This window comes from Alphaproteobacteria bacterium HT1-32 (assembly GCA_009649675.1).
Taxonomy (GTDB): Bacteria; Pseudomonadota; Alphaproteobacteria; order Rhodospirillales; family HT1-32; genus HT1-32.
This window is the reverse complement of record WJPL01000001.1, coordinates 986,637-1,043,502: the sequence shown is the minus strand read 5'-3', so window position 1 is coordinate 1,043,502 and position 56,866 is coordinate 986,637. Positions and strand designations below refer to the sequence as shown.

At 55.7% G+C, this 56,866-nt stretch carries 57 protein-coding genes and 1 tRNA gene (1 of these 58 running past the window's edge); 20 read left to right on the top strand and 38 right to left on the bottom strand.

Annotated features, from left to right (window positions below; genetic code table 11):
- From GH722_04975 to GH722_04950, 6 genes are all read left to right on the top strand, one after another.
- A protein-coding gene (locus GH722_04975; protein MRG71112.1) for a DUF3800 domain-containing protein crosses the window boundary here: on the top strand, nt 1-156 show its final stretch. It extends 585 nt beyond the left edge of the window; 156 of the gene's 741 nt are visible here — the last part of the coding sequence; the start codon falls outside the window, past its left edge; it ends in the stop codon at nt 154-156.
- A gap of 122 nt (nt 157-278) precedes the next feature.
- A complete protein-coding gene (locus GH722_04970; protein ID MRG71111.1) occupies nt 279-863 on the top strand; it encodes a hypothetical protein in 585 nt (194 codons plus the stop codon).
- Nucleotides 860-1,819 (top strand): hypothetical protein, encoded by a 960-nt coding sequence (locus GH722_04965; protein MRG71110.1) that lies wholly within the window; start codon nt 860-862, stop codon nt 1,817-1,819. Before GH722_04970 ends, GH722_04965 begins: the two co-directional genes overlap by 4 nt.
- A gap of 144 nt (nt 1,820-1,963) precedes the next feature.
- Entirely contained in the window at nt 1,964-2,824 is an 861-nt protein-coding gene (locus GH722_04960; protein ID MRG71109.1) for a hypothetical protein, read from the top strand.
- Nucleotides 2,811-3,728: a nucleotidyl transferase AbiEii/AbiGii toxin family protein gene (locus GH722_04955; protein ID MRG71108.1), complete on the top strand. Its 918-nt coding sequence runs from the start codon at nt 2,811-2,813 to the stop codon at nt 3,726-3,728. Before GH722_04960 ends, GH722_04955 begins: the two co-directional genes overlap by 14 nt.
- A 45-nt stretch (nt 3,729-3,773) precedes the next feature.
- Nucleotides 3,774-4,385, top strand: coding sequence for a hypothetical protein (locus GH722_04950; GenBank protein ID MRG71107.1), 612 nt, complete (start codon nt 3,774-3,776; stop codon nt 4,383-4,385).
- A gap of 21 nt (nt 4,386-4,406) precedes the next feature.
- Here GH722_04950 and GH722_04945 read toward each other — a convergent pair whose 3' ends face one another.
- The 11 genes from GH722_04945 to GH722_04895 form a co-directional block, all read right to left on the bottom strand.
- Nucleotides 4,407-6,905 carry a hypothetical protein gene (locus tag GH722_04945; protein MRG71106.1) on the bottom strand — a complete coding sequence of 833 codons (2,499 nt, stop codon included), beginning with the start codon at nt 6,903-6,905 and terminating at the stop codon, nt 4,407-4,409.
- Nucleotides 6,905-7,144 (bottom strand): hypothetical protein, encoded by a 240-nt coding sequence (locus GH722_04940; GenBank protein MRG71105.1) that lies wholly within the window; start codon nt 7,142-7,144, stop codon nt 6,905-6,907. Before GH722_04940 ends, GH722_04945 begins: the two co-directional genes overlap by 1 nt.
- Nucleotides 7,141-8,352, bottom strand: a complete 1,212-nt coding sequence (locus GH722_04935; GenBank protein MRG71104.1) for a GIY-YIG nuclease family protein — start codon at nt 8,350-8,352, stop codon at nt 7,141-7,143. The genes GH722_04940 and GH722_04935 overlap by 4 nt, the downstream gene beginning before the upstream one ends.
- Entirely contained in the window at nt 8,345-10,396 is a 2,052-nt protein-coding gene (locus GH722_04930; GenBank protein MRG71103.1) for a DEAD/DEAH box helicase, read from the bottom strand. Before GH722_04930 ends, GH722_04935 begins: the two co-directional genes overlap by 8 nt.
- Nucleotides 10,393-10,800 (bottom strand): hypothetical protein, encoded by a 408-nt coding sequence (locus GH722_04925; protein ID MRG71102.1) that lies wholly within the window; start codon nt 10,798-10,800, stop codon nt 10,393-10,395. Before GH722_04925 ends, GH722_04930 begins: the two co-directional genes overlap by 4 nt.
- A gap of 1 nt (nt 10,801) precedes the next feature.
- The gene (locus GH722_04920; protein ID MRG71101.1) at nt 10,802-13,555 is read right to left on the bottom strand and encodes a lactate dehydrogenase; all 2,754 of its coding nucleotides are present in this window, start codon (nt 13,553-13,555) and stop codon (nt 10,802-10,804) included.
- A gap of 3 nt (nt 13,556-13,558) precedes the next feature.
- Nucleotides 13,559-13,753: a helix-turn-helix domain-containing protein gene (locus tag GH722_04915; GenBank protein MRG71100.1), complete on the bottom strand. Its 195-nt coding sequence runs from the start codon at nt 13,751-13,753 to the stop codon at nt 13,559-13,561.
- Nucleotides 13,754-13,925: 172 nt separating this feature from the next.
- Nucleotides 13,926-14,384: a hypothetical protein gene (locus tag GH722_04910; GenBank protein MRG71099.1), complete on the bottom strand. Its 459-nt coding sequence runs from the start codon at nt 14,382-14,384 to the stop codon at nt 13,926-13,928.
- A gap of 35 nt (nt 14,385-14,419) precedes the next feature.
- Nucleotides 14,420-16,027 (bottom strand): relaxase/mobilization nuclease domain-containing protein, encoded by a 1,608-nt coding sequence (locus tag GH722_04905; GenBank protein ID MRG71098.1) that lies wholly within the window; start codon nt 16,025-16,027, stop codon nt 14,420-14,422.
- On the bottom strand, nt 16,024-16,374 hold the full coding sequence (locus tag GH722_04900; GenBank protein MRG71097.1) for a hypothetical protein: 351 nt from the start codon (nt 16,372-16,374) through the stop codon (nt 16,024-16,026). The genes GH722_04905 and GH722_04900 overlap by 4 nt, the downstream gene beginning before the upstream one ends.
- Before the next feature lie 757 nt (nt 16,375-17,131).
- Nucleotides 17,132-17,317, bottom strand: coding sequence for a hypothetical protein (locus GH722_04895; GenBank protein ID MRG71096.1), 186 nt, complete (start codon nt 17,315-17,317; stop codon nt 17,132-17,134).
- A 378-nt stretch (nt 17,318-17,695) separates the two neighbouring features.
- On the opposite strand from GH722_04895, the gene GH722_04890 reads away from it, so the two are divergent.
- Nucleotides 17,696-19,264 carry a TraM recognition domain-containing protein gene (locus GH722_04890; protein MRG71095.1) on the top strand — a complete coding sequence of 523 codons (1,569 nt, stop codon included), beginning with the start codon at nt 17,696-17,698 and terminating at the stop codon, nt 19,262-19,264.
- Nucleotides 19,265-19,280: 16 nt separating this feature from the next.
- Here GH722_04890 and GH722_04885 read toward each other — a convergent pair whose 3' ends face one another.
- Both GH722_04885 and GH722_04880 read right to left on the bottom strand, forming a co-directional pair.
- On the bottom strand, nt 19,281-19,721 hold the full coding sequence (locus GH722_04885) for a hypothetical protein (protein ID MRG71094.1): 441 nt from the start codon (nt 19,719-19,721) through the stop codon (nt 19,281-19,283).
- Nucleotides 19,722-19,730: 9 nt separating this feature from the next.
- Complete coding sequence (locus GH722_04880; protein ID MRG71093.1) at nt 19,731-20,639, bottom strand: hypothetical protein; 909 nt, start codon at nt 20,637-20,639, stop codon at nt 19,731-19,733.
- A gap of 65 nt (nt 20,640-20,704) precedes the next feature.
- On the opposite strand from GH722_04880, the gene GH722_04875 reads away from it, so the two are divergent.
- The 3 genes from GH722_04875 to GH722_04865 are packed head-to-tail and all read left to right on the top strand — an operon-like array spanning nt 20,705 to nt 22,248.
- Entirely contained in the window at nt 20,705-21,424 is a 720-nt protein-coding gene (locus GH722_04875; GenBank protein ID MRG71092.1) for a hypothetical protein, read from the top strand.
- Between the two features lie 14 nt (nt 21,425-21,438).
- Complete coding sequence (locus GH722_04870; GenBank protein ID MRG71091.1) at nt 21,439-21,924, top strand: hypothetical protein; 486 nt, start codon at nt 21,439-21,441, stop codon at nt 21,922-21,924.
- Nucleotides 21,925-21,954: 30 nt separating this feature from the next.
- Complete coding sequence (locus GH722_04865) at nt 21,955-22,248, top strand: hypothetical protein (protein MRG71090.1); 294 nt, start codon at nt 21,955-21,957, stop codon at nt 22,246-22,248.
- 101 nt (nt 22,249-22,349) lie between these two features.
- On the opposite strand, the gene GH722_04860 is transcribed toward GH722_04865, so the two are convergent.
- Nucleotides 22,350-23,063: a hypothetical protein gene (locus GH722_04860; protein ID MRG71089.1), complete on the bottom strand. Its 714-nt coding sequence runs from the start codon at nt 23,061-23,063 to the stop codon at nt 22,350-22,352.
- Between the two features lie 185 nt (nt 23,064-23,248).
- Between GH722_04860 and GH722_04855 the strand changes: the two genes are divergently transcribed.
- The gene (locus GH722_04855; GenBank protein ID MRG71088.1) at nt 23,249-24,583 is read left to right on the top strand and encodes a hypothetical protein; all 1,335 of its coding nucleotides are present in this window, start codon (nt 23,249-23,251) and stop codon (nt 24,581-24,583) included.
- Nucleotides 24,584-24,631: 48 nt separating this feature from the next.
- Here the strand turns inward: GH722_04855 and GH722_04850 are convergent, their stop codons facing one another.
- The 6 genes from GH722_04850 to GH722_04825 form a co-directional block, all read right to left on the bottom strand.
- The gene (locus tag GH722_04850; protein ID MRG71087.1) at nt 24,632-24,961 is read right to left on the bottom strand and encodes a hypothetical protein; all 330 of its coding nucleotides are present in this window, start codon (nt 24,959-24,961) and stop codon (nt 24,632-24,634) included.
- A complete protein-coding gene (locus GH722_04845; GenBank protein ID MRG71086.1) occupies nt 24,961-25,881 on the bottom strand; it encodes a DUF1738 domain-containing protein in 921 nt (306 codons plus the stop codon). Before GH722_04845 ends, GH722_04850 begins: the two co-directional genes overlap by 1 nt.
- Before the next feature lie 599 nt (nt 25,882-26,480).
- On the bottom strand, nt 26,481-27,650 hold the full coding sequence (locus GH722_04840) for a tyrosine-type recombinase/integrase (GenBank protein MRG71085.1): 1,170 nt from the start codon (nt 27,648-27,650) through the stop codon (nt 26,481-26,483).
- Nucleotides 27,651-27,659: 9 nt separating this feature from the next.
- A complete protein-coding gene (locus tag GH722_04835; protein MRG71084.1) occupies nt 27,660-27,875 on the bottom strand; it encodes a hypothetical protein in 216 nt (71 codons plus the stop codon).
- A gap of 63 nt (nt 27,876-27,938) precedes the next feature.
- Entirely contained in the window at nt 27,939-28,175 is a 237-nt protein-coding gene (locus tag GH722_04830) for a hypothetical protein (protein ID MRG71083.1), read from the bottom strand.
- A 220-nt stretch (nt 28,176-28,395) separates the two neighbouring features.
- Nucleotides 28,396-28,722 carry a hypothetical protein gene (locus tag GH722_04825; protein ID MRG71082.1) on the bottom strand — a complete coding sequence of 109 codons (327 nt, stop codon included), beginning with the start codon at nt 28,720-28,722 and terminating at the stop codon, nt 28,396-28,398.
- A 332-nt stretch (nt 28,723-29,054) separates the two neighbouring features.
- On the opposite strand from GH722_04825, the gene GH722_04820 reads away from it, so the two are divergent.
- Nucleotides 29,055-29,279 (top strand): hypothetical protein, encoded by a 225-nt coding sequence (locus tag GH722_04820; protein ID MRG71081.1) that lies wholly within the window; start codon nt 29,055-29,057, stop codon nt 29,277-29,279.
- Between the two features lie 175 nt (nt 29,280-29,454).
- Nucleotides 29,455-29,682, top strand: a complete 228-nt coding sequence (locus GH722_04815; GenBank protein MRG71080.1) for a hypothetical protein — start codon at nt 29,455-29,457, stop codon at nt 29,680-29,682.
- 7 nt (nt 29,683-29,689) lie between these two features.
- On the opposite strand, the gene GH722_04810 is transcribed toward GH722_04815, so the two are convergent.
- Both GH722_04810 and GH722_04805 read right to left on the bottom strand, forming a co-directional pair.
- Nucleotides 29,690-30,751 (bottom strand): tyrosine-type recombinase/integrase, encoded by a 1,062-nt coding sequence (locus GH722_04810; protein MRG71079.1) that lies wholly within the window; start codon nt 30,749-30,751, stop codon nt 29,690-29,692.
- A gap of 104 nt (nt 30,752-30,855) precedes the next feature.
- Nucleotides 30,856-30,932, bottom strand: a tRNA-Arg gene (locus tag GH722_04805).
- Nucleotides 30,933-31,109: 177 nt separating this feature from the next.
- Between GH722_04805 and GH722_04800 the strand changes: the two genes are divergently transcribed.
- Nucleotides 31,110-32,552 carry a hypothetical protein gene (locus GH722_04800; protein ID MRG71078.1) on the top strand — a complete coding sequence of 481 codons (1,443 nt, stop codon included), beginning with the start codon at nt 31,110-31,112 and terminating at the stop codon, nt 32,550-32,552.
- On the opposite strand, the gene GH722_04795 is transcribed toward GH722_04800, so the two are convergent.
- The gene (locus GH722_04795) at nt 32,536-33,480 is read right to left on the bottom strand and encodes a 5'-nucleotidase (protein MRG71077.1); all 945 of its coding nucleotides are present in this window, start codon (nt 33,478-33,480) and stop codon (nt 32,536-32,538) included. The two genes, GH722_04800 and GH722_04795, sit on opposite strands and share 17 nt — an antisense overlap.
- A gap of 202 nt (nt 33,481-33,682) precedes the next feature.
- On the opposite strand from GH722_04795, the gene GH722_04790 reads away from it, so the two are divergent.
- The 3 genes from GH722_04790 to GH722_04780 all read left to right on the top strand — a co-directional run bounded on the left by GH722_04790 (nt 33,683) and on the right by GH722_04780 (nt 36,648).
- Nucleotides 33,683-35,011 carry a hydantoinase/carbamoylase family amidase gene (locus tag GH722_04790; GenBank protein ID MRG71076.1) on the top strand — a complete coding sequence of 443 codons (1,329 nt, stop codon included), beginning with the start codon at nt 33,683-33,685 and terminating at the stop codon, nt 35,009-35,011.
- Complete coding sequence (locus GH722_04785) at nt 35,008-35,661, top strand: orotate phosphoribosyltransferase (GenBank protein ID MRG71075.1); 654 nt, start codon at nt 35,008-35,010, stop codon at nt 35,659-35,661. Before GH722_04790 ends, GH722_04785 begins: the two co-directional genes overlap by 4 nt.
- Nucleotides 35,662-35,766: 105 nt before the next feature.
- Nucleotides 35,767-36,648 carry a dienelactone hydrolase family protein gene (locus GH722_04780; protein MRG71074.1) on the top strand — a complete coding sequence of 294 codons (882 nt, stop codon included), beginning with the start codon at nt 35,767-35,769 and terminating at the stop codon, nt 36,646-36,648.
- A 302-nt stretch (nt 36,649-36,950) separates the two neighbouring features.
- Here GH722_04780 and GH722_04775 read toward each other — a convergent pair whose 3' ends face one another.
- The 5 genes from GH722_04775 to hflK form a co-directional block, all read right to left on the bottom strand.
- Nucleotides 36,951-38,060 carry an S-(hydroxymethyl)glutathione dehydrogenase/class III alcohol dehydrogenase gene (locus GH722_04775; GenBank protein MRG71073.1) on the bottom strand — a complete coding sequence of 370 codons (1,110 nt, stop codon included), beginning with the start codon at nt 38,058-38,060 and terminating at the stop codon, nt 36,951-36,953.
- A 125-nt stretch (nt 38,061-38,185) separates the two neighbouring features.
- On the bottom strand, nt 38,186-38,596 hold the full coding sequence (locus tag GH722_04770) for a hypothetical protein (GenBank protein ID MRG71072.1): 411 nt from the start codon (nt 38,594-38,596) through the stop codon (nt 38,186-38,188).
- The gene (locus GH722_04765) at nt 38,593-40,332 is read right to left on the bottom strand and encodes a hypothetical protein (GenBank protein ID MRG71071.1); all 1,740 of its coding nucleotides are present in this window, start codon (nt 40,330-40,332) and stop codon (nt 38,593-38,595) included. The genes GH722_04770 and GH722_04765 overlap by 4 nt, the downstream gene beginning before the upstream one ends.
- Nucleotides 40,333-40,500: 168 nt before the next feature.
- Nucleotides 40,501-41,379: a protease modulator HflC gene (locus GH722_04760; protein MRG71070.1), complete on the bottom strand. Its 879-nt coding sequence runs from the start codon at nt 41,377-41,379 to the stop codon at nt 40,501-40,503.
- Nucleotides 41,379-42,494, bottom strand: a complete 1,116-nt coding sequence (gene hflK, locus GH722_04755; GenBank protein MRG71069.1) for an FtsH protease activity modulator HflK — start codon at nt 42,492-42,494, stop codon at nt 41,379-41,381. The genes GH722_04760 and hflK overlap by 1 nt, the downstream gene beginning before the upstream one ends.
- A gap of 136 nt (nt 42,495-42,630) precedes the next feature.
- Here hflK and apbC point away from each other — a divergent pair, with 136 nt between their 5' ends.
- Nucleotides 42,631-43,764 (top strand): iron-sulfur cluster carrier protein ApbC, encoded by a 1,134-nt coding sequence (gene apbC, locus GH722_04750; protein MRG71068.1) that lies wholly within the window; start codon nt 42,631-42,633, stop codon nt 43,762-43,764.
- A gap of 23 nt (nt 43,765-43,787) precedes the next feature.
- On the opposite strand, the gene GH722_04745 is transcribed toward apbC, so the two are convergent.
- The 10 genes from GH722_04745 to GH722_04700 all read right to left on the bottom strand — a co-directional run bounded on the left by GH722_04745 (nt 43,788) and on the right by GH722_04700 (nt 53,429).
- Nucleotides 43,788-45,665 (bottom strand): hypothetical protein, encoded by a 1,878-nt coding sequence (locus tag GH722_04745; protein MRG71067.1) that lies wholly within the window; start codon nt 45,663-45,665, stop codon nt 43,788-43,790.
- Nucleotides 45,666-46,128: 463 nt separating this feature from the next.
- Nucleotides 46,129-46,689, bottom strand: a complete 561-nt coding sequence (locus GH722_04740) for a hypothetical protein (protein MRG71066.1) — start codon at nt 46,687-46,689, stop codon at nt 46,129-46,131.
- A 4-nt stretch (nt 46,690-46,693) separates the two neighbouring features.
- A complete protein-coding gene (locus tag GH722_04735; protein MRG71065.1) occupies nt 46,694-48,016 on the bottom strand; it encodes a TRAM domain-containing protein in 1,323 nt (440 codons plus the stop codon).
- A gap of 3 nt (nt 48,017-48,019) precedes the next feature.
- Nucleotides 48,020-48,616, bottom strand: coding sequence for a hypothetical protein (locus GH722_04730; protein MRG71064.1), 597 nt, complete (start codon nt 48,614-48,616; stop codon nt 48,020-48,022).
- On the bottom strand, nt 48,613-49,629 hold the full coding sequence (locus GH722_04725; GenBank protein MRG71063.1) for an MCE family protein: 1,017 nt from the start codon (nt 49,627-49,629) through the stop codon (nt 48,613-48,615). Before GH722_04725 ends, GH722_04730 begins: the two co-directional genes overlap by 4 nt.
- A gap of 41 nt (nt 49,630-49,670) precedes the next feature.
- Nucleotides 49,671-50,504, bottom strand: a complete 834-nt coding sequence (locus tag GH722_04720) for an ATP-binding cassette domain-containing protein (GenBank protein MRG71062.1) — start codon at nt 50,502-50,504, stop codon at nt 49,671-49,673.
- A 24-nt stretch (nt 50,505-50,528) separates the two neighbouring features.
- Nucleotides 50,529-51,317: an MlaE family lipid ABC transporter permease subunit gene (locus GH722_04715; protein MRG71061.1), complete on the bottom strand. Its 789-nt coding sequence runs from the start codon at nt 51,315-51,317 to the stop codon at nt 50,529-50,531.
- A 9-nt stretch (nt 51,318-51,326) separates the two neighbouring features.
- Complete coding sequence (locus GH722_04710) at nt 51,327-51,653, bottom strand: anti-sigma factor antagonist (GenBank protein ID MRG71060.1); 327 nt, start codon at nt 51,651-51,653, stop codon at nt 51,327-51,329.
- Nucleotides 51,654-51,663: 10 nt separating this feature from the next.
- Entirely contained in the window at nt 51,664-52,089 is a 426-nt protein-coding gene (locus GH722_04705; protein MRG71059.1) for an ATP-binding protein, read from the bottom strand.
- Nucleotides 52,086-53,429: a SpoIIE family protein phosphatase gene (locus GH722_04700; GenBank protein ID MRG71058.1), complete on the bottom strand. Its 1,344-nt coding sequence runs from the start codon at nt 53,427-53,429 to the stop codon at nt 52,086-52,088. The genes GH722_04705 and GH722_04700 overlap by 4 nt, the downstream gene beginning before the upstream one ends.
- 267 nt (nt 53,430-53,696) lie before the next feature.
- Between GH722_04700 and dnaK the strand changes: the two genes are divergently transcribed.
- Complete coding sequence (dnaK, locus tag GH722_04695; protein MRG71057.1) at nt 53,697-55,622, top strand: molecular chaperone DnaK; 1,926 nt, start codon at nt 53,697-53,699, stop codon at nt 55,620-55,622.
- Nucleotides 55,623-55,706: 84 nt separating this feature from the next.
- Nucleotides 55,707-56,855, top strand: coding sequence for a molecular chaperone DnaJ (dnaJ, locus tag GH722_04690; protein MRG71056.1), 1,149 nt, complete (start codon nt 55,707-55,709; stop codon nt 56,853-56,855).
- The last annotated feature ends 11 nt before the right edge of the window (nt 56,856-56,866 follow it).

Genomic DNA, 56,866 nt, shown 5'->3' with positions numbered 1-56,866 from the left:
ACGGCGGGTCGTCAGCGCCGACATCAGATTGCGGGTAAAGACGGTGCGGTGAAGGATTTCCAGCAAACCTACTGGCACAGCCCGATCCCTCCTGCCTTCATGTCGATTGATACGGTCCATCTGAATGAGCTGGCGGTGAAAGAGGAGAAGCCTTGAACAGCGACGCTTTGTCCAAGGTCTGATTCCAATGGATTGACTACTTTATTTATGCCGTGTATATTTACACTGTATTAATTTGGTGCATGTGTATGATGCGCCGTCAATCGATGGAGAAAATCATGGAAAGAAAAACGCTTGAATACGATCCTGGCAACTTCAAAAGCCTGGCGCAAACTCCGCTTGGCAAGAAGCTCTGGCCCTTCTTGAACCGGCCCGACATCGTGACCCGTATGGATACGGCGACCGATCTCGGGAACCCTGCCGTGGCGGGCATTGAAGAAGCACTGCTCGCGGAATTCGGGGAGGAATTCGGCGAAGAAATTCTCGACGATAGGGTGAAGCAGATGATCGGCCACATGGTCAGGCAGGTCATGGAAGCTCATGGCTACGAAATCGACAAACAGAACGTGACGATCGCGTCAGCGGTTTTTGCCAAGGGAACGCGCTATCGTCGGGATGACTGGCAGCGGCTGAGCGTCTTTCGCAGCTCGAAGAATCCAAGGTCACTTTGTTTTGCTGGCCACCGGGACACGGACAAACTGCCCGCCCCGGATGATGGTGGACAGTGGAAGTTTTGGGCGTCGTTCGCAACGACGCTACGCGGCCATATCGTTTATGGCATTGATGTCCGCCAGGTTCGCGAAGAAGTCGGCAACAAAGGCTACGCCCTGAGAGAACTTAAACGTATGCTGAGGGCATCATGACGGCAGACAAGATCAAGGCGAGCACGGTACGCTTCATCAAGCTTGGCGGTGGCGGGGGCTATGAGAAACAGGCACTCAAAGAAGGTCGACTCTATCTCGGCTACCACGAAGCATCGGATGAGGCCTGCTGCAGGGGGAATTGGGATGCTATTCACCAATCTTTTCTGGATGCAGGCCACAAAGCCTTTGTCGCCAGCAATCACATGCGACAAGTCAAAGACTTCTACGAGCAACCGGAGAGTTGTTTATGGATCACGTTTATAGACGGCGATCTGTGGTGGTGCTTTGCGGACACTGCCGTGGCGATGTGCCTTGATCCGGATTGGCAGACCATCGCGCCTGAACGACTCGGCCCGTCCCGCTACCGGACTTGCATCGGTTCCTGGCAAAACACAAACATCAATGGTCGACCATTACATATGCGCTCTCTCCCCGGTTATGTGACGAAAACGGCATCGGGTTTTCGGGGAACGATCTGCAACATCGATAGTGCTGACGCTGTTCTGCGCATCATCAACGATGAAATGGACCCGAAGGTCAAAGACGCGCTTGCGTGCCGCGAAGCCCTCGTGCAAAGCCTTGAACAGGTCGTTGACCGGCTTTACTGGAAAGATTTTGAGACGCTGATCGATCTGATCTTCCAGCGTTCCGGATGGCCCCGGATTTCTCGCGTTGGCGGAAGCCAGAAGATGATCGAGTTCGAGCTTGAAAACCCTGTTACGGGTGAACGCTCATTCGCACAGGTCAAATCCCAGGCCAATCAAAAGACGCTGAGCGATTACGAGGCAGGCTTTGAGGCAAATAGCGGTTACAAGCAGATGTTCTTTGTTTGCCACACGGCCAAGAGCGATTTGCAATCCGATCATCCCGATATCTTTGTCTGGACCGGGCCAAGGGTGGCCGACATGACGCTTAAGACCGGTCTGGCCGATTGGGTTCTGGAGAAGGTGCAGTAAGAGCGCTGACCTGCATGGCTTAATCCCGCCCCAACGGGTAAATCACTTTACCAAATCAATTTTTCGCATAGTTTGGCTTAGCAATTTTTCTAAGACGTAAAGTCCATATTGAAGTTACTTTATAAATATGCTATTTTACACAGTATGAATGAGCAAAAACCGACAAAGTTAAAGCTCCTGGAGCAAAAGGTGCCGGAAGGGTTGCTGGTCACAGCAAACTGGCTCACCGGGCACGGCTATTCCAGCTCACTCCGCTCTCAATATCTCAAGAGCGACTGGCTCGAACAACCGGCACGCGGCGTCTTCAGACGCCCTTATGGTGCCTCGGGCAGCCCTCTCAAATGGGAACAGGTCGTTATATCGCTCCAGACTTTGATGGAGTTTCCAGTCATTGTCGGTGGCCGCACGGCTTTGGAACTACAGGGCTACGCCCATTTCCTCTCACATGACGTGCGTGAGGTTCACCTCTATGGCGACCAGACGCTTCCCGGCTGGATGGGCAAGCTACCGCTGGATCAGAAATTTAACTTCCACAAGAGCACCCGCCTGTTTCGCAATCAGCCAATCACGCGGGGCCTGACCAGCCTGAGCTGGAACATCAAAACCGACCGGTCGATAAATGCCGATCCCCTGCATGGTGGGTTCAATGTGCTGCCGTGGGGTCAGTGGGACTGGCCTCTGACAGTCTCAACATTGGAGCGGGCGATCTTCGAACTGCTGGACGAGCTGCCGGACAAAGAGAGCTTCCATGTAACAGACAAACTCTTTGAGGGGCTCGCATCCCTCAGCCCGAGACGCTTGAACAAGCTCCTCGCCGATTGTCATAGCGTGAAGGTCAAACGGCTCTTCCTGTTTTTTACGGACCGGCACAAACATGCCTGGAGCAAGCATCTTGAACGCGAGGCGATTGATCTCGGCTCGGGTGATCGCATGCTGGTGCGCGGCGGCAAGTTCGATCCGGTCTACCGGATAACTATTCCGGAGGACCTCGATGCCGTTCAGTGACCAGTACAGAAAACAGGTATCGCTTCTTGTTCGCGTACTGCCCTTCGTAGCCGAAGAAGACTGTTTTGCCCTTAAAGGCGGAACCGCGATCAATCTATTCGTCCGTGATCTGCCCCGCCTGTCGGTCGATATCGACCTGACCTACCTGCCGGTCCAGTCGAGAGAGGACTCCCTGAGCGCCATTGACGCTGCGATGAAGCGGATCGCCGAAACTGCGGGCTCGGGATCACCGGCAGAAGATATAACGCCGGGAATGCCGAACGCTGAAGGAACCGTGACGAAACTGCTCGCGCGTGGTGATGGCGTCCAGATCAAGATCGAAGTCACGCCGGTTTTAAGAGGCTGTGTATTCGAAGCGGAGACGCGAACCGTCTCTCCCAGCGTCGAAGACAATTTCGGGTTCGCAGAAATGAAGCTCGTCTCGTTTGCCGATCTCTATGGCGGCAAGATCGTCGCCGCCCTCGACCGGCAACATCCGCGCGACCTCTTCGACGTGCGCGACCTGCTGGCCAATGAAGGCATCACGGATGATTTGCGCCGTGCCTTCATCGTCTATCTTTTGAGCCATGATCGTCCGATGCACGAAGTAATCGGCCCGACACTAAAAGATATATCCCGCGAATATGATCGCGGCTTTGCAGGAATGACCGAAGAGCCCGTGCCGCTTGAAACGCTACTTGATACACGCGAGACATTGATCAAGGAGATTGTCGGCAACATGCCCGATGATCATCGCAGGTTCCTGATTGGCTTCGAACGCGGCGAGCCGGATTGGAACCTTCTCGAGCTTGAGCATGTCCCTGATTTGCCTGCAATCAGATGGCGGCAGATCAATCTCGACAAGCTAAGAGCGGACGCTCGCTCGAAACTTGTCGAAAGCCTTGAGCGGAAACTTGATCACTGAACTCGGATGAATAACTCAAGCCGCTGGAATTAAGGGAAACAGCACATGTATGAAGAAGAGAAATGGCGGGACGTTCCCGCCGCACTCGCGAACAAAATCATAGGAACCGTTAGGGATGCAGGCGCTAAATACCCGAAACTAACAGACGCGGCTCGGGCACATGAATGTCCGCTGCCGTTCTACCAAGACGCACCTCTGATTAGGCTCACCGATACCGGCGGGAGTAACGACCAACCGCCTCTCTACTTTCTGATGGAGCAAGACGAGCTCTACCCGCTCGATGGTCATTCAATCGCGATTCACGAGTACAACGCCAAAGTCTCAATCAACCTCACGAGAGATAATGTTGTCGAATATCTGAGGTTTCTCGGCTTTTTCATCGAATCCGACCACGGACCGTTCTTGGTCGCCGAAAGCATTGACGACCCCATCGTCCCTTTAGATTTGACGGAGCAAACGCGCCGCGTATTCGAGCGCGAACTCAAGCCTGTGGTGATCAAGAGCGAGACAGAACAGGGCCATTTTCTGTTAGAGGCGACAGTTCTATATGCAAACCAGCTGTCTGCTGCCAAGTTTGAAGTGAAGCCGGATGGAACCGTCGATATGATTGAAAACGAAGGGCTCGCCGCTGACCTCCAGATCAGAGACGATTGCTAGTCCTCGACGCCTAAGTGTGCATCAGCGTTTTGACAGCGACCTATACCATCGACGAACGGTTGGTGTTTCAGAAGTGTCGTCATACCGAAAGCAATCCGACATCGCATCGATAGCATTAACGACGCCCTGAAGAACTGGCGCTGAAAAGCTACTGCTCCCGCCCGTTGCGTAGTGGCTAACCCAGTTGGCAACAATCGCCGGAACATGGGAGTTCAAAAGGTCCTGTACCTGCTGAGCGTCGAGCACAAGCGAATTTGCTTTTTGATGCAGATCGATAGCCTCCTCAATCGCATCAAGACAATTCTTCACCATTTTGTTTGTGTCCTTGATCGCAAAATCAAGCGGCACTGGAATATTCACCTTTCGGATAATCTGCTGGAGCTTGTATTCCAGATATTGTCTGACCAGTGGCTCGGCTTCACTGATCTGTCCGGCAGATAGCAACGTGGTCACTCGTGATTTTAACCTGTCTGCTCCCTGCGCCTGATGGAGGATATCGCCCATTGGAGGCGAGCCTTGAAGCTTATTATGGTGCCAGGCAGCGGTCCCGCCCTGCTTATCGAAGTATTTTTCGAGCAAGCCGTCGTGGCTCAGGATAATGAACTGTAGACCGTCTGTGTTGTTAGGGTGCTGGAGTTTCGTTCGTATCAATTCCATCAGGAAATATTGGTGCCCTGCATCAAAGCTCGATGTCACATCATCAAGAACGACAAAGCGCGGCGCGCCCGAATGCTTCATGGCGGCAGCTAGAAAAACGGAGATCGCTAGAGCGTTTCGATAGCTCTCTGAGAGCAAGGCGCGCGCGGATAACTTATGCTGACCGTGAAAATCACTAAGCTCGACGTTCAGGTCTTCTTTGTCGTCAGCCCTTTGCAAGTCCGGAACTACGTCACCAACTTGCATGATGTCCTTGTACATGGACTTATATTCAGCGTCTATGTCGTTAATTTTGGCCTTGGACAAGGCGGCCTCGGCGGTAGAAAAACGAGATGACGTTTTGGTGATAAATTTTTTCCAGCGTTCACGAATATCCAATCGTGCTTGCTGTTCCGCCTCCTCTGTTTGGCCTTCCCAGAAGCTCTGCAAGGCGTCTTTGAATTGCCGCCCGTATTCCACCTGTTCGGTCAGTTGGACAAGAGATTTTGGAAGTTCAGCTTCGAGAGCTTTCTTCTTTTCCTGCAACTCCGCGAGCCTCTTAGAGGCAAGTTCGGTAAGTGCTGTTGTTCGGCCAATAGCGTCATTTGCTTCTTTGTCTCTGACCTCTCCGGATTTCATGCGAGTGTCTAGGCGCGACAGAATACGATCCTTATCTTCGACACTCAGGACTCTTGAAAGTTCGTGATCGGAGAGACACTGACGCCAATGAGACGATTCCCACTGATCTCCCAGTTCTTTTGCCTTAGCGGCTGTAGCGCCATATTGGGCCAATTGACTCTGGATGTGATCACTAATGGAACTCGGGAGGCCGCTCTCACAGAGCGGACATTGTTCATCATTTGACCAAGATTCGCTCTCGACGACTTCCTTACCTGCGGCATAAAGTTTCTCGAAAAGATCGCCCCGCGTTGCGGCGAGTAGAGAATCTCGTTCAGTTATAAGGGATTTGATCTTCTCCTGCTCGTCGGCAATCGTTGATGCGTCATGAACAGCTAATGTCTCCAATGTCGCTATATCGGCAATAGCTGCCTCAAGCTCTTTTCTTTTTTCTCCCCCTTCGGCAGTTTTAATCACCTCCTTGATTGCACCGAAATCAATATCGCTCAGCTCTTTGCCTTCGAATGCCTCCTTCAAAAGTTCGACGTTTCCAAGCGCCAGTGTGACTTCACTGGCGTACTCATCGAGCTTTTGGATGTCTTCGAGAGGCTTCCCCGTAACCCTCTCGAAACTACTTCTGAGTGAGGCAAGGGATTGTTGAAGAGCCCGCTGTGTTCCGGCGATCTGAGTGGCTATAACCTTCATTTCAAGATCAGTGTTTACCGCGCGGGTGTCGGATACGGCCTGCAATGCCTGCCGGCAGTCAGAGTATTCAGAAAGACCGAGTAGTGCGGAAAAGGTGCGCCCACGCTCCAGAGGCGACTCTTCTATGAAGCGTGAGAATGTTCGGTAGTCGAGTAGTGCGAAAGCTTCATTCAAAGTGTCGAGAAAACCCTCGGGGTCGCTGTGCCCGCTGGGACTAGTCACCGTGCGATTGCCGGATGAGTCCCGCTCTATCTTGACAGAGACATCTGGTCCGCCGTCGTCTGGCGCTAGCTCGATCTCGATCAGCGCCTTATTGCCTGAGTGAAATCGGTTCCCATAATAATCTTGAGGTCGTTCGTGCGCCTTTAAATCATCAAGCTTAGGAATCGTCCCGTGTATGGCATAGTACAAAGACTCAAAAATCGAGCTCTTCCCAATGCCGTTGATCGCAAACACCGAGTTAACAGCGTCAGGCTTAAAGCTAATATCGAGAGGATTTCCCTGGTTATTCACACCGCGAAAGCCCTCAACCCTTAATCGACTCAGAAAATAGCGCGGCATCACTCAGCCTCCGCGTCATCTTCTTGCGTCAGAAAATCATCTAATGCCGCCGCAATTGCCTCGTTAAATGCGGTCCGGGACTTTGTATCCCGCTCTCCGCCACGAACGACTGGAAGCAGCTTGTTCCAATTGGCTTCGAGTATCGCTGCCATCTCGGGATCGATGTCCTTTACGTTATCCAAGAAGTCCGTTGCGTTTTCACCAAAGCGTTTGTTTCCATCGAGCGTAAAATCAGTCATCCCGCCTTCCTTTCAACGAGCTGGGCTTGCTGCGGATCATAGGTGTAGCTCTTTATGGTCCCGTCCTTGATACGCTCGACCGCCTCATCTATTGCTGCAAACGGCACGAGAAACCACTCTCGCGGCACAACGGGATTCCCGAACCGGTCCTTGATCTCGATGTCGAGACGGGCGGCTTCAAAAATGCGATGGATCAGGTTCTCAAGCTTAGTGCGGTTGATATTGAAGAGCTCGTAAGTCGCAACCACCTCGACATCAGCGAGGAGGAAGGTGGCATCTATTTTGGCATTGGCGATCCGCCGCTCGACCTTGCCGCTCGTGACCCCGATTTTATGAAGAACGTCACGGTTATCTTTCACAATCGGAAGGTCAGACTTGCTGCGGAGAACGTAGATCGTTCCGCTGGATGCATCTTCGTCATCAACGGTTCCGGAGAACAAAGGGCCAGCGCCCGGATCGGAAATTATCCTGCTGGTTTCATCCTTGTAGAGGGCGCGTTGCATTGAACGCAAAAGCAGGTCGCTCTCTGTGCCGTTGGAGTAAATTACGCGCATACGGGCATCTGTTTGCCCGTTTGGTGCAGCAAAAAACTCTCCGACCTCCGCAACATAAGCTGTCTGTCCACCAAGAATAAAAAACTGTCCTTCCTTGATGTCCGCTTTTGCAAAGCCAGCGTCTTTACGGAACTGCTTTGTTTCTCTCGATCCGGTATCGAGCTCTTGCTGAACAGCCTCGAACAGTGGCTTGAACTTGTCGAAATCCTCACATCGCTGCCGGTTGGCGATCTCTTCCGCTGCTCTCTTCTCCGCGCTGGAGCGAACATGACGGAGCTCGGCGATCTCTGATGCCTGGGTTTCGACCCCGAGTTCTGCAAGAAGAGCGTCATCGTCAATGTCATCATCGATCGTCGCTGCAACAGCAATTCCACCTTCAAGCAGTCCGTCCTTATCAATCGGTTCCAGAAGCGGCCTGAACTCGCCAAGCTCTCTTAGGCGATCGAGACGAACCGCATAGAGCCGCTCGAAGATATCTTTGTCTTCGCCGTGCTGCGGCGGATGACCATGCTCCTCGACAAAGCGCTGAATTTCCTCGAAGCCTGCAATAACCCGTTCTTCCTGCGGCGTTCTTGCAGCAACCTTCTTAGCCTCGACTTCGATTCCGAGCTCGGCAAGAAGTGCGTCATCATCCTCTGTAAACTGTTTAGCCATCGGCAGCCTCCGCCTTCATTCGGGCGAGATAGGCAACGCCCTCGGCCATACGCCTTTCCCAGGCGTCTGCTGACGTAATGTCTGGCAACCTACCTCGCTCCTGCTTGAACTTCAGCGCGCGCTTGGCGAGATCACGGGCCTCTTCGGGCGTAAGCTGAACCTTCTTGGCCGATATGATCGCCGCGACTTGCTTGAGGCTTTCCTCGCTCATCGTCTTGGCAAGGATTGCATAGGCCTCGCTGAACGGATTAATCCGGTCGATCAGATCGATGTCGAGGTCACGAACATCCATCGCGAACTTCCGGACACCCTCAATCAGCGCGGTATTCCCGGTCTGCTTTTCCTCATCGATCTCCAGCGCTGCCTCTTTCGCCTTCTGCGTCAGATTAAGGGCTGCAATGGCATGTTGGCGAACGGCCTCCTGATCTTCGTCATCCAGCTCGGGATACTTGTCCTTGATGATCTTACCCATACGAACCTGAGTCAGTTCTTCGGGCACCAGCTCTTCATCGAACATACCCCGCTCGACGGTCGGCTTGTCCTGCACGAAGGCGGCAATCACCTCGTTCAAATCTTCCTGACAGATACGTTCGGCTTCCTTGCTCTTCGGCTCACTCAGTCCCTTGATCTCGATCTGGAACTGGCCGCTCACATCACTGAAACCGATATTGCATTTGTCTGGGTCGTAACCGCCTTCGCCATAATCAAAACCCTCGACCGGCCCGCTATCAGGCTTCTTAGGTGTAAAATTAAAGCGCGGCGCGAGAACTTGCTCCATCAACAAGCTGGCCGCGATCGCCTTCAACGTGTCATTGACTGCTTCGGTAACGGCCTCTTCGGACGCATCCGGTTCAGCAATAAGGTTCGTAAAGCGCGCGCGCACCTTACCGGGTGCATCCCGTGTCGCTCGCCCGATGATTTGAACGATTTCGGTAAGGCTGGCGCGATAGCCAACGGTCAACGCATGCTCACACCAGACCCAGTCAAAGCCCTCCTTGGCCATACCGAGGGCGATGATGATATCGACATGGTCCCGGTTGTTCTTCTCTGCCGGGTCTTTAAGCGCTGCCGAGACCTTATCCCGCTTGGCGGCTTCATCATCGACCAGATCGGCAATCCGGAGAACGCGACCATCGGAAGTCTTCACGAGCTGGAAGCCCGTCTTTGGATCGGTTCCCTGCCAATCGCCAAGCTCATCAATAATATGCTCGACTTCGCGGTGCTTGTCCTTGGTGCTCTCGCGGGAATTGACACTCGGGATGTGAATGATCGTCTTCTCGTTCGGATTGAGAACCTTCAAAATGTCGTCGGCATAGGCACCCGAATAAAAGAAATAACCGATGTCGAGTTTCTTGAGGTGCTTATAGCCGTTTAGCTGCTCATAGTAGGTGTAGGTGACGGTATCGAACTTCGCCTCGTCATGCGGCATAAGGACGGGCTCGGCATCTCCCCGGAAATAGGAACCTGTCATCGCCACCACATGAACCTTGTCGCGGGCAATTAATTCGGCGAGCTGTGCGCCGAGCTTGTTTTCAGGATTGGCAGAGACGTGATGGAACTCGTCTACGGCGATTAGGCAATCATCGAAGGCCTCAATGCCGAACTTCACAACGGCATTCCGGAACGTCGCATGAGGACAGACCAAAACCTGATCATCCCCCTTTAAAAATGCGTTGACGGAATCGGCTTTCCCACCGTCGGCACCCGGCGCGTTACACAAATTCCATTTCGGCTCGACATGCCAGTCGGCCCAAAACCCGAATTTCGACAGTGGCTCGTCCGCAAAGCTCGAACCGATGGATTTCTCGGGAACCGTAATGATCGCTTTCTTAAGACCCTGATTGTGAAGCTTGTCGAGCGCAACGAACATCAGCGCGCGGCTCTTACCCGATGCCGGGGGAGATTTGATCAAAAGATACTGTTCGCCCCGTTTCTCGTAAGCGCGCTCCTGCATCGGGCGCATACCCAGCTCATTCGACTTCGTCGAATTGCCGTTCTGGGCGTAGGTCACGGAAACAGAGGGAACATTCTTGGTCATGGTTATATCCTGAATTCTTCTAGAAAATTGATTGCCCATACGGGAGGGCTCGGCCAACTCCGAAAACCCTTTTCATGCCAAGTGACACTCTCATCGCCGATGAGCCCGTTCGCCTCCAAATGACTAACAAGCCGGTCATGGTCATAGAGATACATCGTGTCGCCATTAATGAAGGCGATATGGATGTCTTTGCCCTGGTACTTGCGCTCGATAACAAGGCGGCCCTTGAGCTGCACCTTCAAAAAGGTGTCGCCATTGATATGGCAGGCAATGAAGTCAGCGCCCTGCCAGTCATCTGTTAGACGCAAGCAGTTAAAGCCGTAATCAGCAAGCCGCGCGGCAACCTGATGGAAGTTGTAATTTTCCTTTTGCCGGGAATTCAGTTCGGAATATGGGACTCTCTCAAACATGCTACGTAGCCCCGACTTTCGTTGTCATCTTCGTATATAGCTCGAATAGCTTCTCCAATCGCTCGGTATCATTTTTGAAACGCCGTCCGATATAGATGCGCTCTAGCACCTCATCATTCCGATCATGCGCGGCGCGCAGATCGTTGGGCATGCTCTCCGGATCGTAGAGGTCAGCAATCGTCGCAGGAAAATGTGCCTCTCGCGCCAGCAGGATATCCTCGGCGCAGCGGGTTAAATCTTCTTTATTCTTTTCGGTAAGGGACGGGAGAGGAAAACTGTTCCATCCCATAGTATTTGAATATCGAAGCCGCGTCTCAAGTTGTCCGCATACTGTTTTCACCCATATGAGATGAATTCGAGAAGCGATTATCGACATTGACCATATTGGCGCATCGTACATCGCAAACGCATTGTCGGAGACGATGGAATGCGAAGAAAGCACACCAACGGGCAGGTACGGCCTGCTCTCCGATGTAACTTTCGGAATTACAATTGAATAGAGCTCTCCGCGCCCCTGTACTTGCCGAAAACGATGCGCTCTGTCTGCATAATCACGAGTTGATGCTGCTTTGCTAGCAAGACGCATCGCACGCACACTTTCAATTCTCTCAAAAATTAGAGGAATATTTGACGCCTCCTCAAGCTCCTCGTCTTCTATCCATATGCAATTCCTCACGACACCTTTAACGAATTCTTGTGAGCCAACGAAGTCGAATAAGAACTTCTCCGCATCGGGAGAGTTCGAAACCATTTCCCTCGCCTCTTGTGCTGAAAGTATGAGGTTGCCGCCGTCCGAAGGTTTGTTACCCCAAACCATCGGCGCCCTATCTCGCGGCGTGCGCGAGACCGGTTCCGCGATGACAGTAGGGCCAGGGACAAGGTACGTGTTTATATTCGGGACTTGTTTGAAGACGGTTTCGCCCTCTGGCGATATCGAATAAAGATGTTTTTGGCTTGATGGGCGATTTGTGATTGCAACAATTACGACGGTGACGCCAGCATTGTGGCTCGCAAGATTTGCCCATTTGAAAGAGGTATGTGCGAACGATATCTCGTAACCCATCATCAAAAGCGATGGCCACAGGATTGGCACTTGCTCTCCTTGGCAAATCGAATTTGTCGAAACGAAAGCGGCAACGGTGTCAGTGTGGCAACCATATTCTGCCGCTTTCACAAACCAACCAGTCACGTAATCGAGAGATTTCCAGCTGTTTGTGTATCTAGATAGAATTGACTCCAAGTCGGCTTTTTGCTCTGGCGTCTGCCAAGTGAATCCAAGATACGGTGGATTTCCACAAATGTAGGTTTCGCCACCTTCATTTTCGAAGTCGATCTCGGCTTGATCCAAAGGTGTGCTGAACAAATCATCGCCTCTCAATCTCACTCCGGTTCCTGTAGGCGGGCAAACACTAAGCCAATCGACCCGCAATGCGTTGTCACAAAGAATCCAGTTCATTGCGTCGAGTGGCAAGAAGTCGCGGAGAGCCTCCCGTTGGCCACGGTGCAGCACGTCACACTGATACTCAGCGATAATGAGTGCTAGACGAGCGACTTCCGCCGGAAAATCACGTAACTCAATCCCGCGAAAATTCGTCAACGGGATATCGGAGCGACGATCTGCCTCGGCACGCCGAGCATTAATCTCCGCTTCAATAGCCCGCATCTCCTTGTACGCGATCACGAGAAAATTTCCCGAGCCACAGGCCGGATCGAAGACCCTGATCTTCGCCATGCGGCTCCGAAGATTGAGTAGCTTTCGGGCATTGTCTCCCGCCTCTTCAAGTTTCTCGCGCAGATCATCCAGAAATAGCGGATTGAGAACCTTCAGGATGTTCGGAACGCTTGTGTAGTGCATCCCGAGCGCACCGCGCTCTTCATCGTCGGCAACCGCCTGGATCATCGATCCGAAGATGTCAGGATTGATCTTGGTCCAATCGAGATTGCCGATGTGAAGCAGGTAGGAACGTGCGATCCGGCTGAACCGAGGGACATCAACACTCTCGGAGAACAAACCGCCGTTCACGTAAGGGAAGTTATTCGCCCAACGGGCAATACCTTCCTTCTCTCGATCTTCGATTTTCGTGTTCATCGACCGAAAGAGCTCGCTGATGATCTCATGCGTGTTTGAGCTGTCCTTCTCGCTCATACGATCAATCGTCGCCGTAAACTGGTCCGCCTCCCTGAAAATATCAGTATCTTCTGCGAAGAAGCAGAAGATCAGCCGCGCCATGAAGTGGTTCATGTCGTGGCGACGCTCCGCCGTGCCCCATTCGGGATTATCTTTCAGGAGCTCGACATAGAGCCGGTTCAGACGACCGGTCGCCTTGATGTCGAACGCGCTCTCGCGGATTTGCTTTACGGTGCTGATACCGGCGAGCGGCAGAAAGAAGCCGAAATGATCATGGAATTCCGGGTAGTCACAAACGATAACTTCGCCGGTATTGAGGTCTTCAGCCTGAAAGTCTTTTCCGTCGGTGGCGAGGATAAACTTTGCGCGGGCTTTGGCTGTCGTAGGGCTGGCCTTGAGCGATGCCAACGCCTCAGGCACCGCGCCCTCCTCAGCCACCTTGATATGAATATTATTCGTTTGGAGAACGCCGCCAACGTCTGACTTGTTGGACGTACCGGAGCGCAGGCGCTTGATCGTTGTGGCCTTGTTGCCGAACGCCTCCAGAAACGCGAACGGAAACTCTTCAGCGTCGAACGGCAGTTCCGCCAGCCTGGATATGGCTTCCTCGATTTCGACCGCGTTCAACGCTTACTTCCTCCCTTTTAAAGCACCCTTCTTTGACTGCTCATCAATCCATTTTTCAATTTCACGACGGCGAAACCGCCACGATCCGCCCACCTTAAAGCCCGGAATTCCGCCCTCGGCAGCAAGTCGATAGGCTGTTTTCTCGGTCAGCTTAAGATATGCTGCGACCTCTTTGATCGTCAGGATTTCATCATCCATAGTGCGAATAGCCTATCATCCCTTATGAGAAAATACGGAAAAATTGTCCTACCCGCAAGGCGCGAGCTTCAATCTATCCACCGTGCTTACGGTCGCATTCGATCGTACGCGCACTCGAAAGAAGGTGCCTGTCCTTGCGGGGGCAGGCGGAGAAACAGACGATCTCGCCTTATCAAGAGCCGTCCGCAAACTCACTCAAGTGTAGGCCTGCGATTTCATGCTTCCGGTAGAAGGCGTAGGCATCACGCATCGTTACACCAGCGAACGTCACCGCGAACCACAAAAACCAGTTAATGTGAAAAGGCGCATCCTCGAAGGATGTTGTGTGGCCATAGAATTCGTCGTCAGGCGCGAGCTTCCTGGCTTTCTGGATGAGCTCATACGTCCGGCCTTCCGTCTGCCCGATAGTGACTTCGCTCATTTCCTCATAGAACATGAGCGCGGCTGCCAAGCGGGGAATTGCCTCCGCAGCAAGGCCAAACACCCTCATTTCATGTTCCGTGATACCGAAGGCGTCACGGTCCGCGTAGACGGCCTCCAGATCAGGTCGATATAGACCCTCAAATGCGAAGGTCGTTTCGGCTTCAGTGACAAGAAAAGCTTTGAGTTCATTAATTTCGTCGTCCGTCATATGAGCCTCCATGAGATTTCGGCAGTGTCTTCACATCAGCGATCCTGATCGCGATCTCGCCTGCGCTTCCGCGCGTTTTCCTCGCGACGTTTCAGCCCCTGATCATGAGCTTTGCTGTCACCCTTGCCTTTGGTGGTTTCTTCAAGCTCGTCTGCCGCTTTCGTAAATTGCTGCGTCAAACGGCCTGCGTCAGAGCGCCATTGTTCAAGTTGGCGGCTAGGCTCCTTCAATGCCTGCCGGTTCTCTTTAGCAATCAAGGCCTCATAGGCTTTTGCGTCGATCGCTTGTAGGTGTTCAACACCCTTGCTGGCGCGCTGCGCCTGTCGCGCATGGCGCAACGCTTTTGTTGCACGAGATTGCTGCTCACGCTTCTCGACCTTCATCACAGACCGGAGGGACCGCTTTGCATTTGCCATGACAAGCCTTTGATCTTTCGCAAGCCTCGCTCTCTCCTGGCGGTGGCGATTAAGCAGGGCCGCTTGAAGCTTCCTGGTTTCCTGAACACGCTTCCGGTCACGGTGCATGCGAACAAGGCGCACAACCTTGTTCATGCCTGTGACCCGTCCCAGAAAGCGAGCGAGACCGGCGGGCCGTGTCTTCAAGCGCTGCTCACGCACCTGCCTGGCGAGCTCTAACCGTTTATTTCTGAACGAGGACAGCTCTGTGCGATGCTTCTTTTTAAGATCACTGCGCTCTTTGCGCTGCGCTTGGACAAGGCTCCTGACTTTTTCCAGGGCTGACTTTCGACGCGCCGCTTCTTTTTCGGAGAGCTCCTTTTTCGCCTCGGCTTCGCGGTCGATCTTGTCCTTGATCTTCTTTTCTTTCCGCAGATTTGCCGCGAGGGCTTTCGCCTCCTCTATGCTCGGCAACGCCTCGGGCGGAAAATCCTTTTCTAAGAAAGCACGGACATCCTTTGCGCGGACAGACTTGTCATTGATCATCCTCGGCAAGGCATTGGTATCGCCGTGAATATCGACAAGCACATAAGGCCGGTTACCACGTGCAAGCATGTAGCCATGCTCGCCAAGCGCCCGGACAAAGGCCTTCGCGGAATCCCGTGTACGCCAAAGCTCGGTCACGAGCTCCATGCGCTGCTCTCGTGTGAGCCCGGTCGTGTCCTGCTGATGCTTGTCGTAGAGCGAAAGCTGTGAGGATTTGTCGGGATTGTCTTTATCCCGATTGTAACCTGCGGCAAGCTCTATGCCGTGGTCGCGAGAAAATTGCCGCGTTACCCGCATGAGCTTTTCTCGATCAAAAGAAAGCTGAACGGCTTTCCCGGCCTCGGCATCAATTCTCGACCAGACGATATGGGCGTGCTCACGGTCATGTTTGATATGAAAGACAACGGCGCGCGGTTGCCCCTCTAAACCAAGAGCCTTTTCGACGCGATCAACATAATCGCGATATTGCTCCTGGGTCAGGCGGCCCTGAGCCGGATCGGGATTGATCGACAGGCTATAGAGATAATTGCGGCAATTGGTCAGGGCGTCGGCCTGTAATTGCCATTCGGCAAAGGCACCATGCAGATCATTTGCAAGAGCGCCACGGACATCCATGATCATGACGTGCTCGTTATCTTCGGCATTGAGAAGATGGGTGGCGAGGTCTTGTCCGGATGCACGCTGTGAAGCAAAAGGTATCATGGTGTTCTCCCGAAGGCGTCGAAAACGGTAGCGCGAAGAAGATCGAATTTGACGCGAATGGCGGCGAGCGCATTCAGACCTTCCGGCGAGAGCCCCTCATCGCGTTCCAATCGGGAGAGGCTATCGGCAACGGCAGCACAGGCAGCGAGAATCTGAGCCAACACCCGACCATCAGCAGAAACCCGTCGTGCCGATCTCTGGGGCGGCTTGCCAAAGATTTGCGCTTTGATGAATGCACTCTTCGACTGGCCCGCACGGTCAGCAAGACGCGCAAGTCTGTCTCGCTCCGCCGCTGAAAAGCGGATCGAAAAAGGTGGTTCGCGCTTCTGTTTCGTTTTCTCCGACATGCTGCCTCTTATGAAGGATTAGCTGTCGGTTCTTCCTCGCGGGTTCCTCGTTGCCAGTTGCCGCATGTCATCACACACGGATCCCCAAGAAATTGATGGGGACGTTTCCTTGGTCGAACGCCGGAGCCGAAACGCCGGTCGTGGTCCAGGACGCGAAAGTCCTGGTCGATGGAAGTCCAGAGGGAGAGCGAAATCTCCCTTTCACGGCAGTGCGACCGCGCGACTAGTCGCGCCGGTTCGGGTCCAGGGTGCAGGGGCGGCGAATGCCCCTTGCCGCTAGTCCAGAACGCGCAGGTCTGGCCGGGATGCATCGACGGAACGATGCCTGTGGCGGAAATGACCTCGATGGTCTACCCGCCACACATCTCCCTTAGCGAAGACGGCGATAAACGGCGTATGAGCTTAGGGAGACCGAGGGGGGTCTGCGGGGGACAGGATGTCCCCTCAGCAAGGTGGGCGCGGTAGTACCGCGCACACCTTGTATTCAACACTAACGCCTGCCACTGGCTATATTTCTCAGTCTATAGGAGGGTGATTAAGACCCGCTTAAACCCTTGCCTACAGCCCTTTATAGAACCGATGCGTACCGTATTATTCTGAAGCGGTCTGCAAATTCGGGCACCGTTATGAGCCACCCGATTGCCCATGATCTTACAGCATGGTCCGGTATGGCCCTTTACGGACCCGGAGTGAGGACAAAAAGAAAGCCCCACCGCGATGCGATGGGGCTCTCGTTTAGTGATGGATTGCGGGTGAACTAGCTCTGCTGCTGATCATCCTCGTCCTTGTTGATCGGGTAGAGGTTGAAACCGCTACCGATGACCTGGGTGCCATGCAGTTTCACATAGAGTGAACCGTCTTCGTTTTCCCAGGCAACGCCGAGGCGCTCGTAGCTGGCATTCTTGCCGTTTCCGATGCGTTGCTTGACGACCATCGTCGGCATTTTCGGCTTGGATTCTTCGGCGGCCTGTTGGTTCTGGTTCATGTTGAGTTGGTTAGTCATTTTAAGTCTCCTTTTCAGTTTGTGGCCGGACCCATTCCAGCCTTACCCGCCGTTTTGCAGGCGGGCGCGAACGGGTCATGGTCAACACGGGAGACCAGCTTGCTGGTCGAATGGAGCGGGCAGACCATTGACGCGCCGTCAGGGCATTTGTGACCGTTTGCTATACGGCTTTATTGGGTATGGGCTGGGATGCGGAACCGGCGACAACGAAAGCGAGGAGACCGGACGCGACCAAACGCTCGAACCGGCACCGCAAACAGGGTGAGCGAGGAAAGCACGAGGAGCATGACGTACAAGTGCGCATAAAAAGATAGAGTGATGCAATCGAAGGAGGCGCTGGCGATGACACAGGAAAGCTTTATTGAGACGTTCGAAAACGAACTGCCACGCGGCTCCCGCTCGGTGCGCCTTCGCTCTCAAACCGCTCCCGAAGCGACATGGGCCTCGACGGCAGAGATCATCAATAGCCGCTCCATGACATACCACCCGGATGAGCCGGGAGCGCATATATTGGTGGGTGCCCTTGGCCCGAAGCTCATCGGCATTGAAGACCCTCGGCACGTTCTCACGGTCGCGGGCTCCCAGACCGGTAAATCGGTCATGCTGACCGCAAATCTGCTGGCAACAAAATCGAGTGTGATCTGTACGGACATCAAAGGTGAGCTTGCAAACCGCACGGCCCGCAGACGGCTAGAGCTTGGCCAAAAAGTCTATGTCCTCGATCCGTTTGAAATCACCTCGGGTGTCGCCGCTGATTGCCGTGCCCGATTCAATCCGCTGGCGTTGCTCGATGCGAAGAGCGATAGCGTCATCGAAGATGCAGGTGCCGTCGCCGAAGCGATTGTGGTTGCGACGGGCGGCGAGAAAGACCCGCATTGGGACGAGTCGGCGCGGAACTTTATCGAAGGCCTGATCCTTCATGTTGTGACCGACTCTGAATTTGCCGACAAGCGAACGCTGGTATCGGTCGATGAACTGATCAAGCAGGCCCTCACCCCGCTTGCGGGGGAGGCCGATGAATTCGGTGAACCGATCATGGCGCTCGATAGAGCGATGATGTCGAACGCCGAACGGCTTCAGGCGGAGGCGGAAGAGGACGTGGTCGCGAGCGCCATTAAGGGCGCTGCACGCGATTTCTATGACAAGGGAACCAATGAGCGCGGAAGCGTGCTGAGCACGGTTCGCCGTCATACGCGGTTTCTTTCATACGCCAAGATCAGGCAAAGCCTCTCTGGTCATGACGTCGATCTGCGCGAGCTGAAAACGGCAACGGCGGGAGCGAGTATCTTTCTTTGTCTGCCTGCTGGGCGGCTCGGTCTATGCCATCGCTGGTTTCGGCTGATCATCAATCAGTTTTTTGGCGAAATGGAAAAGGTGCGAGGCAGGCCCGCAAGCGGTGGTCAAATTCTGGTTGCGCTTGATGAGTTTGCTGCTGCTATCGGCAAGCTGAGTATTATTCAGACCGCAGCCGGGCTTGTTGCTGGCGACCCCTATCACATCAAGCTTTGGACGATCATCCAGGACTTCAATCAATTGAAGGACCTCTATGGCAATCGCTGGGAAACCTTCATGGCGAATGCCGGTATCGTTCAGGCATTCGCGATCAATGACTGGACGACGGCGGAATATCTCTCCCGCCGTCTCGGGCGCACGCCGATCGATACAACACGCACGGAACTGCGCGACGGCAAGCCGGTTCAAATTCAGGGGCAAGCGGCCTATCCGCTTATGACGCCTGACGAGATCATGTTGTATTTCGCGCGGAATGACGGAATGCGACGGCAGATTGTGATCTGGCCGGACATCGCACCGATGGTCTTACAGCGTGTGCGTTACTTCGATCCGGAGAGCGCGGGTTATGATTGGTTTGCAGAAATGTATGATTGAATGGGCCGGGAGCGCGTCAGGCAAAGAATGATTTCATATCGATGCCACGCTCCTGAGCCTGCTTCGCCTGCTTGGAAGCGAGATACCGACCGATCACAGGATCGTCAGCGACCTCGAACGCAAGCGCTGAGGGCAAGCGGCCGTTCTTGTCTTTGATCAGAAAATCAATTCCATCGCATTTTGCGAGCCAATTGATCGCCGGGCGGGCCTTCATAGCGGCAGCAAAATGAAGTGCTGTCGCGCCCGTGCTTGGTTCCTGAATGTTGACGTTCGCACCCTTATCAATCCATGCCTGCATGACGGGGAGCTCGGCCATACGGGCAGCGTTGATAAAGTTCGGATCGGGATCAACCGGGCCTTGGGGTGCCGCACGCGGCCTGCGGACATCGTTCTCCCTATCATCCGTCTGCGCGGATGATTGTTCTACCGTATCGTCGTTTTCATCATCGCCTGCCATCGGCCTTCCTCAGTCGCGCTCGAAGACCGCAAATTGCGGTTTGTCGAGCATCAATAGAGTTGTGTCGGACTCATTATTGAGAATGGCTTTCGCCTCATCGAAGTCTTCGACATAACTCACAGAATTATAGTCCATAACGAGTATCGAGGAAATTTCACTTTCCTCTACCGGTTCGAGCGGATTGCCCGGCCTCGCCCATAAAAGTTGAACCTTCGCGTCATAGAGCTCCGAATAGGCGGCGGGACGCGAATAAATTATCACGCGCCCGCCCGGCTCGAAGAGCGCAAAACCGTCATAGGCCATTTCCTTGACGAGCGCGCGTTTGCGCAGCTGTGGATCGGTCGTTAGACGCTTTGCGCTATCGGTCCGCTTCAAAACGGTTTCGGTATATTTTGCTGCCAGTGCTCGGCCTTGCTGGCTAAGAAAAATGCAGCTGTGCGTTAGAAACTCTCCGGGCGTCATTGCAAGGCCACTCTGCTCAACCTTTGAATAGGCTCCGACATATTTTTCCATATGGGCCAACGCGCGTTCCGCATGTTCGTCATCGTCGAACATGAACTCCATGAAGGCGAGGGAAGCCTTAATGTCGTTGCGGCTATCCGATAAATCAGCCGGATCCATATATCCGGCGGTGACGAGGTAAATAAAAATTGCCTTCAAACGTTCGTCTTTTGGCTGCTGTGAACCGGCGACAAGCCGCCTAAGGGACTCCGCGAGCGCGTCAACGTTCTCATCGTCAACGTAGTCCGGGTCTTGCCCGTCTTCGTCGAGAATGTCGATTGAGATACGGCTCCAACTATGTTTGACGGCATGCTTGTAGTTTGCGAGCCGATCCTTCATGCGCGCGACCTGCCACGGCATAAAACCACCGATTGCCACTTCGGCTGGAATCACAGATTGGCTGCGCGAGGAACTCACGCGGAATTCTCCTTCAAAACTCGTCGATCATGCCTCTTGCAAATAACAGCAAGAGGAACGCGCCAATGTCGTTATTCACGCAAGAAACGCTACAACATGAACAACTTCCTGACCAGATCGCGCAAAACGCCCTTATCCAAGGCTGGTTTGCGAACGACACCGGCGTTCTAACCTGGCTCCGGATAGAGGGCTCAGCCCGGTCCGCCGATGAGGAAGATCGCATGTGGATGCACATTGGCGGGTCTTTCCTTATCAGCTTGATCGCAGGCCTGATCGGGCAAGCCCAGTTAGCCAATGCGGGGATCGATCTCTCGGGCCTCATTTTATTCGCTGCTTTGTTTTTAATCTGGCCCTTTTGGGTCTGGCGCATTGTCCGCAATGCGACGGGTGAACGGGTTTTCTGGATCGATACTCACACGGTGTGGATTGATCGTTTGGGAGCCCGCGAGAGCTATGTGCTCGACCAGGTTGTTGGTGTAACGCTCAGCCCGATCGACCAGCAAAAGCAGGACGATGAGCGCTGGAAGAAGCTCAAGAACCGTAAACCGAATAGCAAGGAACGGCCCAAACTGCGGCAGCCCTATAGCAGAAAGATCGACCTGCAAACCGAGCTCGGCTGCGTCCCCCTTGGGGCGATCTATGGCGTCGAAAAGGCGGAAACGATCGCGGCTGCAATCAATACGGGGCTCAACTACATGAGGGGCCGGAATCCTACAGGGCGGCAAGCGGCTGTCGATGCGCGGTTCCAATATGCCACCAAACAGGCGGGCCGCATCCCGGAATAAGAAAGTGAGAGACAATGGATAAGAAACAGCTCAATCAAATTATCTTGTGCAGCAAGATGGAGCACCGTTCTTTCTTGCGGGAAATTGAATTGGTGGGTGGGAGTGCGATCGTAACGCATGTTGAAGCCCTGCCTTTCCGGTTTCACGATGTTCTGGCCACGCACCCGGTTAAAGACGACGCGGTGAACAAACTTGACCGGGCTCCCATCGTGCCGGAACGGCACAAGGGATGCCCCTTCTGTGGCAATCGCACGACCTATTGGTGCTCATGCGGGACGGTCTCCTGCAAGATTGCAGGGACCGATCGCCATTGGTGTCCTGGATGCAAGGCCGAGCATGCGTCCTCACCGATGAGAACCTCATACGCTTCGGAGTCCGGTTTTGTGCAAGACCGCCTGGCTAAGACCTCATCTGCTCAATTGCATGATGAGGACCGGCAGGCCGCATGGCAGCGTGGCCAATCCGGACTATTCAATTTTATGAAACGGCGTCGGGTCTGATATATTTATCTTTCAGAAGAGAGGTCTTTGATGAGTGAAGAAAAACTGGACAACCTTGTTCGCCTTCGAACAAAAGAACGAGGACCGAGTCGTCTTGTCCAGGAACCGAATATGCGGGACATCCTGAAGACCGTAAAAACGCCGGTCCTTGAATCCGCGCTGGAAACGATCATCGCCAATGCGTTGGCATTGCGTGATGCATATAAGCGCGGTGAACTTATGCATTTCGAGGAAACGGAAGTCGATGAGGCGGTTGAACGGCTAAAAGATGCTGCCAATCGCCTGCCGCGTTTCATCGAACACGAGCGACGGAGCGAGGGCTAACCTGCGCGAGGGATTGAAGCCGGATGGCCGAAACCGTTCGTTTCAGAGCGGGGTCGGTTTACGAAAGCCCGTTCCGGCAAAGCCGGACGCGCCAACCTGTTTTACTTTTTAATCTCACCAACGACTCGCGGGGAGAGATTGGCGTCCGTACCACTTTGTGCAATGGTTGTGGCGCCATTATTTTTGTTGGTGACCAATATGCGATAATCTTCCTCATTATCAGGGTCTGCAACAAATGTGACCAAGGTGTTGGTTTGCCCGTTGTTGGCGATCATTGTGCCTTGTAGCAAAAGCTTTTGCTCGTCAGCTTGGCGTACACCATCAAGCATTTCGTTACGGCCGTTACAAGTAAGGCCTTTTCCCCGTTGTTGTTTTAATCTTACGCAACCCATCAATGCATCATTATCGTTATAGGCGAGACCGGACGTTGTTGAGGCTAGGTCATTATCATAATTGTGATTAATCTCGAGGTCGGTGCCTTTCATGGCGAGGCAGAGTTTGCTTGATTGGCCGATGGCGCCGTCGCCGCGAAACATGTACCAGTGGGAGCCATTTCCTGTGGCGGTAACGATATGTTCTCTTTTTACGGCAGCGTTCTGATCACGGTTAAACAAATCCGCATTCATGTTAGCGACAAAGCCGTGGCCTTCCTTGGCGACAGATTGCATGACGGCGCCTGGTGTGCCGCATTGGCCGAGTTTCAGGGAGGACTGGGCCGCGGCGGGGGCGGACATCATCGTAAAGGCCGCCGCGAGTGTCATGAAGCCGAGCGCAACTGCCGTAAATTTTTGAGAGATTGATTTTACCGTAATCATCTTCTTGCCCTGCTTACTATTCGCGTCCCATTCCTAAAATATCCTGCAAGCCATTCCTTGCGACCAAACGATAAAACCATATCCAATAAATTGAGCACGAGGAAGCCGCGAGGAATGCGAGCGGCCCTCTCACTTAATCTCCTCTCATCAACGGCTCACCAGAGAGCCTGAATTGAGAGGAAAAAATGCAAACCAGCTTTCAGGAATTTTCAAAAAGCGCACGGCTGGTCACCAATCTTGGCCTTGGTGCATTGAGCGCGGTCAGCGGTTATTTCACCTATCTCGGCGTCGCCATAATGTTTGGTTCGCCCGGAGGATTTAGCCTCAATGCTCTGGTCTATGCACTCGGTGTGACGGCACTTGTTTACGTCTATTGGAGTTACGTCCTGTATATCGTGCCGCGCATGGTGACATCGGGAACGAGGGCCTTTGGTCTCTTCGTGATCGTAAGCTGGGGCTTAATCATCATTGCGCTGAGCTCCTGGATGAATGTCATGGCTTTGGCGGGAAACGGCGCTCAAGATGCCCTTTTGCGCGACATGGCGAGCCAGGCCAATGTGGCTCTGAGAGAGGCGTCTGGCCGGACAAGTGATTTGGACGGCATTCGTGATGAACTTGCGATGACGGCGGCGCGCTACGACGCGCTGGCACAAAGCGAGATTCAGCGCGGCGCATTAACAGGTGCGGCTGGTCGCGGTCGTGTTTCCGAGAGCCTTCTCGCAAGCAAGGCTGCCATTGATGGTCTTCTGGCCGAGATAGATGCCAATGCGTTAGAGCGCTCAAAAGCGTTCAAGGCTGGCATCGAGAGTCTAAAATTGTTGGACGCGATCATTGACGATGACCTGGCGCGCTCGCAGCAGAACAGACTCTTCAAAGAAGAAATGGAGAAGCTGGCAAGATCGATCGACGCGCTTTCCGTGAACGGTGATGCCAAAGCCATTACCCGGGTTATGCGGGCATTGTCCGGCCAGACCGGGCTGTTCGCCGGAAGCGGCAATCAGGCTCTGGCCGCAACCCAGGCGGATGTGATTGGCCGTATTTCGTCGGAGCTGGAGGCAACCGGCGAGCGGATCGCAGGAGCAGCCGATCAGATTGCCGGTATCGAGGCGATCAAAGCACCGACGTTCAAACGGCTGGGGATCGAGAGAGCAGTTGTCATATATGCCGCTGATCTGGTGCCCTACTGGGCGGGCGGAATTGGCATGGACATTATGCCGGTTGCTCTAGTGCTCCTGTTGATGCTTCTGTTCGAAACGTCGCGTAGGCAGGACCCGGTTGATCCTGAAATTGCCGACATGCCGTTCGGTGTTGTGCAAAAGCTCTTTTTCGAGCTGGAGCGGATGCGGCAAGTGAGCGATCAGGAAGCCTTGGCACCTTACCGCGAACAAGCCCATAGACCGGCTGCCCCTCAGATAACAGGCGACACACAAATAACGCCTGTCCCTGAGGATCACGACAAGGCCAAGCCGCCCTGGAGTGATGACGACGCGAAAGATTGGAGCCGCTTTACCGGGCAATAATCTGCGTAAAAGAGAAGGCCGGACGGGAAACTGTCCGGCCTTTTGCCGTCAAAACAGACTGAGCTGCTTTCGGCTCTCTTCATGCGCCTTCCACTCGGTACTCTTCGCGGCTCCATCGAGCATCGCGCGCACAAGTGCTTCAGGTCCGCCCCAATCGATCACTGTAGGCTCATGCACAAAGTGAGACCGGTAGCCGGTCTCGGTGATGGGCAGTGGAGCACATTCAGGTTCGATGGTTCTGATCTCGATATGGGACATGGCATAGCCGTAGATTTCTTCGACACTTGGCGACCAGCTCCGGCAATAGGCGATTTCGATCCGGTAGCCGTGCCAGTCGATAATCTGGCGATCATATTTTTCGGATGTATCTATAGCCATTACGCCACCTCCTTTTCGGAGGTGGCGCGCGCGGCGGCTTTTGCGTTGATGTAATCGACGGCACGCTGTGCGTGAGCGGCGGCGGAGAAGATTGCTCGCTTATCGTTCTTTAGAACTTCTAGCCAGCTGCCGATATAGGCGGCGTGATCCTCACGGACCTCGGGAGCAATCTCCAAATCGGCACAAAGGAATGCGGACCCAAGCTCTGCGACAAGCTCTTCGCGGGCATAGCCTTCATCGCCCCAGCTCTTGCGGCCAAAGCTGCGATCAAGGCGGCTTTGGTGACGGGTCCAGTGCGTGATCTCATGGGCGAGGGTTGCGTAATAGCTCTCGGCATCGTGGAAGGTCTCGAAATACGGCATCTGAACGTAGTCAGTGGAAACGCTGTAATAGGCTCGATTCCCGCCGTGACGAATGTCGGCCTTGAGGCCTGTGAAGAATGCTTCGGCGTGATCAATCCGCTCCGGTCCATCCATGCGTGGTTCCGGCTTGGCATAGAAGTGATCCGGCAATCCCTCGATCTGTTCGACATTGAAGACCGTGTATCCCTTCATGAAGGGGATTTGATGCTCGATTTCTTCTCCGGCATCGTTTTCTTCTGTGCGCGATAAGGTGTTCGCATAGACCACGAGCGATCCTTTTTCGCCTTTGCGGACAGCGGCCCCAAGTTCCTTGGCTTGGCGGAAGGTCATCCAGGAGGGTGCCGTGAAGCCTGCGTCCATCGCCGAGGCCCAGAGCATCAGAATGTTGATCCCTGAATAGGGCTGGCCGTTATGGCGCAGGGGGCGGGTAATCCGATCGGCCATGTGATCGGCGCTCCAGGGTTTCATCCAAGGGCGCACGCCCTTTTCCAGTTCAGCCACGATGGTCTCCGTGACGCGGGTGTAGATGTCTTTGCGGTTGTTGGTTTTGCGTTTCATGTTCCGTCTCCTTTCCTAAAAGCGGTTTTCCTCAAGACGCGGAAAACGGGAGACGGGCGAAAAAGGCGTCAGCGATAGCGACGGTCATGCCCAACACGGTCGGACAATCCCCAGGATTTCCGAGTGGTGCGGGCAGCGGCATTGACCGGACGGCGCGCCCGGCTAAGTGTCGCGGCTATGAATTGAGGGAAACCGATTGAATGGAGGCGGCGTGATGTCAGCGCAAAACTTCCGGCAAAACTTCACGCGAAGAATGGATGGAGATGGATGAATTATTGAAAGGGGAGCACGTTGCGGTGGGCAAGAATCAAGAAGCGTGGCATGTTCGGATTTGCCACAAATTTGCCACAAGCCGAAACGGATCAATTCAGAGAATGTCGGATTTCTGCGGGTTAGCGCGGACACCCTTTTTGTGGCAAAAACGGCCCAAACAGGCCGCTTTCTTTCCGATAATATCCGCTAAGTCATTGATTTTATTGTGGCGCACCCGGCAAGAATCGAACTTGCGACACCTGGCTCCGGAAGCCTTTTCAAAACCTTAGAAAACAGCGGGTTAGCGACGACTCGCCACAGATTTGCCACAACGATTTTGGCACTTTTTAGAGCATATCCAACATCCCATGATTCTCTTCGCCTGCCACTTCTGCTCGTTCGATCAGGTGTCCATACACATTCAATGTCGTCTGGATATCGGAGTGCCCCATGAGGGTTTGGAGGCGTTTCAGGTTGCAGCGTTTCTCGATGAGAACAGATGCAAAGAAATGTCGTAGGTCGTATGGCTTGAATTTCGGCTTAATGATTTCGCGACCGGCGATCGTCTCTACATTGACGAGGCTGGCTTCCACACAGGCAGCATAGAAGCCTCTGCGCCGCCAGTTATTTGTGCTCTGCCATTTTCCGGATTTTGTCGGGAATACAAGATCATGCTTTCCTGGATCTGGATGGTTGTCTGAGTAATGGCGGATCATGTCATAGGTATGCTGGCTGAGATCGATGAACCGTCGTCCGGCGCGTGTCTTTGTCACTGATATGCCGCCTCCAAGCTCAAGAGCGCGATCGACCTCAACGCCTTTGTTCCGGATATTGGATCGCGGCACGACGATGTATTCCTGCGGCCTCATGCCGCTATCAGCTGCAAGATAAAGCATTGGGCGATACCGCTCCCATGTTCTCTGCGTCAGAAGATTGCGCGAATTTGCCAGTCGGTCAGCGGCGGATAGCAGGGCACGAACTTCGTCAACGGTTGGTATGACAATAGGCTGGTCGTAACGCGAGGCTCCATTCACGCTAATACCGGCGGCGATATCGTGCTGAAGGTAGCCACGCTTCACCATTTCGAGGACCATTGAGTGAAACGAAGACAACGCCTTCTTTGCTTGATCGCGGCTATAATGCCGAAGCAACCAAGAACGGAACTCGACAACATCAGGTGTCGTGATTTCGTTTAAGGGACGATCCCAGCCATAGGCCTCGATGATCGATCTGCGATATTCGTATATTTTGAGCGTGTACTTAGTGACTGGATCGCGTCCGTCTCGGCCTTCTTTCTCGCAGATATCGAGCCATCTTTGCAGGCCTTCTTCGACGCTGATTTTCTCATTCGAGCTTGTTGACCTGAGAGACTTGAGCGAGCCGCTTTCTATAAATTCGCGAGCTTCTTTAAGCGTTGAAAACGTCTTGAAAGCATAGCCGGATTTCGTGGCTTTGCTTGGATATCTAACTTGGTAGGTTGTTCCCTTTTTACCTGTTCTTTTTCTTATATCGGACATTCACCCATATTATCGTTGGTTTGATTTTCCACTAAGATCATTGAAGATTTTACGCACATTTTTCTGTGCATGAATGTGCAGCTCCATATAAATTTTCTTGAGCGTGCCTTTCTCGATTCGGAGCTTGCCGTCGATTGGATCGACGAAGAATGGAAGCTTCCTGCGCCCTTGCGCATCCATTTCGGCGGCGCGTTTCATCTGCCTTGGACTTAATTCGATGCCCATATCTGCGAGGACTTCGCGGGCTTCTTCAAGGTCGATAAAGTTCAACTGAGACATAGCCACCTCCTACAATCCGAAGTCGGTGGCGGCACTTTTGTAAGGCCCCTTATTCTTCCATCCGTCGATCGGGTCGCCATTTCGGTGGCGCGGCGTTACCGGATCACCAAACTCATCGACGGGCTGATAATAGAGGCTGGCATGGCGGATATTTTTTATGCCGAGTTCGTGAAAACGCTCTCGTTGTTCAAGTAGTGCCTGAAAAAATTCATCTATTGTATAAATGCCTTGAAACTTAACTCTCATCTAATACTCCTGATAATTATATAATACTATAGGTTGTTTTAATAGATAATTAATATTCGGCAAAAAATGGCTTCCAGTAGGGTGTTTTGGACGTTTCAGAGGAAATTCTGAGACTCAGCCAGACCAAGGCAGATCGAGGCGGGGCAACCTTCAGGATGTGCCCAAAACATTACGCCGCCAGTAGGCAGCCCGAGAGTTCAAACGGATCGACTTAACGGTATCAGTCCCAAAGATTAATGAAGTTCTCCGCGACCCACTGCATTGCTTGATGGGCCTCGTCTTCATTACTTTGGCCTTCCGCATTTCTGCCGGATTCATCTGCTGCGTAGGCGATCAGGGCTTCTCCATGTCCCCGCATCACTGAGAGGTAAGCATTGGTTGCCTCATCCTGCGCCTGCTCCGTCTCGAAATGGCCAGATGCGACTGTGGTTGTGTGATCTGCCAGAAACACAAGACGCGGACCTAGCCACTTCGCAAGACTGGCCTTCAAGGTGATCGCGTCCTCACCAACAGGACCAACCCATTTGTAGTTTTCGCTTCCACTCATTTGTATCTCCTATCGGGCCAAACGCGGAATGTCTTGAAATCTGACATCCAAGCGTCGTCTTTTCAAAATGGTATCTCAATATCCAGGTCATGACTGCGATGAGCCGCGTCGTCACCCTTGTGGCACTCGGAATCCCTGCGTTTATATCCTTCTGTTTTATGAAAGCCGTTAATTCCTCTGTTTTGACGATCTGTAATTCCTGACCGGCGTCACCGGTCCGGGCCTCTGCCTTTTCGTTGCTGATGATGGTGAGGGGGGAACGCATGAAAAGGCGATGCCCGCCCCGGATGGTCCGGCAAGGAAAGATCGCCCCTTTAAAACAGGAGGAAAACATGACGACTACATATTCACTGAACGATCTGACAAACCGATCACTGGAACAGCTCTGCGGCCTTTATCGACGCTTCGAGTTCGAATTACTTCAAGCTGCATTTGGCTCTGCGCTGTGGCACAAGCTTATTGATCAGCTAGCCACGATTGCGAAGGCAATCTGCATCCGCCGTACCTGGCCTTACGAATTTACCCGCAGACCTCGCACATTCGGTCCCGGCTTTTAAGCCGAGCGCACCTGCTTCGTCTGACCGCATCCGTCACCCTTACCCTGGTCGGGGTGACGGGGGTGGGCACAAAGAAGCAGACCACCGCCTGCTTTGGTGGCTGTTTTCCAGAACCCCTTTTTAGCGCGAGGAGCCCGCGAGGAATAACTCTGCTTGGTCATGTCAATTTTAAGCCATGAGCAAGCGAGCCACATTCGAAGAGCAGAAAGGTCAGCAGCCTGTGAAGCTGTTGCTGGATTATCCGGCAGCAGCGGACGCGCTCTCAATGACGCGGGGCGCGTTGCGTGATCTGGTCTATAAGGGTCGCGGACCGGTTGTCACAAAAATCGGGAACCGCACCTTCTTCGCTGTTAAAGACCTGGAACGGTTCGTTGACGATCATCGCCAAAGCGCGATCGACTAAAATCCCCTCAGTTTTGATCCCTCCGGCGATCAAGCTTCGCGAGTTCGTCTGCGAGGTGATCTGAGCGCAGATTGGCATAGCGTTTCAGGCTCTTCGGATCGCGATGTCCCGACATGGCCATGACAGCCGTATCCGCCCAGCCTGCTTCAAAGAGCGAAGAAACGCGTTCATGGCGGGTATCGTGGAAGCGAAAATGTTCCAGCCCCGCTCTTTTGCGGGCGCGATTGAACGCCAAGCGGAATGCGTTCGGTGTCATTGGAAAAACCCTCTCTGCGCTACGCGGCAACTCTTCGAGCACCGAAATCGCGCGCGGAGAAAGTGGAACGATGTGATCAATGATTTTATCGGGGTTCCGGCTATTCTTAACCCCGCGAAAGGTCACAGTGCGACCTGTTAAATCAACGTCCTTCCACAACAGGTTTAAGAGGCTTCCACGCCGCCCTCCAGTTTCAAATCCCAACTCGACAAAAGGCCTGAGCAACGCGTTGCGCCCCTGATCACAGGCTTCCAATAGACGCTCAATTTCCTCGCGGCTAAGGCGAACATCCCGTTCATCATTCACTGTAGGGCGGGCCACATCCTCGGTATTCACCGGGTTGATCCGAAGCCCTAATCTGCGTTTGCGATGATCAATCACCCGCTTGAGAAGCGTCAGTTCCCGTTTAACGGTTCCAGGGGCTAATCGTTTGCCACTGCGATTGGTCTCGGAAAGCCGCTTATCGCGGTAAGCTTCAAAATGCTCTGGCGTTAGGTTTGCTGCGGAGTAAGAACAGAGCTCCCGCTCATCCCGGAGAAACCGCTCAAGCCTCAGGCGCTCAGTGTTGCGTGAGCTCTCGCTCGGTCGCTTATCCGTGACTTCACGCAGATAGATTTTGATGAGCTCGCCAAAGGTCGTGCGTTGCGCGGCAGAGCGATCGACGAACTGTCCTGCGTCCATCTCGTTTTCGATCTGGCGTGCCCATTCTTCGGCCAGTTTCTTGGTCCGAAATGTGCCCGAGCGAGACGGCCAACCTTTGCGGCGAATTTTCACCTGCCATTGTCCGTCTCCGCGTTTTGAAATAGCGGCCATGTCCCAACGCTGTCCAACTGTCCCAAATTTGTCCCAAACAGTATAATCGGCCTCTCTCGCTGCGCAAGGAGGTCTATTATCTATCTGTTTTTATTGAGAAAATTTGGCGCACCCGACAGGATTCGAACCTGTGACCTCTGCCTTCGGAGGGCAGCGCTCTATCCAGCTGAGCTACGGGTGCTGAGGGCCTGTTTGCAGGACGGGCGGAACATACCCCCGGATATGGGTCGGGTGCAAGGACTCGATGTGGTGGGGGTAATCAGGGGGTGAACTGGAGATAATCAGTAGGAGGCAGCGGGAGCGAGGTGGTTTCTGAGGGCGTCCGGGGATTTTGCTGTCTGACGGGTACGCAATCGGGATGATCGCCCATTTTGCTTTTATTCGGGGCGGTTTCGGTGATTCTGTGCGCATGTTTGAAACCAGCTCTGTTTTGTTCTCCCTGATGTGCGTCGAGATCGTCATGGCGGTGATCCTTACGGCGTTCTGGCTGTCGGGCACAAAAGCTGACGGTATCCGGGAAATGGCCTTTGCGACGCTGTGCTGGATTACTGCCGGGCTGGTTGTCGGACTGGCGGCGAAGACCCGGAATTTTGGCCTCGCCTATCCCGGGTTCATCCTGTTCGTGGGCGGGGTTCTGCTGGCAGCACGGGCGATGCGGGCCCTGCAGAAGCTGCCGCCGCGCTATGGCTTTGAAGTGCTGGTGATCGCATTCTGTCTCGTCACGAACGGCTATTTTCTGCTGATCGAAAACAAGCTGTCGCATGTTTTTGTCGCGAACTCGCTGGTGAACGGGATTGTTGCGGCGGTTACGGCCTGGCATCTGTTGCGCGAGAAGGCGGCGGCGCTGCGGACCGGTTGCCGGATTCTCGGCTATATGTTTGCGGTTTTCGCTGTCGTCAGTTGCCTGCGTCTGGTGTTTCGGCCTCTGATTGACCCGGGACCGGGGGCTGCTATTCAGGTGGTGCTGGCGGATCAGCTGTTCCTGTTTTTCATGATGTCGCTGGCGATGGGATGGAGCCTCGGCCTGCTCTGGACGTCGTACAATAATGTGCAGTTTCAGCTACGGGCTGCCAATGCGGAGCTGGATCGTTTCGCAGGCACTGTCGCACATGACCTGAAGACACCGCTGAACGCGATCATCGGCTATATCGAAGCCTGCGACCATTTGCCGTCAACGGCTGACCCCGGACAGAAACTGAGATTCCTCTCGGCGGCCCATGAGGCCGCGCTCAGGATGAACGACTTCATCGACGAACTGCTCAGCCATGCGCGGGATGCGGAACTGGGCGCCGGGGCTGAGGTGGTTGAAACCCGGGCCTGCTGGGATGAAGCGCTGAAGGTGCTGCAGCCGGAGTTTGCGGCGATTGGTGCTGAGATTACGGTCGGTGAGTTGCCGCCGGTTGCTGCCAACAGGCTGCAGATCACCCGGATTTTCCAGAACCTGCTTGAGAACGCGCTGAAATACCGGTCAGAAGACCGGCAGCTCTGTGTCAGCATATCCTCTGCAACTCAGGGGGACTGGGTTACATTCCGGGTGACCGATAACGGCGTCGGCCTGAAGGCGGATGACCATGAACTGATTTTCCAGCGGTTCCGGCGCTCTGATGAAGCGAGAGGCCGTGTCGGGTACGGGGTCGGGCTCGCCGAATGCCGGCGAATAGTCGAAATGTTCGGCGGCAGCATCACTGTGGACTCCGTCTACGGACAGGGGGCGACATTCATCATCAGGCTCCCGGTCGTCTCGGATGACTTGCGGGAGCGCGCTGCTGTGTCTGAAGCCCGTCTCAACCTGCCGGAATGACCAGCTTGCCGGGAGAGTGAGGGCCAGGAACGAGACCGGCATTGACGACTGATCCGGCACCCAGCACATGACTTTCCTGATCATCGAAAAAGATGTGTGCCCCGAAGGCTTTCAGGAAGGGAGCCTTTGCATGCCGCCCGACGAAATGGGCTTCGTCAGCCGGTGTCCCCCAGGCCCTCAGCGTATGGATAACCCGCTCATGTGCGGGGGCGTTGCGGGCGGTCACGATGGCGATCCGCACGCGGCTGGTGCCATCCTCGCGCATGAATTTATTACGAAGGACGGCCAGTTTGTGCAGGAATTTCCCGAACGGCCCGCTTTTCATCGGCACCTGCGCGTTACGACGCTCATGCTCAAGGAAGGCCTCCAGTCCCTGATCGGCGTAAATCTTGTCTGATTCCGGACTGAAGACCACGGCATCGCCATCAAAGGCGATCCTGACCTCGTCATCAGACACGTCGCTGAGACGCGCCGGTGCTGCCCCCAGTCTGGCGGCCGCGGTTCCTCCCCCGACGGCGGCGCGGACATCGCTGTCGTCGTTTGAGAGAAACAGGTCAATGCCCCAGGCATCGACATAGGGCGCGACAGCCCGGCCACTGGTGAAACTGCCCCGCCTGACCTGTATGCCGAGCTTCTCGGCAGAGTTCAGGGCACGAAGCGACAGGTTCGGGGAGTTCTTTGACAGCAGAATGACCTCCACATTGTCGCAGCCGGTCCTGTCATTCAGCGCCAGAAGACGCCGGACCACATCAAAGGCTGCCCCCGGTTCCAGCACCACCTGCTCCCGCTCAAGCTGGAGTTCCTCATAGGCAATCCAGCCTTCCGTCTCAAAAATCCTGTTCTCTTCTTCAAGCTGGAACAATGCCCTTGTCGAGACGCCGACCAGCAGCGGCAGCGAGGCGGGAAGCGGAACGGAAGATGAAGACAAGGGGGATCACCGGGAAAGGAACAATGGATCATAATCGGGGGAGGGGGCGGTTCCGTCAATTGCCGGGGAGGACAGCAAGGCACCGTTCCCGCCCGACCGGAGATCACGGTTGCCTGCCGGTCTGAATCCGATTAGGAATAGTTACTTCCAAATCTGAGTGGTGCCGACCCGGTTGGCGCCGTTTTTTTTTTGGAGGCAGCACATGGCCCCGTCGTCATCGCCCGTTTCGCAGGACTCCCTGCCTGGCTTCACGTTATCCGATTCCGTTCGTCAGCTTGCCGTCGATATTCTCTCTGAACTCCGGGAGAAGTTCTTCGACGGGGTTGGTGTGTCCCGTGAAACCTATGGCGAGAGTGAAACGGCGGCTTTCATGCTGCTTGAATCCTATGCCCGGGATGCCGGATTTGAGATTCAGTGGGATGCGGCGCGCAATCTGATCATCCGCCTGCCGGGACAGAATCCCGAACTGCCGGCGGTTGCCACCGGCTCGCATCTCGACAGTGTTCCGGAAGGTGGCAATTACGATGGGGCCGCAGGCGTGGTCGCCGGGCTGGCGGTGCTGATCGCGGTAAAGCAGAGGGGTATTCCCCGGCGATCAATGGAAGTCTATGCCTTGCGGGGCGAGGAAAGCGCCTGGTTTGGCGGACCCTGTTATTTCGGCACGCGGGCGATGTTCGGCCAGCTTACGGAAGATGACTTCCAGACCCTGCATCGTGACGGTACGAAAACGCTTGAAGACTGCATGAGGGCGGCAGGGGCAGATATTGACCGGCTGAAAACCGGCGCACCGCTGCTCGGCACGTCTCATCTGGCGGGCTGGCTGGAACTGCATATCGAACAGGGGCCGATTCTGACGGCGCGGGAAAAGCCGGTTGGGGTCGTCACCGGCATTCGCGGCAATCATCGTCATCGCCGGGTTGTCTGTACGGGACAGGCGGCCCATTCCGGGGCGGTACCCCGGTGGCTGCGTCAGGATGCGGTGCTGGCGATGGCTGATCTCATGGTCCGCATCGACGAACACTGGCGGGTACTGCTGGAATGGGGTGAGGATCTGGTCGTCACGGCCGGGATTGTCGAGACCAATCCCCGGGAACATGCCATATCCCGGGTGCCCGGCGAAGTCTCCTTCGCGCTTGAATATCGCAGCCAGAATCTGAAGACACTGCAATCCTTTGAAGCTTTGATTCAGTCAGAATGTGATCAGGTCGCGAGGAAGCGGGGGGTCCGCTTTGATCTGGGCGCGGCGAAACTGACCCGGCCGGCCACCATGGCACCGGAGATGATCGAACTGCTGGAAGGTGTCTGCAAAAATCAGAAAGTACCCTATGAGGTGATGGCATCCGGTGCCGGCCATGATACGTCGGTCTTCGCCAATGCCGGTATTCCGTCGGGGATGGTTTTTGTCCGCAATGACAAGGGCAGCCATAACCCGGACGAGACGATGGAATTTCCGGACTTCTTTCTGGCAACGGAGGTTCTGGGCGGTGCCATGCTGGCAGTTGCCAATGATCAGTCGGAGGACAGCAAATGAGAACGCAGGAAAACAGGGCGGCGGAGACAGCCCGGATCATTTCCGACAGCCGCTCCCTCTATACCCGCACGGATGGCGAGCCTTTCTTCTTTTCATCGGGCTGGGCCAGTCCGGTTTTTATTGATTGCAAGAAGCTGATCTCGTCACCGGATGACCGCGCCCTGCTGGTCGAGATGGCGGTGGAGGCGATCACCGCGCATATCGATCCGGACTCACTGGATGCGATTGCCGGCTGCGAGCTGACCGGGGTGCCGTTTGCTGCCTTGATTGCCGACCGGCTGCACAAGCCGCTGGTTCTGGTCTGCAAGCAGCGCAAGGGATTTGGGCGGCTGGCGCAGTTCGAAGGCAGTTTCGAGGCCGGTGCGAAAGTGCTGCTGATTGACGATCTGGCCACCGACGGTGCCAGTGAATCCGTCTTTATGTCGGCCCTGCGGAAAGCCGAGGCGGAAATTCTCGGTACCTTTGTGCTGGTCGACTTCAATGTGTTCACCGGCGAGCACAGGATGCTGTCACTGGCGACGCTTGAGGACATCATGGACAGGGCGGAATCCGACGGCTATTTCGGCCGCCGGGAAGCGGACGAAGTGCGGAAATTCATCAGGGATGCCCCGACCTGGTCGCGCAAGCACGGGGGGATCAGCGCCATATAGCTGCCGCTTCCGGACAGCATTGCCACTCACGTAAAGTTTACAGGGCGATCCTCCCGGTTTCTGGCACTCTTCCCGACATATTTTTCAATGGGAAAGGGCAATGTCATGTCACCACAGGATATCGATCCGAAAATCTACTCGCTGTATGATCAGTACTGTCACTCCGCCATGGACCGGCGGGAGTTTCTGAACCGGGCGGCGGCGATGACCGTCGTTGGCGGCTCGGCCCTGGCGATGGCTCAGGCCCTGTTGCCGCGCTATGCCGAAGCGCAGATGATTTCCTTCACTGACCCCCGGATCAAGGCGACCTATGTCGAATATGATTCACCGGGCGGCACCTCGGGCAAGGCCCGGGGCTATCTGGTTCAGCCCTCGGGTGAGGGGCCATTCCCCACCGTGCTGGTCATTCATGAAAACCGGGGCCTCAATCCCTATATCGAAGATGTGGCCCGTCGTGCCGCAGCGGAAGGTTTTCTGGCCTTCGCACCGGACGGTCTGTCACCGATTGGCGGCTATCCCGGCAATGATGATGACGGCAAGGCGATGCAGGCCAGCCTCGACGGTGCGAAACTGTTCACGGATATGATGAATGGCGGAAAGTTCCTGAAATCCCATGCTTTGTCGAACGGCAAGATGGGCGCGACCGGTTTCTGTTATGGTGGCGGCGTGGTCAACGGGCTGGCGGTTTCGCTCGGCGCTGACCTGAATGCCGGTGCGCCGTTCTATGGCCGGGCAGCCAAGACCGAGGATGTGCCGAAAATCGAAGCGGCCCTGCTGGTGCATTATGCGGAAGATGATGCACGGGTAAATGCCATGAAGCCGGATTACGAGGCAGCGCTGAAAGCGGGCGGCAAGGACTTCGAGATGCATGTCTATCCGGGCACCAAGCACGGTTTCCATAACAATTCGACCCCGCGCTATAACGAAGAACAGGCAAAGATCGCCTGGGATCGCACCATCGCGCATTTCAGGAAGCATCTCGCCTGAGTGATTCCTCCGGGGGCGGACTGCCCGTCCCCGGGGGAGCTGTGAGGCAAGATTCAGGTCTTGCCACATTTGCCAGCCTATAAACCCCTCGCCTCATCCTGAACTTGTTTCAGGATCGGTCATTGAGCGCCACAGCCAAGGGTCCTGAAACAAGTTCAGGATGAGGGGGAGTTTCAGGTGTGGGGATTGCTGCCGGAAATCTATACCCGGAACCGTCGTCAGGTCCCGGGTTGTCTCGCCGGCGACGACTTCCCGGGACGACGTGAGGTGAAGGGCGGTGGCGTCAGTTTTTCTGTCCCGCCTCAGTAGACCACGACAGAGCGAATGCTCTCGCCCGCATGCATCAGGTCGAAGCCCTTGTTGATGTCTTCCAGCGGCATGGTGTGGGTGATCAGATCGTCGATGTTGATCTTGCCTTCCATGTACCAGTCGACAATTTTCGGCACATCGGTACGGCCTTTGGCGCCGCCGAAGGCTGTCCCGCGCCAGACCCGGCCGGTGACCAGCTGGAACGGGCGGGTCCTGATTTCCTGACCGGCACCGGCGACGCCGATGATGATGCTTTCGCCCCAGCCCTTGTGGCAGCATTCCAGCGCCTGACGCATGACATCGACATTGCCGATACATTCAAAGGAATAGTCGGCGCCGCCATTGGTGAGGTCGACGAGATAGGGCACCAGATCGCCTTCAACTTCGCTTGGATTGACGAAGTGGGTCATGCCGAAATTCTCGGCAATTTCGCGCCGTGCCGGGTTCAGGTCGACACCGACGATTTTATCGGCGCCAACCATGCGGGCACCCTGAATGACGTTCAGTCCGATACCACCGAGGCCAAAGACAACGACGTTATCGCCGGGCTTCACCTTGGCGGTATTGATGACGGCACCGATGCCCGTGGTGACACCGCAGCCGATATAGCAGATCTTGTCGAAAGGAGCGTCTTCGCGGACCTTGGCGAGCGCGATTTCCGGCAGGACGGTGTGATTGGCGAAGGTAGAGCAGCCCATATAGTGCAGAATTTTCTCGCCATTGATCGAGAAGCGTGAGGTGCCGTCCGGCATCAGGCCCTGGCCCTGGGTGACGCGGATTGCCTGGCAGAGGTTGGTCCGTCCGGAAATGCAGTATTCGCACTGGCGGCATTCCGGCGTGTAGAGCGGGATGACATGATCGCCCTTTTTCAGGGAGGTTACACCGGGGCCGACTTCAACCACCACGCCGGCACCTTCATGTCCTAGAATGGCCGGGAAAGCGCCTTCCGGATCGGCACCGGAACGGGTGAATTCATCGGTGTGGCAAAGCCCGGTGGCCTTGATTTCCACCATGACTTCTCCGGCACGCGGACCTTCCAGCTGCACGGTTTCAATCGAGAGCGGTTCGCCTGCCTTGAAGGCGACGGCTGCGCGTGTGTCCATTGGGTCTCTCCCCTGTTTGGCGTGGTCGATACTGTTTCCCCGAAAACCTACCATCCCGCTTTGTGGATAGGCCATACCCCGGCAGTGCTTTTTTCCCTGCGGGGTGGCTTCTGCCGCTCAGCCGGTCAGTCGAACCGGCCTTCCCGTTCATAGCGATCATATTCGCTGCGCGACAGAATGCGCCGGGCGGCGGAACGGGGCAGCTTGCAGGGGGTGACATCATAGGCGCGCGGTCCCCAGTCGAGGCCGCCATATTTGTCGAGTGCCCCGCGATCAACCCGGAAATCGACGATATCGCCGTTCAGGGTACGAAAATCGAGGCTGGCGCGGTCGATATAGTAGCGTTCCTGAATGCCGAAAGTCGTATAGACGATGCCGTCGGTATTCTGCACGGCACGGCCACTCTCCTGCACATCGCCGACCGGCCCCAGCCGTGCAACGCCATAAAGCGGTCCACAAGCCTCTGGCCGGGTGATGATGCCGCAGGCCGACAGGCTGGTCAGGGCAGAGACAAGGATGGCGAGTCTGAGGATCATGGCCCGGCGGTGACTTTCAGCCCGAGAAACTGCACCGCAGCATCGGCGCTGAGAGCCAGCAGACCGGCGACCTGATCGACAGGTACGGGATTTTGCGGGGCAAGTGACATCGTAAGACGCGGTGTACCATTGATAAAACTGATGATTTCATCATAGACGGCTTTGCCCGGTTTTGTCGTCATGCTGGCCTGCAGGTTCCGCAGGGTTTGCTCGGCCTCGCGACGTATGGAGTCGGGGGGGCGGTTTCCCGATGCAACACTGGTGATAGCCGCGTCGAGCAACTGGTCATTGATAATCGTTATCTCGGCTTTCGCCAGTTTGGGGTAGGTGATGTTTCCGCCATCCGGCAGCAGAGTCAGTCCGGTCAGTTCAAACTGGCTGGTAAAGGCTGCAAGACCGTCCATGGCGACGTCGAGAGTGTTGACGGTCAGGATCAGGTTTTTCGGATCAAGGGTGAAATGATGGTTCAAATCAATCGTGAGCTGATCGAGATGGGCATGGTCAAGAATTTTCCGGGCAGATTCCTTCTCCTGTCCGTCAAAGGCACTTGCCGGAAGTGCAAGGTCGTCAACGCTGAAGCCAAAATTCAGGCGATGGTTCTCGTCAATGCGGAAGTCATTTACCAGCAGGCTCGCCAGTGACAGTGACTTGCGGTTTGCGGTGACCATAATCTCACGGATGGAGAGGTCGCCGGCATCAAGGGGTGGCATGGCACTAAGAAAGACCGACGGATCTGTTGTCTCCAGGTCAAAAATTTCCGGTCGGGTGCGCAACAGTTCGCGGATATCATGGGCGGCCTCGGTCAGGTCATATCCCGTCACGCTGATGCTTCCGACGGAAAGGCTGTCGCCGGTCTCCGTGCTGAATTTCAAACCGTTCAGACTGGCGGGTCCGGCAGCATAGCCGCGATACAGACTATTATGATTACTGTCGACGGTCAGGGAATAGCGCTTCCCGTCCAGCACTGCGACACCCGTAATGGTCTCCAGATTCAGCGAGTCATAGCCAACGCCGGTCGCTGCGTAGGCATTAAGGGTGCGGAGATACTCAGCTGGCGTAAGATCGGGCGAGAAGTCAGCAAGCGTGCTTGAAAAAGCTGTGGCAGGATATGCCAGATCAAAGCCTGTGGCTGTTGTCCGTTCTATATTGAGGGCCAGTGTTGCCTGTTCCTGATTGTCTCTGATATCGCCAGCCAGGGCCAGACCATTGGCTGCCATGGTGCCGATACGGCCATCAGCTACATTTTCCAGATTCAAGGCGTTGTGCAGCAGGGTAAATTCTGTTGACTGAGGTCGGTCTCCAATTGCTTCAATGATCGTCATTTTCCCGCCAGAGAGCAGCGCCTTGCCGATATGAAATCTCTCAAGCCCTTTCAGAAAACCGGGAGTGTCTGAGGTGTCAGCGGCCATCCGGATATTGGAGAGCAGGCTATCACCGATTGCCCAGTTGAACTGATAGGTGGTCGCGTTCACCCTGAATGAGAAAGAGACAGTCGCTGCCGTCCATGAAACCGTTGTCGGTGATATAAGGTCCGGCAATCTGTCGGTGCTGCTGGTCTCGCCGGTTGTAGAATCCACGATCAGCGCGACGCTGCCAAATTCCTGTTCAGATGTCTTGAGTCCGACAAAGGCGACCTTGACCGGACCTGTTGTAACTTCGAACGCAGTGGCGGCTGAATTGGTGAAGGCCAGTACTGCAATAAGGATCGCTGACAATGAGAACAGACGTTTGAACATCATTAACTCCGACAAGGTCTAGGATGCGGACAGACTAGCACTTTGCCGATAGGAAGCGACAGTTTTGCAACTTTGAAGTTATGAAATTTCAGGCAGCAGAAACGACGAGGGGATATGACCGGTCTGAAAACAGCTCAGGCGGTCATATCCCCGTCGATATCAGTTATGTCAGTTCGGCGCCTTGAGCGTCGAGCCTTCAAAATATTTGAAGAACTGGCTGTCAGGCGAAAGCACCAGTGAGGTGTTTCCGTCGGCCAGTGCCTTCCGGTAGGCTTCCATCGACCGGTAGAACGAGAAGAACTCCGGGTCCGACTGATAGGCATTACGCAGGATGCGTTCTTTTTCCGCATCGCCCTGACCGCGGGTGATTGCAGATTCACGCTCTGCCTCAGCCACGATGACGGTCCGCTGACGATCTGCCTCGGCCCGGATGGTTGCGGCGATTTCCTCGCCCTCCGCCCGCAGCTTGTTGGCTTCCCGCTGACGTTCGGTCCGCATCCGGTCATACACGTTACGTGAAATTTCTTCCGGCAGTTCGGTCCGGCCGATACGCACGTCGAGGATCTTGATGCCGTAACGGGCACCTTCCTGATTGACCTGCTCGTTGATGGTTTTCATCACGTCATCACGTTTTTCCGACAGCAGATCGGTCAGGTCGAGACGACCCATGACTTCACGCATGGCGGAGTTGATGATGCCGCTGAACCGGCTGCGCAGACCGATTTCATCCCGGACAGTTTTCCGGAATTCAAGCACATCGACAATGTTGTACCGTGCGAAGGCATCGACATTGATACGCTTCTTGTCAGCCAGAATGACTTCCTGAACCGGCGGATCAAGATTGAGAACCCGCTTTTCATAGAATTCGACGGACTGAACAAACGGCAGCTTGAAGTTGAGGCCGGGATCCGTGACGACCCGCACCGGATTACCGAACTGCAGGATCAGGGCCTGCTGGGTCTGGTGTACGGTGAAGAGCGACATGGAGGCGATGATGCCGATCGCGCCGATAATGATCGCGGCGATGATGAGTTTGGCGTTACCCATTACTGGCCTCCCTGCTTCTGCAATTGATTAAGCGGCAGATAGGGGACGACACCGGACCCGCCGTTCTTGGTGTCGATGATCGTCTTGTTCGAATTGCCATAAATTTCCGACATGGTTTCCAGGAAGATACGCTCACGCGTGATTTCCTTTGACCCTTTGTAGGTGTCGTAGATCGACAGGAATTTCTGCGCTTCACCTTCGGCTTCCGCCGTAACCTTTTCCTTGTAGGCCGAAGCACCCTGAATCATCTTCTGGGCTTCACCACGGGCGGTCGGAACCACACTGTTGCGATAGGCTTCGGCTTCGTTCTGAAGGCGTTCCTTGTCCTGACGGGCACGCTGCACTTCGTTGAAGGCATCGATGACCGGCTGTGGCGGATCTGCTTTCTGCAGCTGCACGTTCGTGATCTCGATACCGGTCTGGTACTGATCGAGCGTTTCCTGCAGCACCTGCCGGGTTTTCGCCTGAACTTCCGCACGACCGTCGGTCAGGGCGTTATCCAGCGAGGTCTGGCCGATGACTTCACGCAGCGAGCTTTCCGCCATGATCTTCACGGTGGTTTCCGGATCACGCACGTTGAACAGATAGTTTGCGGCATCCGAGACGCGCCACAACACATCGACATCCATATCAACGATATTCTGGTCACCGGTCAGGATCAGGCTTTCGCCGGGAACCTCACGGCCACGACCGCTCTGGCCGGAATAGCCGATCTGAACGCGGCGGATATTCTCCGCATCGACAATGTCGACGTCTCCGATAGGTGAGGGGAACCAGTAGTTCAGACCGGGAGTAGTGCGGCCATTGAATTCACCAAACAGCAGCTGCACGCCTTCTTCGCCGGGCTGTACCCGATAGAAGCCGGTAATGCCCCACAGCACGCCTGCGACGATAAGACCAAGGATGATACCTTTGCCGCCGCCAAAGCCGCCGGGCATGAATTTCTTCAGGCGATCCTGACTTTTTTTCAGCATTTCCTCAATGTCGGGGGGCGGTGTTCCGCCGCCATTTCCACCGCCAGAGGGCCGCTTGCCCCATGGACTTCCGCCGTTATTGCCGCCGCCACCGCCGCCCCATGGGCCGCCGTTGCCGCCGCCCTGTTGATTCCAAGGCATATATTGTTCCCTTCGGATTAATCCCTGCGCTTTGCATTCACGCTGCCTGCGCCTTATATGACAGGCACACCGCTGCCGCAATGGCAGGTGATGAGCTGTCCCTGCCAATATTGGCGGAAAAACAAGGTTTTCAAGAATGCCCGACGTAACAAATGACTTAATTCTGGCGGCCCTCAAGACTGTCGTTGATCCGAAGAAGGGCGCAGACATTGTCTCGCTGGGTATGGTGTCGGGTCTGATGATCAAGGACGGGCATGTCGGTTTCGCCCTAGAAGTCCCCGCAGAACGGGGGGCAGAACTGGAGCCGGTACGCAAACAGGCCGAGCAGGTTGTGCATGATATGCCGGGCGTTCTGTCGGCCACCGTCGTGCTGACGGCAGAGCGGTCCGGGGGCGGCGAGGCACAAAAGCCGGCAAAGGAAGCCGGTGCTGCCCATGGCCGCAAACGTGCCGATGAGGGCGAGGCTTTTCTGCCGGGTGTGCGGGCGATTATCGCCGTTGCTTCCGGCAAGGGCGGTGTCGGTAAATCGACAACGGCGGTCAATCTGGCACTGGGACTGTCACTGAACGGGCTGAAGGTTGGCCTGCTGGATGCGGATATTTATGGTCCGTCGATGCCCCGGATGATGGGGATCTCCGGTCGTCCGAATTCACCGGATGGCAAGGTGCTGATACCGATGGAAAATTTTGGCGTCAAGGTGATGTCGATCGGTTTCATGGTGCCGGAAGACACGCCGATGATCTGGCGTGGCCCGATGGTCATGGGTGCCCTGCAGCAGATGATGAAGGATGTGCTGTGGGGTGAACTGGATGTGCTGGTGGTCGACATGCCGCCGGGCACCGGTGATGCACAGCTGACCATGTCACAGAATGTACCGCTGGCCGGTGCAGTGATCGTCTCGACGCCGCAGGACATCGCCTTGCTGGATGCGCGCAAGGGCCTGAACATGTTCCGCAAGGTGGATGTGCCGGTTCTCGGTCTGATCGAGAACATGAGCTACTTCCTCTGCCCGAGCTGTGGTGAGCGGACGGAGATTTTCGGGCATGGCGGCGCACGGGCGGAAGCCGACAAGCTGGGAATGGATTTCCTTGGTGAAATTCCGCTGCATCTCGATATCCGGGTGACGTCAGATGGTGGTCAGCCGATCACGGTCAGTCAGCCGGACAGCCCGCATGCAAAGGTCTATCGGGATATTGCGACGAAAGTCTGGGCGAAGGTTGAGCCGAAGATCGCCGCCAACAAGGCTGGTCCGAAAATCGTTTTCCAGTAGGAAATTACCGGCGGGCGCGGGGCTCAGACGCCCCCGCCGCCTTCCATTTCCAGATCGCTGAAACTGACCTGGCCGTCAACCTTGCCGACCACGGTATAGCCGTCTCCGGCACCGTTGGCGTCGTAGTAGAACGTGCCGGTGTCATCATAGATCAGCACCGGTGTTCCGGCCTGGAACGAGCTGTTGCTGACGTTCGTGCCGTCAAACACGTCATGCAGCCGGATGGCGGTAATTCCGTCGACAAGGCTGGAAATACCGCCGAAATTGTAGCCGTCGAATGACAGTTTATCGGTGCCTGTATCAAAGTCTGTGATCTTGGTGACGGAAGCCAGTTCAGCGTCGGTTGCGACACCATTGGTGGTTTTTGCATAGCCGTCTTCTGCACCGCCAAAATGGAATGTATCGGCACCATTGCCGCCGGTCAGGGTGTCTGCCCCGGGACCGCCGTTCAGTGTGTCGGCTCCGTTACCACCCTGCAGAATGTCGTCGCCTTCGCCACCTCGTAAGTCATCAGCTCCGTTGCCGCCGCTGAGATGGTCGTTGCCGTCACCACCATCGAGATAATCATCACCATTGCCGCCGCTGAGGTAATCATTCCCGGCACCACCCACCAGTTCGTCATTGCCGTTGTCACCAGTCAGGGTCTGATCTGAAGCGGATTGTCCATTTCCGGAACGGGGAGAATCCAGCCCGGCTGCAAGCAGGTCATTTTCATCTGCCGTGACCGGCAGGTCATTGCCGTTGTTGTCTGACGTATCGTCCTCACCGGTTGTATCCTGCTCTCCCGGCGAGGCCGCCAGGCCGGAAAGTGCCGTAAATATCTGGTCAGATGTGTAACCGGCATTCAGCCCGGCCTGGATGATCTCGTTCAGGCTGCCCGGAAGGCCCGGGAACCCGCCTGTTTCGGTTGTCGGCAGTCCGTCACTGCCAGAGATTTCATCTGTGTTGCCCACCGGAAGGTCAGCGCTGACGGCGGGGCTGAATTCTCCGCCGGGGGCCGCTGCCACGGTATTTCCTGATGTCAGTTCAGGACCTGCGACTTCGCCAATCTCTTCATCAAGGCTCAGTTCTTCCTCTTCGTCAGAAGCGTTTTCCTCACCGGTTCCGATTTCTTCAATTTCAGGCCCGGCTTCGAGTTCGGATTCCTGCAATATCTCAGGCCCTGCGGCTTCTTCTTCCGCTGCGGCCAGTTCCTCTTCAGCCGTTTCCTCTCCGTCGGCGGCTTCGCCGGGCAGGGGCGGGCCGGATTCCTCGCCATCGTCTCCCCCGTCCTGGGGGGCCGCATTGCCGTGATCAACTGCGGGCAGTGCGCGGAGCGTCATGTCGTAACGGTTTGTGACATCTTCCTGGGAAATCACGACCGGATCCGGAACCCCGGCCGAGGGATCGCTGATTGTAACAGTCTGGAAGGGACGGTTGAGAACCTGGATGCCGCCTTCATTATAGACCACGATCTCACCGGTAGTGCCGTCATCCTCACGCAGCAGGGTAAAGCTGTTGTCGCTGCCTTCCGGTCCGGCCTCGCCGACAACCTTGGTGCCGCGAACGCCGATGGTGGCAACCGGGGTCTGAACCATCATGCCGTCGGGTGTGGTTTTGGCGATAGAGCCGGAAACGAAACTGAATCCACCCTGAATTACGGAAAAGAAAGAAGACCCTTCCTGTGTCGCGGGATTGTAGATCATCTCGTCAATGGTCATCTCGCCATTGGCCCCCAGCGAGAAGGCGGAGCCGTCGGTAAAGGAAACGCCGACCGCGCCATCATCGGCGGTTTCGATCAGATCACCCTGAAAAACCGGGTCACCGTTGCCAAGCTCTGCACGGGATCCGTCGGACCGGACTACCCAGACGCTTCCTTCTGAAGCTTCCACGGTACCGATTGCTGCTGATTGCTCATTCATGTTTCAGTCTCCTGTGTCGGATCATTCCCCCGACGATGAAGTTCTTACTATCCGCTGAATCCCCGCTGTTCTGTGACTTTGGTCACAAATCCCTGAAATTTACGTCGAATACGATGTAAATCGTGTGGAAATGCAGAAAATGCGAAATTTCCGGACTGTTCCGGTTTTATGAATCCGGAATGCATGACGTACTGAACAACTGGAGCCGGGTGTTCTGCGGAAGATGCCAGATTGCCGAAGGTTCTTATGGAGGGCGACAAAAAAAGTGCCGCTTGCCAGAAGGGGGAAGAGGGCAAGCGGCACCTGAAAGTCACAGGGAGGAACATTGACCGGTTCATCTGAGCACCTACAGGGAGAGCAGAGGCATCGGGGACATATCCCCGGAAACGATCAAAACCATGACTGTAAGGTAGCGAATCTGCCGGTTGATGCTATTGGGGATAACCCGTAGAGGTTTTCTCTGTCAGCCGGGCTGGCTGAAAAATAAATCAATGCGGTGGAAGTACCGTTCACCGCTGTCCTGTGCGGCGTTGGTACCATCAGGTACGCCTTCGCTGCGGCCAAGCTCAAAAAACTCGCTGCCTGACAGCTTCACCAGCATTTCGGCACCCTCCTGCACATCGCCATGCCCGTCGCCCAGCAGCTTGCTGGCTTCCAGATATATCGGCAGCCGGAGGATGCGGTCGAATTCCACACCGTCAGCGAGACTGACCGCCTCTGCAAACCCGAGAAGATAGCCGAGATAATACTGGATATATCTGTCCTGGCCGGGGGCCAGCAGAGCCGGGTTCAGATTTTCACGGCAGAGTTCGATGGTGCGGATCATTTTCCAGACGGCACGGTCTTTCAGCACCTTGTTACGGTGCATCCAGGCTTCTTCCATCCGGCTCTGCCTGTCGCGCAGCAATGTCGTATTCTCGGCGTCCGGGTCACGTCGTTGCATGACGATAAAGGCGACGCGGACGACGGCAATGACGACCAGAACGACGGTGGCAAAGGTAAGCCCGTCAACAATGTTGCCCATTGTCTTACCGGTCCAGTCGGGCGACCAGTTCCGTCTGGTCGGAATAGAGGAACTGATCGATCGGCTGGACCCATGTCAGGCGCCATCCGGCCTTTACCAGCAGGGCTGTATCGCGGGCAAAGCTGTCGGCTGAGCAGGAGACATAAACCAGCCGGGTGAGCTTCTCGCAGCCCGCAAGTTCGCTGACCTGATGTCTTGCCCCGGCGCGGGGCGGATCCAGAATGACGGCGCTGTAGCGATCCAGGTCTGATGTGATGACGGGTCGTCTGTCGAGATCCCGTGTCTCTGTGGTCAGACGGCTGGCAACGGCACTGCGCCGTGCCGCAGAGGCAAGGGATGTTGCCATTCGTTCCATTCCCTCGACCGCATGGACCGGGCGGTTGCTGGCAACCGGACAGGACAGGCTGCCGAGACCTGCATAGAGATCGAGCACGGGGCCGTCTGTGTCTGCCAGTGCCTCGGCAACGGCCTGACGGATCAGTGCCTCGCCGGCACTTGATGCCTGCAGGAAAGCGCCGGTCGGAATGGCGATATTGATTTCACCGAATTTTACTGTCGGTTGTCGTCGTGCTGCGGCCGGGGTTGCCTCGCCACGGGCACCGTTCCGCCAGGACAGGCGGGCCAGATCCAGCCGCTCTGCAAGACCGCTGAATCCCTGCAACAGTTCCAGATCAGGTTCATGGTCGAGTTCCAGCAGTACATCGGGTCCGGAATCACTGGCGGTGACAAGAATCCGTCCGCGTCTGACAACAGGTCCGGTCAACAGGGTCGGAAGCTCGCGGCGCAGTCCATCCATGACATTCTGGAGCGCCGGTTCCAGCAGCAGGCAGCTTGTGGCATCAATGATCCGGTTGCCCCGCCGGACCGAATATCCCAGCAACAGACGGCCTTCGCCGAGGCGGAACTGCCAGACAGCGCGCCGGCGCGTCCGTTCTCCTGTCCGCTGCATCGGCTCCAGACATGTTGTATCGAGTCCGGCTGCTTCAAATGCGGTGGAAACGGCGCGGGTTTTCCAGTCGATATAAGCCCTGTCGTCAAGATGCTGAGCCATACATCCGCCGCACAGGCGGGCGATCGGGCAGGGCGGCTCACGTCGTGATGGGGAGGCCCGGACAATGTTCACCAGCCGTCCGCGTGGCGGACCCTGTTCAAGGAAGGTAACCTCAGCTTCGACGATTTCGCCGGGCAGGGCGCCGTCAATGAAGGTGGTCCGGCCATCGGGCAGGGCGGCGATACCGTCGCCCATGACACCAATATCGCGGATTTCGAGTGTGAACCGGTCACTGGGCGCAGGGCGGGGTGGCTGTCGTCTGGTACGTCGGGCCATCGCCTATTTGCTGGCGTCTGTCAGCAGGCCGTTCAGGATGCGGGTCAGTGCCTCGTCGAGGGCTGTGATTGCATCTGACATGCCGTCGGACCGGGCGTCGACTTCTTCGCTGTAGGTTTCCAGCAGCAACAGTTTGTTGTCGCGGTAATTATGCAGGGCAAATTCGATCGTCAGTGCCACCCGGGGGGACGGACCATCAATGATGCGCTCCATCCGGAGGATTTTGCTGGTCAGCGCATAGTCATTACGGATGCGCAGTTCCGGGGTGACCACCTGACGGGCGATATCAGCATCGCGGAGAAAACGGACGATCTGCTGTTGCAGCATTGCTGCCGGAGGCTCGGCCCAGAAATGATAATGATATTGTTCGATCATCGACCGGTCGGCGTGACGGCTGAGCACCAGTGCGCGTTCGGAATAAACACCGTCGGCATTGGGCCGGTCGACCATCAGTACACCGCTGAGGCGGTTTGCGGGTGAGGCTGTCGGGGCTGCAGCGGTCAGCCGGTAGAAATGATCTTTCGGCACAGGTGGTGCGGAGCAGGCGGTCAGCCCGGTGACAAACAGCAATAACAGGAGAGGACGGATCAGATGTCTCATTGCGGTGAACTCGCGCCTGATTCACTGGGGGCTGAACCGCCCAGCAGGAGGCCGGGATTCTGCCGGATCTGGCGACTGAATTCGAGCATGTTGCGGCTTGTTCCCTCCAGATTATAGGAGATTGCGTCGACATGACGGGACAGGGCCTGCACAACAAAACGGGTTTCCTCGACCGTTTTGTTGATGTTGTCTTCATTCCCGGCGACCAGACCATCGACCCGGTTCAGTATGGTATCCAGTTGCTCACGGGTTTCATTCATCCGCCCGGTGAACAGGGAAACGTCGCGTGCGGTTTTGTCGAAGTTGGCAAGGGCTCTATCGATGGTCGACATGTTCCTGGCGCTCATGATTTCCCTGACGCCGTTATCTACTTCCCGGCTGATATCATGCAGGCGTTCGGTGAAGTCTTCCAGATTGGCCAGAATCAGCGGCGTCCGGTCGGCAACTTCACGGGTCAGGCCGTTCACGTTATCGATCATGGCCGGCAGTTCGTTTTCAAACACCTTGCCGAAGGCGGTGACCTGACGATCAAGATTGCTGAGCAGAGGTTTGACGCTGTTTTCACTCAGGTCACCAAACTGCTCGGCGACACCGGACAGGGCGGCAAAGATATTGCTGGGACGTCCGGGCAGAATCTCTGACCCCGGTGCCAGCGCTTCCGCGCTCAGTCCCTCGCGGATATTGATGGTTACGGCGGCCAGCAGACCGGAGGCGGAAATCTCGGCGATTGAATCAGCCGGAATGCGCCAGTCTTCCGTCACAGACAGCGTAATCCTGAATTTTACCGACCCTTTGAAAGTGGTGGGCTCAATGGCCTCAACCTGCCCGATGGGATAGCCTTCATAGAGAACCTGGGTGCCGAACTTGATGCCGCCAACATTTCCATAGGTGGTGTAATAGGTGCTGACGGCGCCTGTACGTCCGGTCAGTACGGCAATCGTCGTGATCAGCGTGACAAGGGTCACCAGCACGAAAAAGCCTACAAGCGCATAATTTATCCGGTGATTCGTCATTGTTCCCCTGATCAGTTGATGGCGTCGTTCCCCCGACGCAATCAGTCGATCCTTTCTCCAACCAATCTACGCAAATATTCGTCCGGATCGAGAATAACTTCCTCGGTACGGCGGTTCAGAAGGTTTTGTACACGCTCATTCGGCGAATTGCGAACTTCCTCCGTCGTTGCACTGATCAGCACTTCGCCCTTGTCGAGCACTGTAATCCGGTCGGCAATCTTGAAGGCACTGTCCAGTTCATGGGTTACCACGACGATACTCATCCCCATGGCGTCGCGCAGGCGGAGGATCAGATCATCCAGTGACGCGGCGACAACCGGGTCCAGACCTGCACTCGGCTCGTCAAGAAACAGCAGCTTCGGATCCATGATGACGGCCCGTGCCATTGCGGCCCGTTTCATCATGCCGCCAGACAGTTCAGACGGCATGAAATCCTCGTAGCCGGCAAGGTCGACGACCTCCAGCTTCAGCCGCATCATGATTTCCATGGTGCCGCGATCCAGCGAGGTATGTTCGCGAAGCGGCAGCATGATGTTGTCGCCGACACTCATCGAACTGAACAGGGCGCCATACTGAAAGGCGACGCCCATCTTCTTGCGCAGTTCGTACATCTCCATCGCGGGCAGGGTGGTGATGTCCTTGCCAAGGAGTTTGATGCAGCCGGATGTCGGATGATGCAGCTTCAGCATGTGGGTCAGGCAGGTTGACTTGCCGGATCCGGACCCGCCCATGATGACCATGATCTCACCGTGATTGACGGTGATATTGACCTTGTTGAGGATTTTCCGGTCACCCCAGTGCGTGACCAGATCGACGACCTCCACGGCATAGTCGGACTGCAACCCGGGAAGAGGGGCTGTGCCGGTGTCTGGCATATGTGAGGTCAGCTCAGCCATCTTTTATCGGGTCGCCAGGAAGGCGAACAGCATGTCGGTAATGACGATAGCGCTGATCGAATGGACAACGGACCGGGTGGTCATCTTGCCGACCCCTTCTGCGCCGCCTTCGACACCGGCACCATTCACCACGCCGACCACCGTGATCAGGATGGCAAACAGGACGCTCTTGCCGAGACCATGCATGACGTCGTCAACGCTGAGGGCTTCCCGCAACTGGTCGAGATAGGCCACCATGGAAATGCCGAGGTCAGCCGAAACATAAAGCCCCGCCCCCAGCAGACCAACCATATCGGCGAACCAGGTCAGTGCGGGCAGCATGATGACCATGGAGATCAGCGCCGGTGCGACCAGAAACCGGACGGGGTTGATGCCCATGACGGTCAGCGCATCAATTTCCTGACTGATCTTCATGGTGCCAAGCCGCGCCGCCAGCGCGGATCCGGAACGCCCGGCAACCAGAATTCCGGTGATGAGGGGGGCGAATTCACGGGTGATCGACAGCGCGATACCCAGTGTCACCCGGCTTTCTGCGCCAAAAATACGCAGGGTATGGATGCCCTGAATGGCCAGCATGATGCCGATGGTCAGCGATAGCACGGTAACAATCGGAATGGCGCGGATACCGATTTCCATGCTTTGCGCAAAAACGGCGTGCAGCCGCACCGGCTGTTTCCGGTACGATCCAAGGACGATCCAGTAGAGACTTTCCCCGAACAGGCCGGCGGCGCGGCCCATTTCCGCTATGCCGGCGACGGTACGTTTGCCGAGCCGTTCTGCGAAGGAAATCATCAGATGGGCCTAGCCGCCCGTCACCGCATCAACCGACGCGTGAATGGTGAAAATCTTGTCGAGGCGTGCCAGTTCCAGCACACGCATGGCGGCGGCGGAGACCGATGCCAGCGAAAAGTCGGAACCGCGCTTGCGGGCGTTCTGGAAAGCTTCCACCAGACTGGCGACACCGGATGAATCGATATAGCTCACGCCGGATAGGTCAACGATGACCGCATGCCCGGCCCCGATCTGCTCCAGCAGCAGTTTCCGGACATCCGGCGACCGTTCGAGATCGACATCCCCGGTCAATTCGACGATTGCGTAGTCGCCAGTGTTACGAACCTTATATGCCATGTTTTGACCCTCAAACGATTTTCTTTGTCAGCTCCAGAAGGTTGCCCGCGCCTTCCGGTGGCCGCTTGAATTCTGCCTCGTCCATACATTCGCGGATAATATGCACGCCAAGCCCCCCCGGGCGGACATCTTCCAGATCACGCGATTTCACCTGTTCTACAACAACGGGCTGGGCATAGTCGATGAGCTTGATGACCAGCGTATCCTTCGCCAGCCGCACATCCACCGTAATCAGGCCGTCCGGATCGTTCTTGTATCCATGCCGGATGATGTTCTGACAGGCTTCGTCTACAGCCATCACAATATCCTGCCGACAGGCTTCAGAACAACCAACGGTTTCAGCGGTGCTCCTCAGCGTATTGCGGATCAGCTTCAGCCGTTCCGGCAGGGCCGGTACGGTGATCTCGATCAGTCTGACATTGTCTGTGTCGCTCATCCCGCCCTGTCGATCCCGAGAATGGTGATATCGTCATGCAGCTTTGCGCCATGCTGCGTCAGTTTGTTGGTAACGGCGAGAAGTCTTTTGCGCAATGGTTGCCGGGCGGTTTCATCAAGGATGGCCTGTACACCATCCTGTCCCAGCATTTCACCGCTTTCGACTGAACCTTCGGTAACGCCGTCTGTATATATATAAAGTGCACCATCACCGACATCGATTTCAGTGACAGGAAATGTCATGCCCGGAAAGGCGATGATACCGAGTGGCTGGGCTTCCGCAGGAAAATCCTGATAGCTGCCGTCTTGCCGCCGCAGCAGGGGCGGTTCATGCCCGGCATTGGCCAGCCGGACAATACCGGACGCCGGGTCAAAGATGCCCCCGGCCATGGTAACGAACATGCCGTGGGTGCTGGTCTCGCAAATTTCCTCGTTGATCCGGACGAACAGTTCGCCGGGGTCCTGGGCGTTACGGCCAAGGGCCCGGAACAGGCTGGAGGTCTTGGCCATCAGCAGGGCCGCGTTCATCCCCTTGCCCGAGACATCGGCCAGCGCAAACCAGATACGTCCGTCCGAGGCTTCGAAAACATCATAGAAGTCACCAGAGACTTCCAGTGCAGGCTGGTTGATCCCGGCAATCGGGTAGCCTTTATCCGTCGGCCGTGGCAGCAGGTTGCGCTGAACCTCGGCCGCCAGTTCCATCTCGCGGCGGACCCGTTCCTGATTGACCATCTGCGCAGCCAGCTGGGCGTTGATGATCGCCAGAGCCGCCGTTGACGCCATGGCGCGCAGCATATCCTTGTGGCTGTCATCAAACAGTCCGTCGCCGCCGTTACGGTTGACGACCTGGATGGCCCCCAGCATCCGGTCACGGACTGACATCGCGGCAGACAGGATGGACCGGGTTACGAAGCCTGTGTCCTTGTCGACCTGCCGGTGGTGGTCCGGGTCATTGCGGACATCGCGGACGATCTGGACAATGTTGTTCTGCACTGTCCGGCCGACGATGCCCTTGTTCGAAGGCATGCGCAGACCGGTGATGTCGGACGAGCCGACACAGGCGCGGCATTCCAGTTCGCTGCCATCGTCGGACAGCATGAACAGCGAAGCCGCTTCCGCATCCATGTAATCACGGATCAGTTCCAGCGCCGTGGAGATGGTTTTCTGAACATCCTGTGATGCGGCAAAGCTTGCCGTCATCTCGGCCAGCAACTCAAGATGGTCCTGAAAGGCATGGCCTGACTGGTCCATCGGTTCCGTAATTGTCTGTAGCGGCCGGATACTGTCCATTGCGACAAGACTATGCCGCTTTCGCAGCCGTTGGTAAATCACCCGTCTCATGTCGGGGTTCTGTTTGCGGTCCGGGTGGCTTCTGAACAGCGATTTATCTGAAGTGGTACGGTTGCGCGCCCGCTTCTACCGCCCTATATAGCGCCGTGCCGGGATTACCCCATCAATTCTGGGGACATTCAAGCCGGCTGACCAGAACGGGTCCGTTATCGGGACCCGCCGCCGGAAACGGCATACGACAACCAGAATGGGGATTCCATCCACGGTCGCTGAAATCGGGCCGTATCCGGAATCCGCCGAAAGAAAGAGGTATCAGATATGAGCAAGGTTATTGGTATCGACCTTGGTACAACGAATTCATGTATCGCGGTCATGGATGGCGGTGACGTCAAGGTTATCGAAAACTCCGAAGGCACACGTACGACCCCGTCGATGGTCGCTTTCTCCGATTCCGGCGAGCGTCTTGTCGGCCAGCCGGCGAAGCGCCAGGCTGTCACCAATCCGGAAAACACCCTTTTTGCGATCAAGCGTCTGATCGGCCGTCGTTTCGACGATCCGCTGACCAAGAAGGATATGGACCTGGTCCCCTACAACATCGTCAAGGGTGATAACGGCGATGCCTGGGTGAAGGTCAACGAAGACAAGTTCTCTCCCTCGCAGATTTCCGCCTTCATCCTGCAGAAGATGAAAGAAACCGCCGAGAGCTATCTTGGCGAGACAGTGACCCAGGCGGTCATCACGGTTCCGGCTTATTTCAATGACTCGCAGCGTCAGGCAACCAAGGATGCCGGCAAGATCGCCGGGCTTGAAGTGCTCCGCATCATCAACGAGCCGACAGCCGCTGCGCTGGCCTATGGCCTCGACAAGAAGAATACCGGCATCATTGCGGTCTATGACCTTGGTGGTGGTACCTTCGACGTGTCCGTGCTGGAAATCGGCGACGGCGTGTTCGAAGTGAAATCGACGAACGGTGACACTTTCCTCGGTGGTGAGGATTTTGACTCCCGGATCATCGACTACCTTGCCGACGAGTTCAAAAAAGAAAACTCGATTGACCTGCGCAAGGACAAGCTGGCCCTGCAGCGCCTCAAGGAAGCTGCGGAAAAAGCCAAGATCGAGCTGTCCTCGTCCATGCAGACCGAAATCAACCTGCCGTTCATTACGGCAGATGCCTCCGGTCCGAAGCATCTGAACATCAAGCTGACCCGTGCCAAACTCGAAGCACTGGTTGCCGAACTGATCAAGCGCACGATTGAGCCCTGCAAGGCAGCTCTCAAGGATGCGGGTATCTCTGCCGGTGAAATCGACGAGGTTATCCTGGTCGGTGGTATGACCCGTATGCCGAAGGTCTTCGACGCGGTGAAGGAATTCTTCGGTCGTGAGCCGCATAAGGGTGTGAACCCGGATGAGGTTGTGGCTCTCGGTGCGGCCATTCAGGGCGGTGTCCTTAAGGGCGACGTGAAGGATGTTCTGCTGCTCGACGTGACCCCGCTGTCGCTGGGTATCGAGACGCTGGGTGGCGTGTTCACCCGACTGATCGACCGCAACACGACGATCCCGACGAAGAAGAGCCAGACCTTCTCGACCGCTGAAGACAATCAGAATGCGGTTACCATCCGGGTCTTCCAGGGTGAACGCGAAATGGCGGCAGACAACAAGCTGCTGGGTCAGTTCGATCTGGTGGGTATCCCGCCGTCACCGCGCGGCATGCCGCAGATTGAAGTCACCTTCGATATTGATGCGAACGGTCTGGTCAATGTGTCCGCCAAGGACAAGGCGACGGGCAAGGAACAGCAGATCCGCATTCAGGCCTCTGGTGGTCTGTCGGATGAAGATATCGACAAGATGGTCAAGGAGGCTGAAGCCAACGCAGATTCCGACAAGCAGCGCCGTGCCATGGTTGAAGCCAGGAACCAGGCTGAATCGCTCGTCCATTCCACCGAGAAGAATATCGAGGAATATGGCGACAAGGTTGATGCTGCTGACAAGGAAGCCATCGAGAAGGATCTCGCTGATCTGAAGGAAGCGATGGAAGGCGACAGCGTCGAGGATATCGAAGCCAAGACGCAGACCCTGATGCAGTCCTCCATGAAGCTGGGCGAAGCCATTTACAAGGCCCAGCAGGACGAAACCGCAGCTGAAGGTGAAGGCCCGGACAATCCCGAGGGCACTGCCACAGCAGAAGACGGTGTTGTTGATGCGGAGTTCGAAGAAGTCGACGACCGCAAAGACAAATCGGCCTGACGCCGAATCGTATAACTCGAACAAACGCTGTCCGGCGCGTTTTCTGACGTGCCGGACAGCAAACGAGATCGGGGGCGGAGCTGAATGGCGAAGCAAGATTATTACGAGACTCTTGGCGCGGCCAAGGATGCCAGTGCGGAGGACCTGAAGAAGGCCTACCGCAAGATGGCCATGAAATACCATCCGGACCGTAATCCGGATGACAAGGCAGCCGAACAGAAATTCAAGGAACTGAACGAAGCCTATGACGTCCTGAAGGACGAACAGCGGCGGGCGGCTTATGACCGCTATGGCCATGCTGCGTTTGAAAACGGTATGGGCGGTGGCGGCGGACAGGGTGGTCCGGGTGCCGGCGGATTTGATTTTGCCTCGGGCTTTGCCGACATCTTTGACGAGATGTTCGGTGATTTCTCCGGTGGCGGACGCCGTGGTGCCGGTGCCGGTCGCGGGTCGGATCTCCGGCTCAATCTGGAAATTTCCCTGGATGAAGCCTTCAAGGGCAAGAAGGCGACGGTCAGTGTACCGTCCTCAGTCGGCTGCGAGACCTGTAGTGGTACGGGCGCCAAGGGTGGCGCACAGCCTGTAACCTGCGGCACCTGTAACGGTGCCGGCAAGGTCCGTGCACAGCAGGGTTTCTTCACCATCGAACGTACCTGCCCGGCCTGTCAGGGCCAGGGACGGGTGATCAAGGATCCCTGTGGTTCCTGTGGTGGTGCCGGTCGCGTCCGCAAGGAACGCTCACTCTCCGTGGATATTCCGGCAGGTGTCGAGGAAGGCACACGTATCCGGCTGGCCGGGGAAGGCGAGGCCGGGTTGCGGGGTGCACAGGCAGGTGATCTCTATATCTTCCTGTCGATCAGGCCTCATCGCCTGTTTGTCCGTGACGGGGCCAACATCTATTGCAAGGTGCCGATTCCGATGACAACCGCCACGCTTGGCGGGTCGGTGGATGTCCCGACGATTGATGGCAGCCGTGCCAAGGTAAACATTCCTGCAGGCACCCAGACGGGGCAACAGTTCCGTCTCCGTGGCAAGGGCATGTCGGTGCTGCGGCAGCAGGCCCGGGGTGACATGTTCATTCAGGCGTCGGTGGAAACACCCACCAACCTGTCGGATGAACAGCGGGATATCCTCAAGAAGTTCGAAAGCTCCGGCGGCGGTACCAAGGCCAGCCCGCAAAGCAGCGGCTTCTTCTCGAAGGCCAAGGAACTCTGGGACGACCTGACGGACTGACACAGCAGGAG

Bases quoted from the DNA above. Each gene is read 5' to 3' on its own strand.
- GH722_04970 (MRG71111.1), top strand. From the start codon at position 279: ATGGAAAGAAAAACGCTTGAATACGATCCTGGCAACTTCAAAAGCCTG.
- GH722_04965 (MRG71110.1), top strand. From the start codon at position 860: ATGACGGCAGACAAGATCAAGGCGAGCACGGTACGCTTCATCAAGCTT.
- GH722_04960 (MRG71109.1), top strand. From the start codon at position 1,964: ATGAATGAGCAAAAACCGACAAAGTTAAAGCTCCTGGAGCAAAAGGTG.
- GH722_04955 (MRG71108.1), top strand. From the start codon at position 2,811: ATGCCGTTCAGTGACCAGTACAGAAAACAGGTATCGCTTCTTGTTCGC.
- GH722_04950 (MRG71107.1), top strand. From the start codon at position 3,774: ATGTATGAAGAAGAGAAATGGCGGGACGTTCCCGCCGCACTCGCGAAC.
- GH722_04945 (MRG71106.1), bottom strand. From the start codon at position 6,905: ATGCCGCGCTATTTTCTGAGTCGATTAAGGGTTGAGGGCTTTCGCGGT.
- GH722_04940 (MRG71105.1), bottom strand. From the start codon at position 7,144: ATGACTGATTTTACGCTCGATGGAAACAAACGCTTTGGTGAAAACGCA.
- GH722_04935 (MRG71104.1), bottom strand. From the start codon at position 8,352: ATGGCTAAACAGTTTACAGAGGATGATGACGCACTTCTTGCCGAGCTC.
- GH722_04925 (MRG71102.1), bottom strand. From the start codon at position 10,800: ATGTTTGAGAGAGTCCCATATTCCGAACTGAATTCCCGGCAAAAGGAA.
- GH722_04915 (MRG71100.1), bottom strand. From the start codon at position 13,753: ATGGATGATGAAATCCTGACGATCAAAGAGGTCGCAGCATATCTTAAG.
- GH722_04910 (MRG71099.1), bottom strand. From the start codon at position 14,384: ATGACGGACGACGAAATTAATGAACTCAAAGCTTTTCTTGTCACTGAA.
- GH722_04905 (MRG71098.1), bottom strand. From the start codon at position 16,027: ATGATACCTTTTGCTTCACAGCGTGCATCCGGACAAGACCTCGCCACC.
- GH722_04900 (MRG71097.1), bottom strand. From the start codon at position 16,374: ATGTCGGAGAAAACGAAACAGAAGCGCGAACCACCTTTTTCGATCCGC.
- GH722_04895 (MRG71096.1), bottom strand. From the start codon at position 17,317: ATGCCGACGATGGTCGTCAAGCAACGCATCGGAAACGGCAAGAATGCC.
- GH722_04890 (MRG71095.1), top strand. From the start codon at position 17,696: ATGCAATCGAAGGAGGCGCTGGCGATGACACAGGAAAGCTTTATTGAG.
- GH722_04885 (MRG71094.1), bottom strand. From the start codon at position 19,721: ATGGCAGGCGATGATGAAAACGACGATACGGTAGAACAATCATCCGCG.
- GH722_04875 (MRG71092.1), top strand. From the start codon at position 20,705: ATGTCGTTATTCACGCAAGAAACGCTACAACATGAACAACTTCCTGAC.
- GH722_04870 (MRG71091.1), top strand. From the start codon at position 21,439: ATGGATAAGAAACAGCTCAATCAAATTATCTTGTGCAGCAAGATGGAG.
- GH722_04865 (MRG71090.1), top strand. From the start codon at position 21,955: ATGAGTGAAGAAAAACTGGACAACCTTGTTCGCCTTCGAACAAAAGAA.
- GH722_04860 (MRG71089.1), bottom strand. From the start codon at position 23,063: ATGATTACGGTAAAATCAATCTCTCAAAAATTTACGGCAGTTGCGCTC.
- GH722_04855 (MRG71088.1), top strand. From the start codon at position 23,249: ATGCAAACCAGCTTTCAGGAATTTTCAAAAAGCGCACGGCTGGTCACC.
- GH722_04850 (MRG71087.1), bottom strand. From the start codon at position 24,961: ATGGCTATAGATACATCCGAAAAATATGATCGCCAGATTATCGACTGG.
- GH722_04845 (MRG71086.1), bottom strand. From the start codon at position 25,881: ATGAAACGCAAAACCAACAACCGCAAAGACATCTACACCCGCGTCACG.
- GH722_04840 (MRG71085.1), bottom strand. From the start codon at position 27,650: ATGTCCGATATAAGAAAAAGAACAGGTAAAAAGGGAACAACCTACCAA.
- GH722_04835 (MRG71084.1), bottom strand. From the start codon at position 27,875: ATGGGCATCGAATTAAGTCCAAGGCAGATGAAACGCGCCGCCGAAATG.
- GH722_04830 (MRG71083.1), bottom strand. From the start codon at position 28,175: ATGAGAGTTAAGTTTCAAGGCATTTATACAATAGATGAATTTTTTCAG.
- GH722_04825 (MRG71082.1), bottom strand. From the start codon at position 28,722: ATGAGTGGAAGCGAAAACTACAAATGGGTTGGTCCTGTTGGTGAGGAC.
- GH722_04820 (MRG71081.1), top strand. From the start codon at position 29,055: ATGACGACTACATATTCACTGAACGATCTGACAAACCGATCACTGGAA.
- GH722_04815 (MRG71080.1), top strand. From the start codon at position 29,455: ATGAGCAAGCGAGCCACATTCGAAGAGCAGAAAGGTCAGCAGCCTGTG.
- GH722_04810 (MRG71079.1), bottom strand. From the start codon at position 30,751: ATGGCCGCTATTTCAAAACGCGGAGACGGACAATGGCAGGTGAAAATT.
- GH722_04800 (MRG71078.1), top strand. From the start codon at position 31,110: ATGATCGCCCATTTTGCTTTTATTCGGGGCGGTTTCGGTGATTCTGTG.
- GH722_04790 (MRG71076.1), top strand. From the start codon at position 33,683: ATGGCCCCGTCGTCATCGCCCGTTTCGCAGGACTCCCTGCCTGGCTTC.
- GH722_04785 (MRG71075.1), top strand. From the start codon at position 35,008: ATGAGAACGCAGGAAAACAGGGCGGCGGAGACAGCCCGGATCATTTCC.
- GH722_04780 (MRG71074.1), top strand. From the start codon at position 35,767: ATGTCACCACAGGATATCGATCCGAAAATCTACTCGCTGTATGATCAG.
- GH722_04775 (MRG71073.1), bottom strand. From the start codon at position 38,060: ATGGACACACGCGCAGCCGTCGCCTTCAAGGCAGGCGAACCGCTCTCG.
- GH722_04770 (MRG71072.1), bottom strand. From the start codon at position 38,596: ATGATCCTCAGACTCGCCATCCTTGTCTCTGCCCTGACCAGCCTGTCG.
- GH722_04765 (MRG71071.1), bottom strand. From the start codon at position 40,332: ATGTTCAAACGTCTGTTCTCATTGTCAGCGATCCTTATTGCAGTACTG.
- GH722_04760 (MRG71070.1), bottom strand. From the start codon at position 41,379: ATGGGTAACGCCAAACTCATCATCGCCGCGATCATTATCGGCGCGATC.
- hflK (MRG71069.1), bottom strand. From the start codon at position 42,494: ATGCCTTGGAATCAACAGGGCGGCGGCAACGGCGGCCCATGGGGCGGC.
- apbC (MRG71068.1), top strand. From the start codon at position 42,631: ATGCCCGACGTAACAAATGACTTAATTCTGGCGGCCCTCAAGACTGTC.
- GH722_04745 (MRG71067.1), bottom strand. From the start codon at position 45,665: ATGAATGAGCAATCAGCAGCAATCGGTACCGTGGAAGCTTCAGAAGGA.
- GH722_04740 (MRG71066.1), bottom strand. From the start codon at position 46,689: ATGGGCAACATTGTTGACGGGCTTACCTTTGCCACCGTCGTTCTGGTC.
- GH722_04735 (MRG71065.1), bottom strand. From the start codon at position 48,016: ATGGCCCGACGTACCAGACGACAGCCACCCCGCCCTGCGCCCAGTGAC.
- GH722_04730 (MRG71064.1), bottom strand. From the start codon at position 48,616: ATGAGACATCTGATCCGTCCTCTCCTGTTATTGCTGTTTGTCACCGGG.
- GH722_04725 (MRG71063.1), bottom strand. From the start codon at position 49,629: ATGACGAATCACCGGATAAATTATGCGCTTGTAGGCTTTTTCGTGCTG.
- GH722_04720 (MRG71062.1), bottom strand. From the start codon at position 50,504: ATGCCAGACACCGGCACAGCCCCTCTTCCCGGGTTGCAGTCCGACTAT.
- GH722_04715 (MRG71061.1), bottom strand. From the start codon at position 51,317: ATGATTTCCTTCGCAGAACGGCTCGGCAAACGTACCGTCGCCGGCATA.
- GH722_04710 (MRG71060.1), bottom strand. From the start codon at position 51,653: ATGGCATATAAGGTTCGTAACACTGGCGACTACGCAATCGTCGAATTG.
- GH722_04705 (MRG71059.1), bottom strand. From the start codon at position 52,089: ATGAGCGACACAGACAATGTCAGACTGATCGAGATCACCGTACCGGCC.
- GH722_04700 (MRG71058.1), bottom strand. From the start codon at position 53,429: ATGAGACGGGTGATTTACCAACGGCTGCGAAAGCGGCATAGTCTTGTC.
- dnaK (MRG71057.1), top strand. From the start codon at position 53,697: ATGAGCAAGGTTATTGGTATCGACCTTGGTACAACGAATTCATGTATC.
- dnaJ (MRG71056.1), top strand. From the start codon at position 55,707: ATGGCGAAGCAAGATTATTACGAGACTCTTGGCGCGGCCAAGGATGCC.